Annotated in this window: 55 protein-coding genes (1 of these 55 cut by a window edge); 29 read left to right on the top strand and 26 right to left on the bottom strand. The window is 72.5% G+C overall.

From position 1 onward, the window contains the following. Positions 1–187: 187 nt before the first annotated feature. Positions 188–850, top strand: coding sequence for a GNAT family N-acetyltransferase (locus ACIQ87_RS10370; RefSeq protein WP_402404449.1), 663 nt, complete (start codon positions 188–190; stop codon positions 848–850). Between the two features lie 190 nt (positions 851–1040). On the opposite strand, the gene ACIQ87_RS10365 is transcribed toward ACIQ87_RS10370, so the two are convergent. The 8 genes from ACIQ87_RS10365 to ACIQ87_RS10330 form a co-directional block, all read right to left on the bottom strand. After that, entirely contained in the window at positions 1041–1295 is a 255-nt protein-coding gene (locus ACIQ87_RS10365) for a hypothetical protein (RefSeq protein WP_402404446.1), read from the bottom strand. 128 nt (positions 1296–1423) lie between these two features. After that, positions 1424–1939, bottom strand: coding sequence for a DinB family protein (locus ACIQ87_RS10360; protein WP_402404443.1), 516 nt, complete (start codon positions 1937–1939; stop codon positions 1424–1426). 64 nt (positions 1940–2003) lie between these two features. Further along, positions 2004–2417: a hypothetical protein gene (locus ACIQ87_RS10355; RefSeq protein ID WP_402404441.1), complete on the bottom strand. Its 414-nt coding sequence runs from the start codon at positions 2415–2417 to the stop codon at positions 2004–2006. A gap of 96 nt (positions 2418–2513) precedes the next feature. Then, positions 2514–3761 (bottom strand): phosphatidylserine decarboxylase family protein, encoded by a 1248-nt coding sequence (locus ACIQ87_RS10350; RefSeq protein WP_402404438.1) that lies wholly within the window; start codon positions 3759–3761, stop codon positions 2514–2516. A gap of 93 nt (positions 3762–3854) precedes the next feature. Further along, positions 3855–5267, bottom strand: a complete 1413-nt coding sequence (locus ACIQ87_RS10345) for a M20/M25/M40 family metallo-hydrolase (RefSeq protein WP_402404435.1) — start codon at positions 5265–5267, stop codon at positions 3855–3857. Positions 5268–5303: 36 nt separating this feature from the next. Continuing rightward, positions 5304–6332: an agmatine/peptidylarginine deiminase gene (locus ACIQ87_RS10340; RefSeq protein ID WP_402404432.1), complete on the bottom strand. Its 1029-nt coding sequence runs from the start codon at positions 6330–6332 to the stop codon at positions 5304–5306. A 240-nt stretch (positions 6333–6572) separates the two neighbouring features. Further along, positions 6573–6782 carry a DUF397 domain-containing protein gene (locus ACIQ87_RS10335; protein ID WP_402404429.1) on the bottom strand — a complete coding sequence of 70 codons (210 nt, stop codon included), beginning with the start codon at positions 6780–6782 and terminating at the stop codon, positions 6573–6575. Then, positions 6767–7606, bottom strand: a complete 840-nt coding sequence (locus ACIQ87_RS10330; protein WP_402404426.1) for a helix-turn-helix domain-containing protein — start codon at positions 7604–7606, stop codon at positions 6767–6769. Before ACIQ87_RS10330 ends, ACIQ87_RS10335 begins: the two co-directional genes overlap by 16 nt. A 119-nt stretch (positions 7607–7725) precedes the next feature. Here ACIQ87_RS10330 and ACIQ87_RS10325 point away from each other — a divergent pair, with 119 nt between their 5' ends. Genes ACIQ87_RS10325 through ACIQ87_RS10315 form a run of 3 tightly spaced genes read left to right on the top strand, consistent with a single transcriptional unit; the run spans position 7726 to position 8649 of the window. Then, positions 7726–7926 carry a hypothetical protein gene (locus ACIQ87_RS10325; RefSeq protein WP_402404423.1) on the top strand — a complete coding sequence of 67 codons (201 nt, stop codon included), beginning with the start codon at positions 7726–7728 and terminating at the stop codon, positions 7924–7926. Between the two features lies 1 nt (position 7927). Beyond that, a complete protein-coding gene (locus ACIQ87_RS10320) occupies positions 7928–8170 on the top strand; it encodes a hypothetical protein (protein WP_392919226.1) in 243 nt (80 codons plus the stop codon). 11 nt (positions 8171–8181) lie between these two features. Next, the gene (locus tag ACIQ87_RS10315) at positions 8182–8649 is read left to right on the top strand and encodes an NUDIX domain-containing protein (RefSeq protein WP_402404420.1); all 468 of its coding nucleotides are present in this window, start codon (positions 8182–8184) and stop codon (positions 8647–8649) included. Positions 8650–8713: 64 nt separating this feature from the next. On the opposite strand, the gene ACIQ87_RS10310 is transcribed toward ACIQ87_RS10315, so the two are convergent. Beyond that, complete coding sequence (locus ACIQ87_RS10310) at positions 8714–9034, bottom strand: hypothetical protein (protein ID WP_402404418.1); 321 nt, start codon at positions 9032–9034, stop codon at positions 8714–8716. A 454-nt stretch (positions 9035–9488) separates the two neighbouring features. Between ACIQ87_RS10310 and ACIQ87_RS10305 the strand changes: the two genes are divergently transcribed. Next, on the top strand, positions 9489–10094 hold the full coding sequence (locus ACIQ87_RS10305; RefSeq protein WP_402404415.1) for a DUF2306 domain-containing protein: 606 nt from the start codon (positions 9489–9491) through the stop codon (positions 10092–10094). Here ACIQ87_RS10305 and lipB read toward each other — a convergent pair. Continuing rightward, positions 10063–10731, bottom strand: coding sequence for a lipoyl(octanoyl) transferase LipB (gene lipB, locus ACIQ87_RS10300; protein ID WP_402404412.1), 669 nt, complete (start codon positions 10729–10731; stop codon positions 10063–10065). The two genes, ACIQ87_RS10305 and lipB, sit on opposite strands and share 32 nt — an antisense overlap. 383 nt (positions 10732–11114) lie before the next feature. Here lipB and ACIQ87_RS10295 point away from each other — a divergent pair, with 383 nt between their 5' ends. Continuing rightward, positions 11115–11504: a hypothetical protein gene (locus ACIQ87_RS10295; protein ID WP_402404409.1), complete on the top strand. Its 390-nt coding sequence runs from the start codon at positions 11115–11117 to the stop codon at positions 11502–11504. Positions 11505–11595: 91 nt separating this feature from the next. Here the strand turns inward: ACIQ87_RS10295 and sigJ are convergent, their stop codons facing one another. Further along, a complete protein-coding gene (gene sigJ / locus ACIQ87_RS10290; RefSeq protein WP_402404406.1) occupies positions 11596–12528 on the bottom strand; it encodes an RNA polymerase sigma factor SigJ in 933 nt (310 codons plus the stop codon). Between the two features lie 158 nt (positions 12529–12686). Here sigJ and ACIQ87_RS10285 point away from each other — a divergent pair, with 158 nt between their 5' ends. Both ACIQ87_RS10285 and ACIQ87_RS10280 read left to right on the top strand, forming a co-directional pair. Then, positions 12687–13163: a carboxymuconolactone decarboxylase family protein gene (locus ACIQ87_RS10285; protein WP_402404403.1), complete on the top strand. Its 477-nt coding sequence runs from the start codon at positions 12687–12689 to the stop codon at positions 13161–13163. Positions 13164–13367: 204 nt separating this feature from the next. Beyond that, positions 13368–13889 (top strand): SixA phosphatase family protein, encoded by a 522-nt coding sequence (locus ACIQ87_RS10280; RefSeq protein WP_402404400.1) that lies wholly within the window; start codon positions 13368–13370, stop codon positions 13887–13889. Between the two features lie 189 nt (positions 13890–14078). On the opposite strand, the gene ACIQ87_RS10275 is transcribed toward ACIQ87_RS10280, so the two are convergent. Together ACIQ87_RS10275 and ACIQ87_RS10270 are read right to left on the bottom strand one after the other, a co-directional pair. After that, on the bottom strand, positions 14079–14882 hold the full coding sequence (locus tag ACIQ87_RS10275; protein WP_402404398.1) for a hypothetical protein: 804 nt from the start codon (positions 14880–14882) through the stop codon (positions 14079–14081). 79 nt (positions 14883–14961) lie between these two features. Further along, positions 14962–15531 carry a PadR family transcriptional regulator gene (locus ACIQ87_RS10270; protein ID WP_402404395.1) on the bottom strand — a complete coding sequence of 190 codons (570 nt, stop codon included), beginning with the start codon at positions 15529–15531 and terminating at the stop codon, positions 14962–14964. Positions 15532–15636: 105 nt separating this feature from the next. Here ACIQ87_RS10270 and ACIQ87_RS10265 point away from each other — a divergent pair, with 105 nt between their 5' ends. After that, a complete protein-coding gene (locus ACIQ87_RS10265) occupies positions 15637–16125 on the top strand; it encodes a nuclear transport factor 2 family protein (protein WP_402404393.1) in 489 nt (162 codons plus the stop codon). A 113-nt stretch (positions 16126–16238) separates the two neighbouring features. Then, positions 16239–16979, top strand: coding sequence for a hypothetical protein (locus ACIQ87_RS10260; RefSeq protein ID WP_402404390.1), 741 nt, complete (start codon positions 16239–16241; stop codon positions 16977–16979). A gap of 70 nt (positions 16980–17049) precedes the next feature. On the opposite strand, the gene ACIQ87_RS10255 is transcribed toward ACIQ87_RS10260, so the two are convergent. Beyond that, entirely contained in the window at positions 17050–17643 is a 594-nt protein-coding gene (locus tag ACIQ87_RS10255; protein ID WP_402404387.1) for a histone deacetylase, read from the bottom strand. A 567-nt stretch (positions 17644–18210) separates the two neighbouring features. On the opposite strand from ACIQ87_RS10255, the gene ACIQ87_RS10250 reads away from it, so the two are divergent. The 4 genes from ACIQ87_RS10250 (at position 18211) to ACIQ87_RS10235 (ending at position 24017) form a co-directional block, all read left to right on the top strand. Further along, entirely contained in the window at positions 18211–22185 is a 3975-nt protein-coding gene (locus ACIQ87_RS10250; RefSeq protein ID WP_402404385.1) for a Pls/PosA family non-ribosomal peptide synthetase, read from the top strand. Between the two features lie 94 nt (positions 22186–22279). After that, positions 22280–22516 carry a DUF4287 domain-containing protein gene (locus ACIQ87_RS10245; protein WP_402404382.1) on the top strand — a complete coding sequence of 79 codons (237 nt, stop codon included), beginning with the start codon at positions 22280–22282 and terminating at the stop codon, positions 22514–22516. A 100-nt stretch (positions 22517–22616) separates the two neighbouring features. Continuing rightward, positions 22617–22829, top strand: coding sequence for an ArsR/SmtB family transcription factor (locus tag ACIQ87_RS10240; RefSeq protein ID WP_402404380.1), 213 nt, complete (start codon positions 22617–22619; stop codon positions 22827–22829). 597 nt (positions 22830–23426) lie between these two features. Next, positions 23427–24017, top strand: coding sequence for a hypothetical protein (locus ACIQ87_RS10235; RefSeq protein ID WP_402404377.1), 591 nt, complete (start codon positions 23427–23429; stop codon positions 24015–24017). 261 nt (positions 24018–24278) lie between these two features. Here the strand turns inward: ACIQ87_RS10235 and ACIQ87_RS10230 are convergent, their stop codons facing one another. From ACIQ87_RS10230 to ACIQ87_RS10220, 3 genes are all read right to left on the bottom strand, one after another. Beyond that, a complete protein-coding gene (locus ACIQ87_RS10230; RefSeq protein WP_402404374.1) occupies positions 24279–24917 on the bottom strand; it encodes a flavin reductase family protein in 639 nt (212 codons plus the stop codon). 141 nt (positions 24918–25058) lie between these two features. Then, positions 25059–25637, bottom strand: coding sequence for a carbonic anhydrase (locus ACIQ87_RS10225; RefSeq protein WP_402404554.1), 579 nt, complete (start codon positions 25635–25637; stop codon positions 25059–25061). Between the two features lie 234 nt (positions 25638–25871). Beyond that, positions 25872–27077, bottom strand: a complete 1206-nt coding sequence (locus ACIQ87_RS10220; protein WP_402404371.1) for a PP2C family protein-serine/threonine phosphatase — start codon at positions 27075–27077, stop codon at positions 25872–25874. A gap of 209 nt (positions 27078–27286) precedes the next feature. On the opposite strand from ACIQ87_RS10220, the gene ACIQ87_RS10215 reads away from it, so the two are divergent. Both ACIQ87_RS10215 and ACIQ87_RS10210 read left to right on the top strand, forming a co-directional pair. After that, positions 27287–27715, top strand: coding sequence for a helix-turn-helix transcriptional regulator (locus ACIQ87_RS10215; RefSeq protein ID WP_402404368.1), 429 nt, complete (start codon positions 27287–27289; stop codon positions 27713–27715). 10 nt (positions 27716–27725) lie between these two features. After that, positions 27726–28142: a VOC family protein gene (locus ACIQ87_RS10210; RefSeq protein ID WP_402404366.1), complete on the top strand. Its 417-nt coding sequence runs from the start codon at positions 27726–27728 to the stop codon at positions 28140–28142. 52 nt (positions 28143–28194) lie between these two features. Here ACIQ87_RS10210 and ACIQ87_RS10205 read toward each other — a convergent pair whose 3' ends face one another. After that, a complete protein-coding gene (locus ACIQ87_RS10205) occupies positions 28195–28578 on the bottom strand; it encodes a VOC family protein (protein WP_402404363.1) in 384 nt (127 codons plus the stop codon). Between the two features lie 135 nt (positions 28579–28713). Continuing rightward, on the bottom strand, positions 28714–30111 hold the full coding sequence (locus tag ACIQ87_RS10200; protein WP_402404360.1) for a pyridoxal phosphate-dependent aminotransferase: 1398 nt from the start codon (positions 30109–30111) through the stop codon (positions 28714–28716). 210 nt (positions 30112–30321) lie between these two features. Here ACIQ87_RS10200 and ACIQ87_RS10195 point away from each other — a divergent pair, with 210 nt between their 5' ends. Continuing rightward, complete coding sequence (locus tag ACIQ87_RS10195) at positions 30322–30714, top strand: RidA family protein (RefSeq protein ID WP_402404357.1); 393 nt, start codon at positions 30322–30324, stop codon at positions 30712–30714. Between the two features lie 182 nt (positions 30715–30896). Here the strand turns inward: ACIQ87_RS10195 and ACIQ87_RS10190 are convergent, their stop codons facing one another. Continuing rightward, complete coding sequence (locus tag ACIQ87_RS10190; protein ID WP_402404355.1) at positions 30897–31052, bottom strand: hypothetical protein; 156 nt, start codon at positions 31050–31052, stop codon at positions 30897–30899. 90 nt (positions 31053–31142) lie between these two features. Here ACIQ87_RS10190 and ACIQ87_RS10185 point away from each other — a divergent pair, with 90 nt between their 5' ends. Both ACIQ87_RS10185 and ACIQ87_RS10180 read left to right on the top strand, forming a co-directional pair. Next, positions 31143–32420 carry a helix-turn-helix domain-containing protein gene (locus ACIQ87_RS10185; protein WP_402404352.1) on the top strand — a complete coding sequence of 426 codons (1278 nt, stop codon included), beginning with the start codon at positions 31143–31145 and terminating at the stop codon, positions 32418–32420. A gap of 97 nt (positions 32421–32517) precedes the next feature. Further along, positions 32518–32982 carry a MarR family transcriptional regulator gene (locus tag ACIQ87_RS10180; RefSeq protein WP_402404350.1) on the top strand — a complete coding sequence of 155 codons (465 nt, stop codon included), beginning with the start codon at positions 32518–32520 and terminating at the stop codon, positions 32980–32982. Positions 32983–33264: 282 nt separating this feature from the next. Here the strand turns inward: ACIQ87_RS10180 and ACIQ87_RS10175 are convergent, their stop codons facing one another. After that, the gene (locus tag ACIQ87_RS10175; protein WP_402404347.1) at positions 33265–34029 is read right to left on the bottom strand and encodes a hypothetical protein; all 765 of its coding nucleotides are present in this window, start codon (positions 34027–34029) and stop codon (positions 33265–33267) included. 210 nt (positions 34030–34239) lie between these two features. Between ACIQ87_RS10175 and ACIQ87_RS10170 the strand changes: the two genes are divergently transcribed. Next, positions 34240–34803, top strand: coding sequence for an EF-hand domain-containing protein (locus tag ACIQ87_RS10170; RefSeq protein WP_402404344.1), 564 nt, complete (start codon positions 34240–34242; stop codon positions 34801–34803). A gap of 75 nt (positions 34804–34878) precedes the next feature. On the opposite strand, the gene ACIQ87_RS10165 is transcribed toward ACIQ87_RS10170, so the two are convergent. Then, positions 34879–36684 carry a PQQ-binding-like beta-propeller repeat protein gene (locus ACIQ87_RS10165; RefSeq protein ID WP_402404341.1) on the bottom strand — a complete coding sequence of 602 codons (1806 nt, stop codon included), beginning with the start codon at positions 36682–36684 and terminating at the stop codon, positions 34879–34881. A 225-nt stretch (positions 36685–36909) separates the two neighbouring features. On the opposite strand from ACIQ87_RS10165, the gene ACIQ87_RS10160 reads away from it, so the two are divergent. Continuing rightward, positions 36910–37872 carry a phosphatidylinositol-specific phospholipase C gene (locus tag ACIQ87_RS10160; RefSeq protein WP_402404338.1) on the top strand — a complete coding sequence of 321 codons (963 nt, stop codon included), beginning with the start codon at positions 36910–36912 and terminating at the stop codon, positions 37870–37872. Positions 37873–38074: 202 nt separating this feature from the next. Here the strand turns inward: ACIQ87_RS10160 and ACIQ87_RS10155 are convergent, their stop codons facing one another. Then, positions 38075–38536, bottom strand: a complete 462-nt coding sequence (locus ACIQ87_RS10155) for a hypothetical protein (RefSeq protein WP_402404335.1) — start codon at positions 38534–38536, stop codon at positions 38075–38077. A 254-nt stretch (positions 38537–38790) separates the two neighbouring features. Here ACIQ87_RS10155 and ACIQ87_RS10150 point away from each other — a divergent pair, with 254 nt between their 5' ends. Next, positions 38791–39015 carry a holin gene (locus tag ACIQ87_RS10150; RefSeq protein WP_402404332.1) on the top strand — a complete coding sequence of 75 codons (225 nt, stop codon included), beginning with the start codon at positions 38791–38793 and terminating at the stop codon, positions 39013–39015. Positions 39016–39087: 72 nt separating this feature from the next. Here the strand turns inward: ACIQ87_RS10150 and ACIQ87_RS10145 are convergent, their stop codons facing one another. Next, on the bottom strand, positions 39088–39618 hold the full coding sequence (locus ACIQ87_RS10145; RefSeq protein WP_402404329.1) for a GNAT family N-acetyltransferase: 531 nt from the start codon (positions 39616–39618) through the stop codon (positions 39088–39090). A gap of 278 nt (positions 39619–39896) precedes the next feature. Here ACIQ87_RS10145 and ACIQ87_RS10140 point away from each other — a divergent pair, with 278 nt between their 5' ends. Then, positions 39897–40544 carry an HAD family hydrolase gene (locus ACIQ87_RS10140; RefSeq protein ID WP_402404326.1) on the top strand — a complete coding sequence of 216 codons (648 nt, stop codon included), beginning with the start codon at positions 39897–39899 and terminating at the stop codon, positions 40542–40544. Between the two features lie 234 nt (positions 40545–40778). On the opposite strand, the gene ACIQ87_RS10135 is transcribed toward ACIQ87_RS10140, so the two are convergent. Together ACIQ87_RS10135 and ACIQ87_RS10130 are read right to left on the bottom strand one after the other, a co-directional pair. After that, complete coding sequence (locus tag ACIQ87_RS10135; protein WP_402404323.1) at positions 40779–40982, bottom strand: DUF397 domain-containing protein; 204 nt, start codon at positions 40980–40982, stop codon at positions 40779–40781. After that, a complete protein-coding gene (locus ACIQ87_RS10130) occupies positions 40979–41809 on the bottom strand; it encodes a helix-turn-helix domain-containing protein (protein WP_402404320.1) in 831 nt (276 codons plus the stop codon). The genes ACIQ87_RS10135 and ACIQ87_RS10130 overlap by 4 nt, the downstream gene beginning before the upstream one ends. Before the next feature lie 214 nt (positions 41810–42023). Here ACIQ87_RS10130 and ACIQ87_RS10125 point away from each other — a divergent pair, with 214 nt between their 5' ends. The 6 genes from ACIQ87_RS10125 to ACIQ87_RS10100 all read left to right on the top strand — a co-directional run. Beyond that, the gene (locus tag ACIQ87_RS10125) at positions 42024–42458 is read left to right on the top strand and encodes an ATP-binding protein (protein WP_402404318.1); all 435 of its coding nucleotides are present in this window, start codon (positions 42024–42026) and stop codon (positions 42456–42458) included. Positions 42459–42473: 15 nt separating this feature from the next. Further along, the gene (locus tag ACIQ87_RS10120) at positions 42474–43022 is read left to right on the top strand and encodes a hypothetical protein (RefSeq protein ID WP_402404315.1); all 549 of its coding nucleotides are present in this window, start codon (positions 42474–42476) and stop codon (positions 43020–43022) included. A 791-nt stretch (positions 43023–43813) separates the two neighbouring features. Beyond that, entirely contained in the window at positions 43814–45385 is a 1572-nt protein-coding gene (locus ACIQ87_RS10115; protein WP_402404312.1) for an RICIN domain-containing protein, read from the top strand. A gap of 505 nt (positions 45386–45890) precedes the next feature. After that, complete coding sequence (locus ACIQ87_RS10110) at positions 45891–46124, top strand: hypothetical protein (protein WP_402404309.1); 234 nt, start codon at positions 45891–45893, stop codon at positions 46122–46124. Positions 46125–46142: 18 nt separating this feature from the next. Further along, a complete protein-coding gene (locus tag ACIQ87_RS10105) occupies positions 46143–46928 on the top strand; it encodes a helix-turn-helix domain-containing protein (protein ID WP_402404306.1) in 786 nt (261 codons plus the stop codon). A 136-nt stretch (positions 46929–47064) separates the two neighbouring features. After that, positions 47065–47080, top strand: the beginning of a protein-coding gene (locus tag ACIQ87_RS10100; RefSeq protein ID WP_402404304.1) for a sigma factor-like helix-turn-helix DNA-binding protein. It continues 395 nt past the right edge of the window; the window shows 16 of its 411 coding nt (coding positions 1–16); it begins with the start codon at positions 47065–47067; the stop codon falls past the right edge of the window.

Here is a 47080-nt window from a genome sequence, read left to right as displayed (position 1 = left end):
CCCCTCCCCCCCCCTCTGCTGGTGGGGGTCGTGTTGCGGGCCGTGGTGGTGTTTCCGGGGGGGGGGGGGGGGGGGGGGGGGGGCGCCCCCCCCCCGCCCCCCCCCCCCCCCCGCGACAGGGGGCCGTACGGCGCAGGGGCCCGAAAATCCGGATGACCGCCACCGCCGCCGCCTCCGACAATGGCACATGCTGACCGACCACTGGCCCCTGCTGGGCCTGCGCCTGCACACCCCCCGCCTGGAACTGCGCCTGCCCCGCGACGACGAACTCGCCGCCCTGGCCGACCTCGCGGCCGCCGGCGTCCACGAACCGGACCGCATGCCCTTCATCGTGCCGTGGACCGACCTTCCCCCTGCCCGGCGGGCGCGCTCCGTCGTCCAGCACCACTGGCTGCGCCTGGGCAACTGGTCCCCGGACGACTGGGCCCTCAACCTGGCCGTCCTCGAGAACGGCCGGGTCGTCGGCCTGCAGACCCTCGCCGCCCGCGACTTCGCCGTCCTGCGGCAGGTCTCCACCGGCTCCTGGCTCGGCACCCGCCACCAACGCCAGGGCATCGGCACCGAGATGCGCGCCGCCGTCCTGCACCTGGCCTTCGCCGGCCTCGGCGCCCGGCACGCCAGATCGGGCGCCTTCGAGGACAACCCCACCTCCTACGCCGTCTCCCGCAAGCACGGCTACGAACCGGACGGCACCACCCGCCACGCCGTCCGCGGCCGGGCGGTGACGGAACGCCGCCTGCTGCTGACCCGCGAACGCTGGCAGCAGCGGCACAGCGTCCCCGTCACGCTCGACGGGCTCACGCCCTGCCGGCCGCTGTTCGGCCTGCCGGACGACAGCGGCGGGGAGTAGCCCGACCGGGGGAGGGGCCGGGCGGAGTGGGAAGTCGGCCCGGCCGACTTCCCACTCGCCAAGGCTTCACCAGGGCTTCGCCGGGACGGGCCGGACGGTGCCGGTGCTGAGAACGGGGGAGCGGGGGAGCGGGGGCGCGGATCGGGTGATCCACGCCCCGGCCGTGCAGCTACCGGAGTGCCCGGCCGGGTCATCCGATGACGGTCACGCCGTGCGGCGTGCAGAAGCCGGTGGCCGTCACGGGTGACGGTGTAGGTGGCGTCGGCGCCGTCGGGCGCGGGGGCCGGAGTGTGGACGAGGACCCCGTTGCGCAGCTGGACGGTGCACTGGTGGGGATCGCCCGCCAGCCGCCGGTGACGGTGAAGCCGACGGTGAGCGGCGAGGCCGCGGCCGCCGGGCCGTTGAGGAGGATGCCGATGTGGTCGAAGAGCATCTCCAGCTGCATGGCCGCCAGGACGGGCGGGGTGACGAGCTGCGGGCTGGGCAGCCGCGCCCACGCCGAACCGCCGAACCGGGCCCGGACGCAACCGAGTCGGAAGCGTCCGGGCCAGGGATCAGCCGTTCGGGACGTGCCTAGTAGTAGCCCTTCGAGCCGTCCAGGAGCTCCCGGACGATGTCGGCGTGCCCCGCGTGCCGGCCCGTCTCCTCGACGAGGTGGATCAGCATCCAGCGCAGGTTGGCGCCGCCGCTGTGGTAGCCGGTGTGGCGGCCGACGTCGTCCAGGGAGGCCGCCGCGACGATCTCGTCGCTGCGCGCGCACTGGGCCTCGTACTCGGCGAGCAGCTCGGCGAGGGTGCGGCCGCCGGTGCGCCAGTCGGCGCCCTCGTCCGACCTGTCGAACGACGGGTTCTGCTTCTCGTCGCCGCCGAGGAACAGCACCTCCAGCCACAGGTGTTCGGTCCATCGCATGTGCGAGACGAGGCCGGCCATCGTCATCGCCGGGGAGCTGGGGAGGACGGAACGGTGCGCGTCCTCCTCGCTCAGCCCCTCGCACTTCCAGCGCAGGATCTTCCGCTGCAGGTCCAACCAGCCGACGATCGCGGTGCGTTCGTCCGCCAGGAGCGGGGGGCGTTCAAGTTCCGATGCCATGGCCGTGCAGGTTACCGGGGCGATCCGGCGGGCGCACCGGAATTTATCCGGGCGGGCGCGGAGCTCACGCCACCGCGTCGTTGGCCGCGAGCAGCGGGGCGAGGCGGGCGGCCGCGGCGATGACGGCGGGCCAGCCGGGGGCGTCGAGCTGGGCGGCGCCGGGGGTGATGCCGGGGGTGATGCCGGGGGCGGCGCCGGGGGTGGAGAGGCCGAGGGCGTCCTGGACGGCGGTGTAGGCGACGCCGAGGGCGGCCATCAACTCGACCTCCTCCGTGGTGCGCAGGCTCCGGCCGAGCCAGGGGTAGGGCTCGTCGGCGTCGCAGAAGTCGTCGAACAGGACGCAGACGGTGTAGTCGAGGTCCTCGAACTTGCCGGGGTCGAGCCGCACTTCGCGCCGCAGGGCCGGGTCGGCCAGGGCGGAGACCGCCTGGACGACCTGCCGGCGGAAGGAGGGCTGGGCGATGCCGTGGTCGGTCATCTCCGGAGCGTACCGGCCCCCTACGCGCCGGGTGGGAGCGGGAGTTCGGCCGGGCCGGCTTCCCGCTCCGGGGGCCTTCACGGAAGGGGCGTCCGGCTACTTCAGCGTCGCGACCTTGGTGTTGACGAGGAGGTTGAACGTGCCCGGGAACACCGGGGGGACGAACTCCAGGTCCACGTCCGGGCCGAAGACCAGGCAGTGGGTGGAGCCGCCGTAGTGGAACGTGCCGATCTCCTGACCCCGCTCGACCTCGTCGCCGGGGCCCACCGTGACGTCGCAGGAGGAGACCTCGGCCATGCCGATGGCGACGAAGGCCATCGTGCCGACGGCCGGCTTCTCGGCGTCGATGTAGACCACCGCGCGGGCGGCGAGGTGGGCGATGTAGCCCTGGGACAGGTCGGGCGCCGCGACGTCGCACAGGGCCACGGGCGTCTGGGAGTAGTAGGTGCCGGGGATGTGGCGAACGGCCCTGACCGTGCCGTCGACGGGGCTGTGCCAGCGGTGGTAGTTGAGGGCGCTCAGGAACGCCTGGTAGACGGTGCCGCCGACGAAGTCGTCGGGGTCCGGCTCGGCCGGCGTCCTGTGGGCGGAGTCGAGCAGGTAGGCGAGGGCGTACGGCTGCCCCTTCAGCCAGAACGTGTCGCGTTCCCTGACCTTCGTGGCCAGCCGGTAGGGCACCGACTCGCACGCGTTGGCGACCTCCGCGTCACCGGAGGCGACGGGCCGCACGCCGGGTTTGAGCCTGCGGGTGAAGAAGTCGTCCCACGACGTGAACCCGTAGTACCGGTCGGTCGGATCGCAGACGAAGGTCTTCTCGAAGTCCGGCATCGCCTCCAGCGCCTTCTCGCCGAACCAGCTGTTCTCGTCCTCCTTGTCCAGCACGTCCTTCGAGGCGTCGGTCGTGAGGTACTCGGCCCACTCGTCGAGCATGTCCTTGAAGCAGGCGTTGACCTTGTCGTTGAGGAACGCGGCGAAGCCCGCCTGGGTGCCCATGGCCCAGTTCAGGATCGCGTTGATCGGGAAGCCCACGAGCCCGGAGGTGTTGTACCTGGGCGCGCTCTGGATGGCCGTGTTGAACAGCTGCAGCAGATCGTCGACCGTCTTCACCTGGGGGGATCCGGTGGGCGTCTCCCGGTGGGACAGCTGCCACAGCATGTCGTTGAAGAGCATGTACACCTGGGGGTCGTCCTCGATCAGCTGGTGGAACGCGTCGACGGACTTCTTCAGCGGGGCCTTGTGGTCGATGTCCCCGATCAGGTCGTCCAGCCAGTCCCTGAGGAAGCCCTGGTCCGAGGGGAGCCAAGCACCCGCGACCGCGGGGGCGACGGGGGAGATGAGTTCCATGGCATGTCCTTGGTCTGTGGAATCTGCGGAGTCTGCGGGATCTGCGGGATCTGCGGGATCCGTGGATGTCCGGCCGCCGGGCGGCCTACCGGCCTACCGGCCCGCCGGGACGGCCGTCGGGGCCATGGCCTCCAGGCCGGTCGCCTTCGCGCCCGAGCCCAGGAGGTCCAGCAGGTAGCACTCGGCGAGCGCCATCGTCGCCAGCTCGTCGATGTCGACGCTCTCGGGGTACGAGTGGATCAGGCAGGTCGGCTCCTGGCAGCCGATCAGCAGCAGCGGCGACTTCTCGTTGATCGTCTGGAGCTGCGTGACCAGGGGGATGGAACCGCCGTCGCCGGTGAACGTGACGTCCTTGCCGGGATAGGCGTGCATCATGGCGCTGCGGGCCACCGCGAACCCGGGCAGGGTGGTGTCCGCCTCGAAGCCCGCACCGCCCGCGTCGACGGGCTTCACGGTGACCTTGGCGTTCCACGGGTTCAGCGCGCTGCTCTCCAGGAACTTCCTGAGGAGGGCGGCGGCGTCCTCCGGCTTCTCCTTCGGGGCGATGCGCAGGCTGACCCGGGCGGTCACCGTCGACCGGAGCAGGTTGATGGAGTCCTTCATCGACGGGACGCCGTCGAGCCCCACCACGTTGAGCGAGGGCTTGTCGAACAGCCTGCTGCCGAGCGTGTCCGTGCCGATCAGCCGCACCCCGCCCAGCACGCCGGCCTCCTTGCGGAACTCCTGCTCGACCGGCTCGTGGCCCTGCCAGTGTTCCCGGACCAGGCCCGGCACCGCGACGTCGCCCGCGTCGTCGAGCAGCCTGGCCAGCATGCGCACCAGCACCATGAACGCGTCCGGCACCGGGCCGCCGTACACGCCGCTGTGCTTGGGGATCCCCACGGTGCTGACCGTGACGTCGACGTCCACGACGCCGCGCAGGCTGGTGGTGAACGTCGGCTCACCGAGCCGGTAGTTCCCGGCGTCCGCGATGACGACGAAGTCGGCCTTGAACAGGTCGGCGTTCTTCCGGACGTACGTCTCCAGGGTGTCGCCCGACTCCTCCTCGCCCTCCAGGACGATCTTCAGGTTGACGGGCGGCTTGCCGTCGAAGGCCCGCACGGCGCCGACGTGCATCATGACCCCCGACTTGTCGTCGGCGGCGCCCCGGCCCCTGACCCGGTTGCCCTCGATCACCGGCTTGAACGCGGCCTCGCCCCAGTCCCCGGCCTTCACCACGTCGTAGTGCGCGTACAGCAGCACCGTGGGCGTCCCCTTCGGGGGGTTGTCGGGTCCGCAGGTGGCGTACACCAGCGGGGCGTTCCTGTCCTTGTCGCCGATGCACTTCTGCTCGACCTTCGTTCCCTTCAGCAGCGTCGCGCACTTGTTGGCGGCGTCCTTCACCGGCTGGAGCTTGAAGGTCTCGCCGTCGTAGACCGACGCGATGCTGACGAGATCCATCAGGTCCTTGACCAGTTGTTCCTTCAACTCGCCGACTTTCTCGGCGAGATCGGGCTTCGTGTTCATCTCGTCCTCCGTCCTGCGGGCTCCGCGCCGGCGCGCCTAGCCGATGGCCGGCTCCTGCTGGGTGATGCAGTGGGCGCCGCCGCCCCGGGCGAACAGCGGCCGGGCGTCGACCGGGACGACCGGGCGCTGGTAGGCCGCGTGCAGGATCTCGTTGGCCTCGTGGTCGGCGTCGTCGGCGAAGTTGCAGGCGATGACGGCGTCGTTGCACACCACGTGGTTGATGTAGCTGTAGTCCGTCCAGCCCCCGTCCGGGGTGTGCAGGGTCTTCGGCGCGGGCACCTCGGTCACCGTCAGCTGCCGGCCCTTGAAGTCGGTCGCCTGCTTCAGGAGCGCGATGGTGCGTTGTGACACCTCGTGGTCGGGGTGCTGCGCGTTGCCCTGGGAGTGGACGAGGAGCCGGGTGGGCTCGGTGAAGGTGGTGATGAGGTCGACGTGCCCGCGGGTGCCGAACCGGTCGTAGTCGCGGGTCAGTCCGCGGGGCAGCCAGATGAGCTTGCAGTCACCGAACGCGTGGCGGAAGTGCGTCTCGACCCGGTCCCGGGTCCAGCCCAGGTTGCGGTACGGGTCCAGCATCACGGTCTCGGTGACGAGGAAGGTGCCCTCGCCGTCGGTGTGGAAGCCCCCGCCCTCGGCGACCATCTCGGAGGGGATGATCTCGGCGTGCGCCTCCCCGGCGATCGTGGTGGCCACCCGGGCGTCCCAGGCCCAACTCGCCCACTCCTGGGCGCCCCAGGCGTTGAACACCCAGTCGACCGCGCCCAGGTGCTTGCGCTGGGCGTCGACGACGAAGGTCGGTCCGGTGTCCCGGGCCCAGCCGTCGTCCAGTCTGGTGACGAGCAGCGTGACCTTGTCGTCGAGCAGCTTCCTCGCGTACGGCTCCTCGTCGGCGGTCACCAGCATGGTGACCGGCTGGCCGCCGTGCTCGATGATCGCGTTGGCCACCGCCGACCAGGCCCTGCGCGCCTCCTCGGCGGTGGTGCCGTAGTCGGCGACGGGCCAGGCCATCCAGGTCCGTGCCTGTTTCCCGGTCTCTGCGGGCATGTGCCACGTGGATGCGGTCGTCATGGGGTCGCTCCGTCCTCGCTGCGACGCCGCGGCAACGCCTTCGCGCCGGAGAGACGGCCGTAGCAGTCGCCCGTATCCTGGGTCCTCCCGGTTGCCCCCTCCTTCCACCGTAGGAATCCGCGCACGCCGATGCGCGCCGGGAGCAGGCAGTCCGTGTGCTCCATTCGGGTGAATGACTGCGGGTACGCACAGCTCGGCCCCGCCGCCCCGGGGATGGGGCGGCGGGGCCGGTGGTCACGGTCAGTGGGAGTCGAACTCGCCGATGCGGACGGCGGTGACGAAGTCCTGCCAGGCGGCGGCGGGGAAGAGGAGGGCTGGACCGGAGGGGTCCTTGGAGTCGCGTACGGGCATGACGCCGGCGAAGCCGTCGGCGACCTCGATGCACGCACCGCCACCACCGCCGCTGTATGAACTCTTCCGCCAGGAAGCGTCAGTCAGGTCGACATCCACTCCAAGTCCCTCCTTGCCGCACGGATGAAAGCCAACGATTCGGCCCGGCCAGGGGCCTCGACCACAAGCCGATCGTAGCTCTTGGTCAGTACGGCGACTGACTTGGTATCGCGATCGATGTAGCCGCGCTGCTCAATCTCTCCGTAGGCGAGAACTTTGCGGTTCGGCATGGTAAGGAGGTGGACCACGCGCGTGAACGGCCGGTTCTCACCGAGGGTGAACGGCGCGACCTGAATGAGCACTTCAGGTCGCTCGGCCAACTTCTCAAGGTGGAGCAACTGCTCGACCATGACGTCTCGTCCACCGACGACCCTCCTCAGGCAGCTCTCGTCCAGCACCACATGTACGAGCGGTGGCGGAGTGCGCTCCATGATCTTCTGACGGGCGAGCCTGAACTCGATGCGCTCCTTGGCAAGCTCCTCGGTCCCGTTGCCTTGCCTGACGTAGCCCATCTCGATTGCGGTCGCATAGGCCCGGGTCTGCAGGAGTCCGGCGATGACGTCGATCTCGAAGATCCTGATCTGCTCCGCAAGGGACTCGTACCGGGCGTACTCCGGAAAACCCTCCAGGATCGCGGCGTTCTTCAGCTGATACCACATCAGCAGCATCGTGCCGCCCGTGTCGAGCGCGATGTCGGCGAGCTCCGCGAGCTTGCGAGTCGGCGGCCGGTGCGCAAGTTCGATGTAGGAGAGGTGCGAGGGGGAGCACCCGATGAGCGGGGCCAGCTCCTCCTGGAGGAGGTCCCGGGCCTCTCGGAAGGCCCTGAGCTGGATTCCGAAGGGCGCCCAGGGGCTCGACTCCGGGTCAATCTTCTTCTTGTTCATGGCAGCCCTCAACTCCCGCAGTGCCTCATGGCAAGTAGCAAGCCACTTCTGATCCTAGGGGACCTTGCGCCACCATGTGCACAGAACGTGAAACTCCGATCGCAGAGGGTTCCATTCCCATGCCCCACGACCAACTCCCGCGCCTCCACGGCTACGGCGTCCGCTGGGATCCCGAGGCCGACCGCTACCGGGTCCGCAACGAGATGACCGGCGAGTGGCTGCGCCGCCCCGGCGGCGACCTGGCCGCTTTCGTCTTCTTCGGCGACGCCTACAGCGCCTGGCGGGCCTTCGAGGTCCACAAGCGCCCCGGGGAACAGTGAGATGTCCACTCTCTCCCGCGCGACCGCCGAACAGCGCCGTAAGGCCGCCGACGTCCTGGACGACCTCACCACCGTCCTCGCCCTGGGTGGCGTCCATCTCCCGACCCTCGAAGTCGACTGGGACACCGGCCGCCTGACGTGCAGCTACCTGCTCCACCTCACCGCCCGCCCCGTCGACCTCCTGCGCATGGTCGACCTGCTCCGCAAGGGCCTGCGCTACGAGCGCCTCACCTTCGACGTCTGAAAGCGACCCCCATGCAAGACCCCCGCCTGCTCGCCAAGCCCCCCGTCTGCCGGCTCGGCTGCCTCGTCCTGATCCGCAACCAGCGCGGCGACGTCCTCCTGGTCGACCCGGACTACATGGACGGCATGATCCTCCCGGGCGGCTCCGCCCGCCCCAACGAGCCGCCGCACCTGGCCGCCGCCCGCCACCTCCACGCGGACACCGGGCTGATCGTGCGTCTCACCGACATCCTCGCCGTCGACTTCACCCCCGCCGACCGCTACCTGCAGCGCCTCAACCTGGTGTTCGACGGCGGCACCGTCCCCGACAGCACCCGGATCACCGTCCCGTCGCAGCGCAGGAGCGGCCTGCTCGGCGCCCGCTTCGTCCCCGCCCCGGACCTGCCGGACTTCATGGCCCCCTCCCAGGCCGCCCGCGCCACCGAGGCCCTCGCCCACCGCTCCCTGCCCGTCCTCCTCCACGGCCAGCGCGCCGCGTGACGGCCGGCGGCAACGCCCCGGCCCGGCGCGGGAGTCCGCGCCGGGCCGGGGCGTTGCCGCCGGGTCAGTCCAGGGCGAGGAAGCTGCCGACGTTCTCGTCCGGCCGGAACTCGCCCGGCCCCAGCGGGTTGAGGATCCTCGTCTGGCAGAAGTTGTCGGGGAACATCAGGATGGTGCCGTTGGTCCGGTTGAAGATCGCGGTGTCGGGGCCGAGGCCGGGGTAGCACTGGCCGCCCTGCGGGTCCTTGACCTGCTGGAAGTTGCTGCCCTGCTCCATGATCACGACGCCGGGGGCCGCCGACGCGGCCGTGACGTTGACGAAGGACAGGGCGAGGACGCCGGCGGTGACCGCGAGGACCGAGCGGGGGCTGAAGCGCATGCGCATGGGGACTCCCGTACTGGACGCACGAAGGGATGCGGTTCGGCGGGAGTCCCGAGGCCCCGAACCGGTGGGCACCTCGTCGCTCCCGGCGACGGTCTGCCCCGTACCGAGGTCGTCCCTCCCAGTGGGCCCACTGGTTCACCTGAATGGGAGTCGTGCGCCTGTCGCAACGCGCTCCCCGCCAGGACACGCCCCGGCCCGGCGCGGAACCCCCGCGCCGGGCCGGAGGGTTGTCCCGCAGCTGCCCTCGCAGGTCCGTGAGGTTGAGCTGCGAAGGGGTCGGAAACCGGGCGCGGCAGGGCGGTCCTGCCTGGTCGGACCCGTCCCGGACGGTGCACCTCACTGGGCCGAAGGGATCAATCCCCTTCTCCTGCAAGGGAGATGATGGTTCTCTGAGGATGCTTATCGGGGCCGACCCGGATAGCGCCGGGGGCCGCCGGGCCCGAGACTCGGAGGTATGCGCATCACCCGGGCCGGTTGGGCCGTCATGACGGTGCTCTCCGCCTTCATCGTCGTCGTCTCCGCCAAGTACCTCAGCTTCGATCCGTCGACGTTCTTCCGCCACCAGCGCGCCACCTACCTGAGCCACCGACTCCCGCTCTACGTCCACATCTTCGGGGCGCTCACCGCCCTGCTGATCGGGCCGTGGCAGTTCTCCCGCCGTCTGCGCGAGCGCCGGCCGCGCCTGCACCGCCGCATCGGCGCCACCTACCTGCTCGGCTGCCTGGTCGGCGCGGTGGGGGCGCTGCTGTTGGCGCCCGTCGCGTACGGGGGCGCCGTCACCGGGGCCGGGTTCGCGTGCCTGGCCGTGGCCTGGCTGGTGACCGGCGGCGCGGGGCTGCGGGCCATCCTCGACGGGCGGGTGAGCGACCACCGCCGCTGGATGATCCGCAGCTTCGCGCTGACCTTCGCCGCCGTCATGCTGCGGCTCATGCTGCTCGCCGCGACGGCCGCGCACCTGGACTTCCGTACCTCCTACACCGCGATCGCCTGGCTGTGCTGGGTGCCCAACCTGCTGCTGGCCTGCCGGTTCACCCGCGCCCGCCCGACGGCACGGCGGTGACCGCCCCGAGCGCCGCGGCCACGGCGTCCCGTACCGCCGCTTCGGTGGGGGCGGGCCTGCCCGCGGCGGCGGCCATCTCCGCGAGGGAGGTCATGGCCACCTCCGGCAGGCCGCAGGCCGTGAAGGTCGAGAACGCGGCGAGGTCCGGTGCGACGTTCAGGGCGAAGCCGTGGCTCGTCACGCCGCCGCGGATCCGCATGCCGATCGAGGCGACCTTCCGGTGCTCCGGCGTCCACACCCCGACCAGGCTCTGGGCCCTGGGCGGGGTGTCGCGTCGGACGGCCTTCAGGCCCAGCGAGTCCAGGGCGCCGATCAGGCCCTCCTCCAGCCAGCGCACGATGTCCCCGGGGCCGCGCTCGCGCAGGTTGAGCACCAGGTAGCCGATCAGCTGCCCCGGTCCGTGGTAGGTCGCCTGGCCGCCCCGGTCCACCTCGACCAGGGGGATCCCGGCCCGCGCGGGCAGTTCGTCCGGCGGGGTCCGGGCGCTGTAGGTGATCACCGGTGGATGGGTGAGGAGTGCCAGCCTGTCCGCGATCTCCCCCTCCTGCCGCTGCCGGACCCAGGTGCCCATCCGCTCGACCGCCTCGACGTACGGGACCTCGCCCAGATCGACCCGTTCCAGCCCGTGCTCGCCCACACCCGACCCCTCTCGGTGCCACACCCGCTCGACGACGGGAAGAGCGTATGCCGAACGATCGTGCGACCGGGAGGCGGGAGCGGTCGTCGCTCGGACGCGGGTGCGGACGTGGGTGGTGGGCTTGCCGTCGAGGTCGTGAACCGGTGGAACCGGTCGAGGTGACGGGTGCTCATGCTTCGCCCGTCGGCGGTTCGTTGATCAAGTCGATCAAGTCGGGGAGTCCGGTCCGGGTTAGCCCGGACGGGCACCGGCATTCCTCCGCCCGGGTCGCCGGATCCGTTCCCCCGTCCACGGGAAGGGTGGTTCGGGCACGCATCGGAGGTTGGTGCGGGGAGCAGCCCCCGCTGACGCCAGTCCGACCCCCACACTCTCAGGAGGCCGCCGTGGCCCGCACGAAGTCCCTCGCCCTGACCGCCCTCACCGCCGTCACCGTCCTGTCCGCGAGTGCCGCCGTCGCCTTCGCCGACGCCAGGCCCGCCGTCAAGCCGAGCGTCGTCGTCCCCCACGACCAGGCCGCCGCCGACCCCTCCCTGCTGGCCGCGCACAACCCGGTCTTCGGCAACCCCGTCGACGTGCCCGCGGGTGGCCACGGGATCGCCACGGTGTCCTGCCCGTCAGGGCAGGTGCCCACCGGTGGTGGCGGTCAGACCAGCGGTTTCGACATCTTCTTCACCGACTCCTACCCGAGCGGCAGTTCCTGGGTCATTCGCGGCACCAACACGGGCACCACGACCCAGTCCCTGTCGGCGAACGCCGTCTGCACCACCCCCTGACCTCTCGGACGAACGGCCCGGGCCCGGCAACTTCGGGCCCGGGCCGTTCCATGTCCGGCGGGGTGGCGCGGTCGGGGCGGTCGGGTTGGGGTCAGGTCGGTTCCGGCAGCAGCCCGAGGCCGGAGACCGGGCCGAGGTGGGTGAGCTTGTCGGGGTTGGAGACGGCGTGGACGGCCCGCACGGCGCCGTCGGCGTCGACGTCCAGCTCGATGACGCTCGCCACGCGCCGCTCGGCGTCGTACACCACCGCGCCGGGGCGGCCGTTGACCAGTGCCGGGACGAGGTGCGCGCCCAGGCGGCGCAGGCGGCGCAGGCCGCCGACGAGCAGTTGGGCGACGCGGCGCGGGTCGGTGAGGCAGTGGGCGAGCGCGCGGGCCTTGCCGCCGCCGTCGCCGCGGAAGGCGACGTCGGGGGCGAGCAGACCGAGCAGGGCGTCCAGGTCGCCGCCCTCGGCGACCGCGAAGAAGCGGCGGGCCAGCTCCTCGCCCTCCGCGCGGCGGGCGGGGGCCGCGGGAGCGTCGTCCTTGAGCGCCAGGCGCTTGCGGGCACGGGCGAGGATCTGGCGGCAGTTCGCCTCGCTGCGGCCGACCATCCCGGCGACCTCCGGGTAGCCGTACCCGAACGCCTCACGCAGCGTGAACACCGCGCGCTCGACGGGGGAGAGGGCCTCCAGCAGCACCAGGAACGCCATCGACAGCGAGTCGGCCAGCTCGGCGTGCTCGGCCGGGCCGGGGCGCTCGGCGGTGGTGACGACGGGCTCGGGCAGCCACTGGCCGACGTAGGTCTCGCGGCGCACCCGGGCGGACCTGAGGTGGTTGATGCCCAGGCGGGTGACGGCCGTGGTCAGGTACGCCCTGGGGGCGCCGATCGCGGTGCCGGCCCGCTCGGCGCGGGCGAGGCCGAGGAAGGCGTCCTGGACGAGGTCCTCGGCGTCGCCGACCGAGCCCGTCATCCCGTAGGCGATGGAGAACAGCAGCGGCCGGTACCCGGCGGCCGTGCCCGACACGTCCGTCCCACCCGTCATGGAATCCCCCTGTCCCGAGCGTGGTCGGCAGGTTATCCGAAGCCTGTCGGCACCCATCGGCGGGTGGTGTGGCGCAGGTCACTCCGGGGGCTGTCACAAACCGGCGGGCTGTCTTGTCTTCATGACAGCAACGGAAAGCACCGACCGAGGAGCACACCATGGAACCCCGTCTGGACGTCTTCACCAACCCGATCCTGGGCAAGGTCGGCAAGCACCTGATCGCGGCCAGCAAGCCCACCACCGAGTCGAGCCTGCCGCTCGCCGTCCAGGAGCTGGTGCGGCTGCGCGCCAGCCAGATCAACGGCTGCGGCCCCTGCGTCGACATGCACTTCAAGGAGGCCGTGCACGCCGGGGAGGACCCGGCGCGCCTGAACATGGTCGCCGTCTGGCGCGAGGCCACCGTGTTCACCGACGCCGAGCGCGCCGCGCTGGAGCTCGCCGAGGAGGGCACCCGGATCGCGGACGCGGCCGGCGGGGTGAGCGACGAGGTGTGGGCGAACGCCGCCAAGTACTACGACGAGGAGCAGCTGTCGGCGCTGGTCTGCGTGATCGCGATCATCAACGCCTTCAACCGGGTCAATGCGGTGATCCGCCAGCCCGGGGGCACCTACGAGGTGGGCATGTACGGCCACTGACCGGCTCCCCGGGCCCCATCCCCAACTGTCCCTCCGCGCAGGGCCGGTGGGGGACGGGGCCCGGACCCGGGCCGGTGTGTCGCCCGCACGGGTGAATATCGCCGATGCATTCCGGCCGAACGGGCCGTCGGTGCGGGCGCGGGCTGTCACGATCGTCGCTGTTCGTGATCCCGTGCCCGATCGACGCCGTGAGAGGGAGAAGCCATGTCCGAGGAGACGACGCGACGGATCGTCCTGGTGCGCCATGCCAAGTCCGAGCATCCCGACGATGTGGACGACCACGACCGGCCCCTGGCCGGGCGGGGCCGCAAGGACGCGCCGGCCGCCGGCCGCTGGCTCGCCGGCAACGACGTCACCCCCGACCTCGTACTCGTCTCGACGGCCGTGCGCACCCGCGAGACGTGGAAGCTGGTGGCCGCCGAACTCCCGTCCGAGCCGCGGACGGTCCACGAGGAGCGCCTGTACGAGGCGAGCCTCGGCGAGCTCATCGCGCTCCTCAACCAGACCTCCGACGAGGTCCGGAACCTGGTCGTGGTCGGCCACAACCCAGGCGTCCACGCGCTGGCCGACGCCCTGGCCGGCGAGGCCGAGGGCGACGCGCTGGCGCGGATGAACCGTTCCGGCTTTCCGACGTCCGCCATCGCCGTCCTGGCCTTCGAGGGCAGTTGGAAGGCCGTCGAGCACGGCGTCGCCCGGCTCACCGACTTCTGGGCGCCGCACGCCTGACGGCGCCGGGGCCTCGGCGGCCTCGGCCGGCGGCCGGTCACACGCGAGGGAAGCCGAAGGCGTAGCCGTTGTCCCTCAGTTACGGCAGCAGCTGCTCCAGGGCCTCCGGCGTCCGGGCGCGGTTGGAGTCGTCGGGTCGCGGAGCCGTCGGGTCGCGGAGCCGGGCGGCCCCGCCGTGATGGGGCGGGGTCAGCGGCGCGGGCCGGCGACGAGGTCGCTGAGGCGGACCACGGCGATGTCGAGCTGGCCGTGCCCGTCCTCCCAGCCCGCGACGGCTTCGCAGCCCTCCTCCTCCAGGCCGTACGCCGTGGCGTCCGCCGCCAGGGGCATCAGGCCCTCGTCGCCGTCGGTGCAGAAGAAGCCGAGGTGGGTGCGGAGCCCGGGGTGGGGTATCGCGGCCAGGTCCTCCTCCCAGTCCTCCTCGGGCTCCGCCGAGAAGGGCGTCAGCTCCTCGGGGGTGCGGCCGGTGCCGAGGGCGGCGCGCAGGGCGTCCAGGAGGGTGCCGTCGCAGACGAGCCGGGCGAAGCGGACGCTCCAGGCGCCGGCCAGGGCGGGGGAGGCGAGGTCGACGCCGTACCGCTCGGCCAGCGCGCCGAGGTCGAAGCCGCGCACGAGGGCGCGGGTGAAGCAGGCGGCCTCGACGGCGGCGGCGAAGCCCTCGGGCAGGTCCGCCTGCGGTGCGTCGCAGGGCCGGAACTCGAAGAGCGACCGGCTCGCGTCGAAGTCCGGGGTCCGCTCGGTCTCGTCGAACAGGTAGAGGTCCGCGGCGACCGGGCGCTCGCCGCGCAGGGCCGCCGGGTGCACCCAGGCGGCGTCGCGTTCGAAGCCGGACTCGTCCATCAGGTTGCCGCTGACGCGGGCGGCGTAGACGGCCTTCGGGTCGTACTCCTCCAGCGGCCGGCCGAGCAGGACGGCGAAGGCCTCGGCGAGCAGGCGGTCCCAGTCGGCGTCCGGCGCGGGGGAGTTCACGGGTGCGGTGGGGTCAGTGGTCATGGCGGCACCGTAGCGGGGCCCGCCGACAGGGCCGTGCCCCGGTCCGGCGGGGCGCCCGGTGCCGCTTCTGCGCGGGGGCTCACTGCCCGGAACGGACGCCCTGCCGCTCGTGCAGCACGGCGATCGCCTCCCGGCACCAGTCCCGGTTGCCGCGCTCGAAGGCGAGGCCGCGCAGGCAGGTCAGGTAGGGGCCGATCCGTCCGCCCTCGCGCAGGAACTCCCGCTCCTCGCGGCCCGCGCGCATGGCGTGCAGCATCCGCTCGAACAGGTCCACCTTGGCCTGGGCGAACTCGGCCCGCTCGGCGAGCTGTTCGGCCAGGACGTCGGGGTCCAGCCGGTCGGCGGCACGGACCTTGACCATCAGGTCGTCGCGCACGAAGGACGGCTTGGCGGAGGCCGCGGCGAACTCCTCCAGCTCCGCCAGCCCCGCGTCCGTCACCCGGAACAGCCGCTTGGTGGGCCGGCTCTCCTGGACGACCTCGCGCCCGGCGACCAGCCCGTCCTTCTCCAGCCTCGTCAACTCGGCGTACAGCTGCTGGGGTTGGGCGTACCAGAAGTTCGCCACCCCCAGGTCGAAGGCCTTGGCCAGGTCGTAGCCGCTGGTCTCGCCGTCGAGCAGCGCGGCCAGTACGGCGTGCCGCAGTGCCATCGCCCCGTTCTCCTTCCCTCGCCCGTCTACCGCCCGTCAGGTCTGCCATGGTAGTCATGAATCTGATTAGTCACATCCATGACTGTCCGACCGGGGAGTGAGCCCATGACCGCCACCGACACCGGCACTGCCACCGACACCGCCCTCGCCGACACCGTCCTCGCCGCCACCGCCGAGGCTTTCCGCGCCGCCGTCGAGCGCCACGACCTCGCCGCGCTGGACGGCCTCTTCGCCGACGACATCCGCCTGTACAGCCCCGTCAAGTTCACGCCCTTCGAGGGCAAGGCGATGGTGCTCGGCCTCTTCGGCGTGCTGCTGCGCGTCTTCGAGGACTTCCGCTACGTCGGCGACCACACCGGCACCGCGCAGACCAGCGCCGACGGCGGCGAGGCGCCCTCGGCCGTGCTGGTGTTCCGGGCGGTGGCGGGCGGCCGGGAGATCCACGGCATCGACCTGCTGCACGTCGACGAGCAGGGCCTGATCAAGGAGTTCACGGTGATGGTCCGTCCGCGCTCCGCCGTGCACGCGCTGGGCGAGGCGGTGCTGGCCGGGCTGGTCGCCGACGGCCTGGTGCCCGCGCCGCCCGCCGGCTGAGCCGCCGGTACGGCTCCGGTACGGGGCTGTTGCCGTCCGCGGACACTCCCGCGGGCTCGGGTCGGGCATGATCATGGTCCCCGGGGTGCCGGGGGCGGCGTGGGGGAGGCGTGATGCGGCGGACGGTCCGGGGCGGGTACGCGGCGGCGGTGGCGCTGGCGCTGGGGGTGACGGCCTGTACGGGGCAGGGCGGCGGCGAGAAGGCGCCGCCGGCCACCGTGCCCGCGGCGTCCGCGACACCGACGCCGACGCCGACGCAGCCGTCTGCACCGACGGCGCACCCGGTGGTGCTGCCCGAGCCCGCCCCGGCGTCCAAGCAGTGGATCGTCGACGAGCTGCTCACGATGGACCTCGGTCACAACCCCTGCTCCGCGCCGTCCTTGGCGAACCTGGTCGTGCTGGACGACGACGGCCGGGACCGGGCGGACGTGCTGTGGCCCCTGGACGACTCCTCCCTGTGCCTCGCCTCGATCACCCGGGTCGACGGCGGGCTGTCCGGCGAGGTCATCGGCGACCGGGTCGCGTCCCTCACGGCCCGGCGCCAACCGAAGATGATCGGCGACTACCGGCGGCTGGTGCTCCTCGCCTTCTTCCCCGGCGACGTCGGCACGGTCGAACTGCGGGGCGACGACCGCCACCTGTTCGGGCCGGTGCACCAGCGGCTGCTCGACCTCGGCGGCGGGAAGGCGGTGACCGTCGTCCACTACGGCTACGCGAAGCCCGCACCGGCCGCCGACGACCCGCAGGCCCCGCAGCCGGCCCCGCCGGCGGCCCACACCCCGGGATCCGCCTACCTCCAGCCCCAGTTGTGCCCGTCACGCCTCGAACCGTGCCGGGTCGCCGAGCAGGGCTGAGCCCGGGGGAGGGGGCGGGGCCGGGGAAGGGGGCGGGGCCGGGGAAGGGGCCGGGGAAGCGGCCGCCGGCTCAGTCCAGCACCGCCGCCACCGTCCGCGGCGTCCAGTGCCCCGCCGCGCCCGGCCGGGTGGCGAGGTAGCCGGCCGTGCGCCACGGGCCCCAGCCGTGGGACTCGGCCAGCCCGGCGGCCAGGATGCGCAGGTAGGGCGGGGTGGGGGCGTTGAGCTCGGCGCCGGCCACGCCCCGGGCGCAGGTGAAGGTCAGCAGCGGGTGCCCCTGCGACTCGCCGACGCGCAGCAGGGTCTCGTAGCGTCCCTGGCCCAGTTCGGCACGCCCGGTGGCGAGCACCGCGGTGAGGTCGAGGTCGGCGCCGGGGGAGCGGCGCATCTCCTGCGCGGCGATGTCACTGAACTGACCGACCGTCACCAGATAGGCGCGGCAGGGGACTTCACCGCTCCCGGCGGGGTCGTAGAAGGCCGATCCGCCACCCCAGGTGAGTGAGCGCCCGGCGAAGTAGAGCGTTCCCGGCAGCGCGGTGGCCACCGTCCGGCGCGGCGGGCTGGGGTCGCGGCTGCCGGGCTGGGCCCGCACGGCGCCGTCCGGGCGCCCGCCGCTCAGGTAGCAGGCGAGGCGGGCGGCGTGCAGGTTGGAGCCGTACGCCACGTACCAGACGAGTGCGCTCGCGTTCCGGCCACCGGCACTCTTTCGGGGGCCGCCGCCTTCGGCGGAATCCCAGCCGGAGCGGCCTTTTCCCGGCCCGCTCACCGCGAGGCCCCGCGGTGCGGGGAGCGAAAGAATCCCACATGAAGATGTGAAAACCGTGAACAGCCTGATGATCCGACCAGAACCCCCCGATTCGGCGGTGCCCCCCTCACTACCTGTACCGTTCCGGTCGCCATGGCGTTCATCACTCTTCCCGCTCCCGTCGCGCTGCTCCGGTATTCGGCGATTACTCTGCACCAGCAAAAACGAGCGAAAACCCGCGAAATGTCATTCGATTCATACCGTCGTCGCTCCATTGCGGCATCGATGATGAGAATTTCCTTTGATCGAATCCTCGCTGCATCCAGCCGACTCCCAGCCGAGTCATGGTGAGTGGGCGCTCTCCCCCAGGTGACCACCCGTCACCCGGCACCACACCCGTACAGCCGTACACCCGTACAGCCGTACAGCCATAAACCCGTACATCCGTACGCGCCCCCAGGACCCCGGAGCCAAGGAAACCCATCCATGGACGCACGCCTCGACACAGCCGGCCCAGGCACACTGCACCGCCCCCACCAGGGCCCCGCGGCCGGCTGGCCGGTGGCCCAGGCCGCCCACCCCCGCAGCCTGCTCGACGTCATCGCCGCCACCGCCGACGCCCACCCCCACGCGCCCGCGCTCGACACCGGCGACACCGTCCTCGACTACCGCGCCCTGCTCCACGAGGTCGACACCCTCGCCGGACAGCTCGCCGGCCACGGCATCGGCCGCGGCGACCGGGTCGGGGTCCGCATCCCCTCCGGCACCGCCGACCTCTACACCGCCATCCTCGCCGTGCTGCGCTGCGGCGCCGCCTACGTCCCCGTCGACGCCGACGACCCCGACGAGCGCGCCGAGATGATCTGGCAGGACGCCGCCGTCTGCGCCGTCCTCGGCCCCGGCCGCGCCCTGCACGCCGGCCCCGCCGCCCACCCCTCGGGCCGCCCCGCCTGGCCCGCCCCCGCCGACGACGCCTGGGTCATCTTCACCTCCGGCACCACCGGCCGGCCCAAGGGCGTCGCCGTCACCCACCGCAGCGCCGCCGCCTTCGTCGACGCCGAGGCCCGCCTGTTCCTGCGCACCAGCCCGCTCGGCCCCGGCGACCGCGTCCTCGCCGGCCTCTCCGTCGCCTTCGACGCCTCCTGCGAGGAGATGTGGCTCGCCTGGCGCCACGGCGCCTGCCTCGTCCCCGCCCCCCGAGCCCTCGTCAAGGCCGGCACGGACCTCGGCCCCTGGCTCGTCACCCGGCGCATCACCGCCGTCTCCACCGTCCCCACCCTGCTCGCCCTGTGGCCGCAGGAGTGTCTGGACGCCGTCCGCCTGATCATCGTCGGCGGCGAGGCCTGCCCCGCCGAACTCGTCGAACGCCTCGCCGTCGAAGGCCGCGAGTTCTGGAACACCTACGGCCCCACCGAGACCACCGTCGTCGCCACCGCCGCCCGCATGCTCCCCGGCCAGCCGGTGCGCATCGGCGCCCCCCTCGACGGCTGGGAGATCGCCGTCGTCGACCAGGCCGGCCACCCCGTCCCCTGGCACGCCACCGGCGAACTGCTCATCACCGGCGTCGGCACCGCCCGCTACCTCGACCCCGCCAAGGACGCCGAGAAGTTCAGCGCCCACCCCGCCCTCGTCTCACCCCGCGTCTACCGCAGCGGTGACCTCGTGCGCAACGACCCCGACGGCCTCGTCTTCCTCGGCCGCGCCGACGACCAGGTCAAACTCGGCGGCCGCCGCATCGAACTCGGCGAGATCGACGCCGCCCTCCAGGCCCTGCCCGACATCCGCGCCGCCGCCGCGGCCGTCCGCAAGACCCCCGCCGGCGCCGACCTCCTCGTCGGCTACCTCGTCGCCCACCCCGGCACCACCCCCGACCTCACCACCGCCCGCCGGCACCTGCTCGAACGCCTGCCCGCCCCGCTGGTGCCCGTCCTCGCCCTCGTCGACTCCCTGCCCACCCGCACCTCCGGCAAGGTCGACCGGGGCGCCCTGCCCTGGCCGCTCGCCACCACCGCAACCGTCGCCGCCACGGAAGCCCTGGACGGCACCGCCGGCTGGCTCGCCGGCCACTGGGAACGCCTGCTCGGCACACCCCCCGGCCCCGGCGACGACTTCTTCGCCCTCGGCGGCTCCAGCCTCACCGCCGCCCGCCTCGTCTCCGACCTGCGCACCCGCCACAGCGGCGTCTCCGTCGCCGACCTGTACGCCCACCCCGTCCTCACCGACCTCGCCGCCTACCTCGACACCCTCACCCCCGCCACCCCACCCGAGGACACCGCCGCCACCGCGGCCGTCCGCGCCCGCACCATACGCCGCACCCCCCGCAGCGCCGGCCTGTGGCAGACCCTGCTCCTGCTCGGCATGTTCTCCCTCGCCGGACTGCGCTGGATCCTCGTCCTCATCGCCCTCGACAACCTCACCGGCAGCCACCTCACCTGGGCCCCCCACAGCTCCTGGTGGCCCGTCGCCGCCGGACTCCTCCTCCTCTACAGCGCCCCCGGCCGCACCCTGCTCGCCGCCGCCGGCGCCCGCCTGCTCACCGCCGGCATCCGCCCCGGCAGCCACCCCCGCGGCGGCCACGTCCACCTGCGCCTGTGGGCCGCCGAACGCCACACCGCCATGTTCGCCACCGCCGCCCTCGCCGGCACCCCCTGGGCCGCCCGCTACGCCCGCGCACTCGGCTGCCGCGTCGGCCCCGGCGTCCGACTCCACACCCTGCCCCCCGTCACCGGCCTCGCCCGCATCGGCGCCGACGCCTGCATCGAACCCGAAGCCGACCTCGCCGGCTGGTGGCTCGACGGCGACACCCTCCACGTCGGCCACCTCGACATCGGCGAAGGCGCCCGCATCGGCCACCGCGCCACCCTCATGCCCGGCGCCCGCATCGGCGCCCGCGCCGAGATCGCCCCCGGCTCCTGCGTCACCGCCACCGTCCCCCCGGGCGAACACTGGACCGGCTCCCCGGCCCGCCCCGCCACCGACGCCCCCACCGACTGGCCGTCAGCCCCGGCCCCCGTCTCCCGCGCCTGGAACCTCGCCTACGGCGCCGGCTTCGCCGCCCTCGGCCTCGTCCCCGTCCTCGCCGCCCTGCCCGCCCTGCTCATCGTCTACCCGATGATCGACACCGACACCACCCTCGCCGCCGCCCTCATCCAACTCCTGCCCGCCACCATCCCCCTCGCCGCCCTCACCCTCGCCTGCTACGCCACCCTCATAGCGCTCCTCGTACGCCTCCTCTCCCGCCCGCTGCGCCCCGGCTTCCACCCCGCCACCGGCCGCGTCGCCTTCTGCGCCTGGGCCGTCAGCCGCCTCAGCGACACCGCCCGGCGCACCCTCTTCCCCTTCTACGCCAGCCTCTTCACCCCCATGTGGCTGCGCCTGCTCGGCGCCCGCGTCGGCCGCCGCGTCGAAGCCTCCACCGTGCTCGCCCTGCCCGGCCTGATGCGCGTCGACGACGGCGCCTTCCTCGCCGACGACACCCTCGTCGCCCCGTACGAACTGCGCGGCGGCTGGCTCCACCTCGGCCCCTCCCACGTCGGACGCCGCTCCTTCGTCGGCAACTCCGGCATCGTCGGCCCCGACCGCCACCTGCCCGCCGGCTCCCTCGTCGGCGTCCTGTCCGACACCCCCGCCCACGCCCCCGAAGGCTCCTCCTGGCTCGGCCGCCCCGCCTTCGCCCTGCCCCGCGTCGCCGACACCGGCGCCGAAGGCCGCACCTACAACCCGCCCCGGCGCCTGATGTGGGCCCGCGCCGGCGTCGAACTCTGCCGACTGCTGCCGATCGTCCTCGCCGCCCTGCTCGGCGACCTCGTCCTCGCCGCCCTCCAGGAACTGCGCGACGCCTACGGACTCGGCACCGCCCTCGCCGCCGCCGGACTCGTCCTCACCGCCGCCGCCGTCGTCGCCTGCGCCGTCACCACCGCCGCCAAATGGCTGCTCGTCGGCCGCTTCCGCGTCGCCGAACACCCCCTGTGGTCCTCCTTCGTATGGCGCAACGAGCTCTACGACACCTTCGTCGAGGAACTCGCCATGCCCTTCGGCGGCCACACCATCACCGGCACCCCCTACCTCAACGCCTGGCTGCGCAGCCTCGGCGCCCACATCGGACGCGGCGTGTGGTGCGAGACCCACTGGCTGCCCGAGACCGACCTCGTCACCGTCGAGGCCGGCGCCAGCGTCAACCGCGGCACCGTCCTGCAGACCCACCTCTTCCACGACCGGGTGATGCGCCTGGGCCCCGTCCACCTCGCCGCCGGCTCCACCGCCGGCCCGCACTCCATCGTGCTGCTCAACTCCACCCTCGGCGCCGGCACCACCGTCGGCCCCGCCTCCCTCGTCATGCGCGGCGAGAACGTCCCCGGCGCCACCCGCTGGCTCGGCAACCCCGTCGCCGCCTGGAACGCCGACCCCACCCCGCCCGCCGGGCGCCGCCGCGGCCGCGGCCGGGCCACCGCCGGGGTGTGACGGGGATCACCCGCCGGGGGCGATGAGTTCGCGGTGCGGTCACGGTCCACCCCCGTGACCGCACCGCTTCGCTTTTCCGAGAGGACCACAACCGATGACCGCCACCCCCGCCGCCACCGCGAAGACCGCCGCCGTGAAGGGCCCCGCCTCGTACTTCCCGTCCATCGAGAAGAAGTACGGCCGCCCGATCGAGGAGTGGAAGGACCTCATCCGCACCTCCCCGCTCACCAGGCACATGGAACTCGTCGCCTGGCTCAAGACCGACCACGGCCTCGGCCACGGCCACGCCAACGCCCTCGTCGCCCACACCCTCGCCGAAAAGCCCGCCTGACACCGAACAGGTCTACACCACTTCGCCGCAGGCCGGCCGAAACCGGCCGCACCCCGCGCCGCCCCCCGACGGCCGCACGGGAGCGCGGGCGCTGGCGGCGGTGATCGGCGCCACCCGCACCGGACTGCTGCGGCTGCCGGGGGAGGAGGAACGCACCACCGGCGAGCTCGCGCGGCGGCTGGGCGTCAGCGCCGCGACGGTCTCCGCGCACGCGGGGGCGCTGCGGGGTGCGGGGCTGATCACGACCGTGCGGGCGGGCAGGGCGGTGCTGCACCGGCGGACGGCGCTGGGGGAGCTGCCGGCATCGAGTTGACGATCGAGTTGACGATGCGTCAGGAGCCGGTCGGGCGGTGCCTGCGGCGCAACGCGGCGGTGATCGCGGCTCTGGCGACGGTGGTCGGGACGGTGATCGCGGCGATGAAGCAGGGGAAGCCCTGCCGAGGCGCCGGGCGGGGCCCCGACGGGGCGGCAGGTGCGCGACGCCTGGTTCCTGCCCCGCCCAACACGAAGGCCCCCGACCGGGGAAAGTGGTCGGGGGCCGTTCGCTGCTCACGGTGGCGCACCTGCTCGTACCGTGGAGGTGTGTGCGGGAGGCCTGCCGGGTGTGGCGGGCGCCGTCCCGGCCGGCTCGGCCGGGGGTGTACGAGGGCCGGGGCCGCCGTCGGCACGATCGGGAAGACGGCGGCCCCGGCCCCGGTACGGGTCCGTACGGGCGGGGCATCGACCGCGGTGCCCGTACGGCTGCGGTCGGGACCCATTCCACGACTTCAACAGCACTTGAAGTCAAGCCCGGCCCGAGGCGGGCCCCGCCCGAAGGTGCCGCTCGCGGGCCGGGTAGCCTCGCTCCCGGCGGGGGCCTGCGGGGGACGGACACGGACAAGACGGACACGGAACGGGTAGGGGCGGGCGGATGACTGAGCAGCACGGCTACTGGCGGGCGTCGGACGGGTCGGCGGTCAGCGCCGCCCAGGCGCACATCGTGTGGACCAGGGCGGCCTATCCCGCCCTGGTGGAGGTGGCGCGCCGCTACCACGCGGTGATCAGCTACCAGGACCTGGCCGAGGCGGTGCAGGAGGCCTCCGGGGTGCGCACCCGGATCAACCAGCGGCACTGGATCGGCAAGGTGCTGTCCCTGGTGATCCGCGAGGCGCACCGGCGCGGCGACCCACCGCTGACGGCCCTGGTGGTGCACGCCACGGACGGCAGGGTCGGCCCCGGCTACCAGGAGGTGCTGGCGGTGGCCGGGCAGCCGCCGGTGGCCGCCGAGATGGACCGCGAGCAGCACGCGGCCGCCGCCCGGCTGGCCTGCTACCGGCACTTCGGCGCCGACCTGCCCGCCGACGGCGGCATCCCCGCCCTGGCCCCGCGCCTGCGCGCCTCGGTGGAGCGCAAGGCCGCCGCCACCGCCCCGCCGCGCCCGCCGGCGATCTGCCCGAACTGCTTCCTGGAACTGCCCGCGACCCGGGTGTGCGACTCCTGTGGTGCCACCGTCGCGCCGTGAGCGGGCGTGAGCGGGCGTGAGCCGGGCCCTGCGGCCGTGAGCGTGGGCGTACGGCCGTGAGCGGCGCGCCCGGTGGGCCGTGGACGCGGCGGTGGCCCTGGCGCTGACGGCCGCCCAGGTGGCGGCGATCTTCGTGCTGACGTACGCGTCGCTGCCGCGGCGCTCCTCACGCGGCCGCCCGGTGAGCCGGCCGCCCGGTGAGCCGGCCGCCCGGCGAGCCGGTCGGACGGCGAGGCGGTGTGCCGGATCGCGGACGCCGCGTCACACGGCGGCGGGCGCGGGCAGCCGTCCGGGCATCTGCCAGCCCTCGGCGAGGCGGGAGGGGGACAGCCGCTGCCCGTCGCCGAAGAACTCGCAGAACTTCATGATCAGCGGGTCCCAGCCGACCGGGTCGACGTAGTGGTCGCTGCCGGGCACCAGCAGGCTCTCCTCGACGTGGGCGCGCACCACCGTCACCTCGAAGGCGGTGCACCTGTTGCCGGTCAGCGCCGTCGTCGACGCCACCCGGCACTCCAACTGCACCGGGCACTCGGCGGCGCGCGGCGCCCGCACCAGCTCGCCGGGCACCTCGGTCAGCCCGGCGGCCTCGAACTTGCGCCGCTCGTGGCGGTAGCCCTGGCGCTGCCGGTACTCGGGGATGTGCGGGTTGGCGGTCAGCAGCGCGAGGGCGTCCACGGCGTCCACCTGGGCGGAGGACGGCAGGTTGAGCACGCACTCGCCCTCGCGCCGCAGGTTGGCGGCGGTCTGGGAGCTGTCGCCCAGGCCCAGTACGCAGGACTGGTTCAGCCACCACGCCGAGGACATCGGCATCAGGTTGGAGCTGCCGTCCTCGTTGCGGGAGCCGATCAGCACCACCGGGGTGCCGAAGTACAGGACCTTGAGATCGATGACCTTGTGCACGGGAACTGCCGTCCTCGGGAAACTCGGGAAACTCGGGAAACGAATCGTTGCTGGTCACGACTGTGCCGCCGCCCGGACGAGGGCGCTGGCGGTGATCGGACATCCAGTTCCGGGACGTTCCCGAGGACGGCAGGGGCGCCGTCAGCCCACCGGTCCCCGGGCGGAGACCAGCCGGGCCCGGCCGTCGCGCAGCCGGTAGGACAGGCCCACCACCGCCACCTTCCCCTCGGCGATCCGCGCGGCCAGCGCCTGCGAGCGCTCCACCAGCAGGTCCACGGTCTGGCGGATGTGCTCGTCCACGATCCCGTCACCGTCCTCGATGCCCGCCGCCTTGGCGGACAGCACACTCGGCGTCACCCGCTCCACCACGTCCCGGACGAAGCCGCCCGGCAGCTGCCCCTGCTCCAGGGACTCCAGCGCCGCCGCCACCGCACCGCAGGAGTCGTGCCCCAGCACCACCACCAGCGGGCAGTCCAGCACGCTCACCCCGTACTCGATGCTGCCCAGCGCCTCCGCGCCGGTGACGTGTCCGGCGGTGCGCACCACGAACAGGTCGCCCAGGCCCTGGTCGAAGATGATCTCGGCGGCCAGTCGGGAGTCCGAACAGCCGAACAGCACCGCGAAGGGCCGCTGTGCGGGGGCGAGCGCCGCGCGGCGCCCGGCGTCCTGGTTGGGGTGCTCGGGGCTGCCCGCGACGAACCGGGCGTTGCCCTGCATCATCACCCGCAGCGCCTGGGCGGGGTCGGTCAGGAAGTCGTCCGTCGGGCCGTCGAGCGGGCCGGGCTCGGGGTCGGTTATCGGTGTGGGGATCATGCCAGCACCCTAGATCGCCGCAGGTGGAGCCCGCAGCAGGGGGTCACGGGGCGGACGGCCGCAGACCGGGTGCCCACGGGGTGTACGAGCGGGCGTTCGCGGGCGTACGACCGGGTGCCCACGGGGCGTACGGCCGGGTGCTCACGGGCGTACGGTCGGGTGTCCGGGGGCGCGCCGCAGGGCGAGGACGGTGACGTCGTCGCGGCTGCGGCCGCCGCTCCAGCGCCGGGCCCGCCGGTCTAGGGCCTCGGGCAGGGCGTCGGCGGGGACGGCGGTGAGGTCGGCCAGGCCCTGTTCGACCGGGTAGAACGTGCCGGAGGCGTCCTGGGCCTCGGTGATGCCGTCGGTGAGCAGCACCAGCACCCCGTCCCGGGGCAGCTCGAAGCGCCGTACCGGGCGCTGTTCGCCGGGGCCGACCAGGGCGGCGAGGCCGAGCGGGATCCCGGCGTCCAGGGGCACGGGCTCCACGCGGCCGTCCGGGTGCAGCAGGTAGGGGGAGAGGTGGCCGCAGTTGACGGCCCGCACCTCGGTGGCACCCCCGTCCCCACCGCCGTGGCCGTTCCCGTCGCCGTTCCCGTCGCCGTGGCCGTTCCCGCCGCCGTTCCCGTCGCCGTTCTCGCCGTCGCCGCCGACGCACAGCACGGTGGCCGTGACGAACCGTTCCTGCTCGCCGCTCTGCACCGCGTAGGCGTTGTGCCGCTCCACCGCCGCCTCCAGGGCGTCGGCCACGGCGGGCAGGTGCGCCTCGCGGAAGGCCGCCTCCCGGAAGGCGCTCAGCACCGCGAAGCCCGTCCCGATCGCGGCCAGGCCCTTGCCCTGGACGTCGCCGACCAGCACCCGGGTGCCGTGCGGGGTGTCGGCGACGTCGTACAGGTCACCGCCGACCATGGCGTCCTGCTCCACCGGCCGGTACAGCCCGTCCAGGCGCACGTCCGGGGTGGTGACGGGCAGCGGGCGCAGCAGCTGCCGCTGGAGGGCGACGGCGCTCTGCCGCATCCGGGACAGCTGCCGCTCGCGCCGCACCCGCCGCGCGCACAGGCCGATCACGGCGGCCTGCGCGGCGATCACGGCCAGCAGGGTGCCCAGACGGGCCGACAGGTCCCCGGGCGGGTACAACACCGAGTGGACCACGATCACGGCCAGCACCCACGCCGACGCGGCCACCGTCTGGGCGACGGTACCCAGGCCCGCCAGCAGCGCGGGCAGGAACACCAGCAGCAGCACCAGGCGGGAGTTGCTGCCGCCGGTCACCACCTGGACGAGCAGCACGGCGGCGGTGGCGGCCAGCACGGCGAGCGCCACCGTCGCGTTGCCGGGCGCGCGCGGGGAGGTGTCGTCGCTGTCCACCCGCCGCCCTCTCGCCGTGACCGTCCTCCCCAGGGTGGTCGGCGCGGCGGGGCGGGCGCGAGCGGGCTGCGCCGGGCGGGGGACACCGCCTGTCGGTGCGGCCCGGTACGGTGGCCGGTGTGTCGCCCCCGCCCACGCCCCCATCCCCGGCCTCGCCCGCGCCTTCGTCGTCGCCTTCGCCCGCGCCTTCGTCGTCCTCCGCCGGCCGGGTGCCGCTCGACGACCTCGTACGGCTGCGCCGGGCCCGGGACCGGATGGACCGCGAGTACGCGCAGCCGCTGGACGTGCAGGCGCTGGCCCGCACCGCGCTGATGTCCTCCGGCCACTTCTCGCGCAGCTTCCGCGCCGCGTACGGCGAGACCCCGTACAGCTACCTCATGACCCGCCGGATCGAGCGGGCCAAGGCGCTGCTGCGGCGCGGGGACCTGAGCGTGACGGAGGTGTGCATGGCGGTGGGCTGCACCTCGCTGGGCTCCTTCAGCACCCGCTTCACCGAGCTGGTCGGGCAGAGCCCCAGCGCCTACCGGGCCCGCGACCACGAGCAGGGCGCGGCGATCCCGGCCTGCGTGGCCAAGGTCCGCACCCGCCCGGTGCGGCGCCCGGACGCGGCCCGGGGCACGGGCGGTGCCGAACGGTAGCGTGAGGGGCATGAGCATCGAACTCGCGCAGTGCTTCATCGCCGTCGACGACCACGACCGGGCGCTCGCCTTCTACCGCGACGTCCTCGGCTTCGAGGTGCGCAACGACGTCGGCTTCGAGGGCATGCGCTGGGTCACCGTCGGCTCGCCCGACCAGCCCGGCGTGGAGATCGTCCTGGAGCCCCCGCTGGCCGACCCGCACGCCTCCGAGGCCGACCGCAGGGCCGCCGCCGAACTCCTCGCCAAGGGCCTGCTGCGCGGCGTCATCTTCCGCACCGACGACTGCGACGCCACCTTCGAGCGGCTGAGCGCGGCCGGCGCCGAGGTCCTCCAGGAGCCGATGGACCAGCCCTACGGGGTGCGCGACTGCGCCTTCCGCGACCCGTCGGGCAACATGCTGCGCTTCAACCAGCCGCGCGCGAAGTAGCCTTCACGGCGGCCGGTCGGAGGCGTACGGCCGGCCGAAGGCGTACGGCGGCTCAGACGGGCTGGAGCCGGGTGCGCAGGAGGCAGAACTCGTTGCCCTCCGGGTCGGCCAGGACGTGCCAGTGGGCGTCGGCGGGCTGGCCGATGTCGACGGGCTTGGCGCCGAGCGCGAGCAGCCGCTCCAGCTCGGCGTCCTGGTCGCGGTCGGTGGGGTTGACGTCGATGTGCAGCCGGAGCTTGCCGGGCCGCGGTGCGCTGTTGGGGATGAAGAAGAGGGTGGGCTGCGGGCCGCCGAAGCCGGTGCCGGGCGGCCCGATCTCGATGCAGCCGCCGCCCTCGCGGCCGACCTCGACGTAGCCGAGCACCTCGCTCCAGAACGCGGCGAGCCGCTCGGCGTCGGCGGCTTCGATGACCAGTTCACTGATACGGCATGCCATGGTCCGTCAGCCTACGGCGATCATGGGACGGCGCAAGCGATTTGATCAGCGGGAGGCGCGGGCGGACACCCGTCACGGTGCACCAGGGCACCGTGAACGGGTGTCCGGCCGGGGTGTCCGGTCGGGGCGTCGGGTTCAGCTGTCGGCGGGCTTGAGCTTCGCGAGCGAGGCGGCGATGTTGTCGACGGCCTGCTCGACGTTCTCGGGGGTGTCGGCGGTGTAGCACAGCCGGAAGTACCCGGGCTTGGGGCAGTGCATCTCCCCGCCGGGCAGCAGGGTGACGCTCGCGTCCTTGGCCAGGTACGCCCCCAGGAGGGCCTCGCGCTGGTCGATCTCGTGGTTGATCGACACCAGGTCCGGGGGGAGCATCTTGTCCAGGTAGGCGCTCAGGTCGAGCAGGAAGAACTGGGCGGCGTTGCGGGACTTCTCCTTCTCGCCGACGTACGGGATGTTCTTGGCCCGGAGCCTCTTCGCGGTGCGGTCGAACGCGCTCTTGAGGAGCTTGGCGTAGTCCGCCATGAGCGTCTTGGGGAAGTCGCTCGGCCTGCCGTCGTCGGCGACGAAGAGCTTGCGCACGTAGGCGCTCTTGAGGGAGTCGAGCGGTCCGAACCAGGCCAGCGACTTCAGCGTCTCGTCGCCCTGCATGACCTTGCGGACGTCGTTCGACTTGGAGACGAGGAAGCCGATCCGGAAGCCGGACAGCCCGAAGTCCTTGGTCAGCCCGTACACGAGGTGGATGCGGTCGGGGTCGGTGCGGTAGGCGTCCGTCGACAGGACGCTGTGGAAGCCGTCGGTGCCGGTGCTCTGCGAGTAGGAGTAGATCTCGTCGGAGACGATGTGCATCTGCTTGTCCAGTGCCCACCGGCAGACGTCGTCCAGCAGCTCCCTGCTGTAGTTGACGCCGAGCGGGTTGTGCGGGTTGGTCAGGACCAGGAGCTTGGGCTTGGGCTCGGAGGCGGCGTCGTACGCCTTCTGCAGGGCGGGCACCGACAGCGTGAAGCGGTCGTCCCCGTCGAGGCGCACGGGCACGCACTGCAGCCCGGGCCGCTGCTCGAAGCACCACAGGAAACCGGGCCAGAACGGCGCCGGCAGCATGACCCGGTCGCCCGGCTTCAGCACCCCGCCGTGGATCAGCCCGAACGCCAGACACTCCAGGGCCCCCGAGCCGCCGGCGGTCGCGAACACGTCCTCCTTCGGGTCGATCCCGTCGGGGAACCTGAGGTTCAGGAACCTGGTGATCGGGTCGAGCAGTTCCTGCACGCCGTAGGGCGGCAGCGCGTACTTGGCGTCCTGCTCCGTCAGCTTGATCTTGGAGAAGACGTGCTCGTTCAGCAGGTCGAACAGGAGCACGTTGTTCGCGATGCCGAGGTTGTAGACGTATTTCGGGACGATCTTGTCGTAGTAGGCCAGGCGCTCCTCGGGATCGGCGATCCGGTGCAGGCGTGCCATGGCCAGGGCCTGTTCGACGCTCGCGACGAGTGCGGCGGCGTCCACGTCCTGCTCGGTGCCGCTCCTGGCGATGCTCTGGGTCATTGTCCGTGCCTCCGTGCGGGTGTGCGGGTGTGCGGGTGTGCGGGTGTGCCGTGTCTGCGGGGTCTGCGGGGGAGTGGGCCGGGCTTCCTTTGTCTCCTCTCCCCGCGGATTCGGCCCGTGCTGGTAACCCGCGCGGATGAGACCGAAGGCCCCGCCCGACCCGCCCGTGATCACGGCCCGATGCGCACCCCCGTGCGGCACCATGGTCCGATGGAGAGCACTCGACAGACAGTCAGTTCCGGCTCGCCCCTCGAACCGCGGATCGGCTTCTCCCGGGCCGTGCGCAAGGGGGACTACGTCGCGGTCGCGGGAACCGCCCCGATCGGCGAGGACGGCACGACCGTCGGCCAGGGCGACGTCCACGCCCAGACCGTCCGCTGCCTGGACATCGCCGAGGCCGCCCTGCGGGAGGCGGGCGCCACGCTCGCGGACGTCGTACGGACCCGCATCATGCTCACCGACATGAGCCAGTGGCGGGAGGCCGGGCGCGCCCACGGCGAGCGCTTCGCGCACATCCGGCCGGTCACCACCTTCGTGGAGGTGTCGCGCTTCATCGACGAGCGGTGGCTGGTGGAGGTCGAGGTGGACGCGGTCATCGGCTAGCGGGGGGCGCGGGCGGGCGCGGGCGTTCGGGCGCGGGCGTCGGGTGGCGGCCACATCGCCGCCCGGCACACCCCGGGCGCTGCCGCGGATCATCTTCTCGCACGGCTGACGGGCGCCTCGTGCCCCGCTCGCCCCTGCCCCCGGCGGTTCGCCGGGGGCAGGGGAGCCGGCGGAGGGGCCCACTAACGACGCAGGGCGAGGACGGCGGTCAGGGCGCTGACCGCCGGGCCGCCGAGGAGCAGGACGGCCAGGTGGCGGGGCCGGGACCGCAGGGTCAGGCGGAAGCCGCCCACGCGGAGCTCCAGGAACGGGCGAGCGGGGCGTTGCTGTCGGGGCATGGGGATCTCCGTGGATGCGACGACTCTCGGTACAGCGCCCATCACAATGGTTTGCACGGTGGTTGCGTCAGGTCGCAACCACGACTTGCGGTGGGAGAGCGCAACTTGCCGAGGGTGCAAATCGGAGAGCCACGCGGAGTTCCCGTACGGAGGGGACTGGCCCCGCTGGACGAGCGGCTGTCGGAGCCGGAGCGGCGCTGCGCGGAGTGCCTGCGCGAAATGAGGCAGCGGACCGGCCTCACCTCGGAGGAACTGGCCGAACGGCTGGGTGTCGACAGGACCCGGCTGTCGAAGTTCCTCAACGGAAGGGAAGTGCCCCGCCTGGAGATCGTCACCCGGCTCCACCGCCTGGCGGCCGAGTGCGAGGGGGTGGAGGTCTCACAGGCTGAGGCCTCGCAGATCCGGGCATTGGTGTACGCGGCGGCGTGTGTGCGAAGTCCGCTGCAGGCCCGCGAGTTCGAGCTCGCCGCGGCTCGCGAGGACCTCGATCTCCACCGTGCCGAGGCCCTTCAGCAGATGGCCGATCTCCAGCGGGAACTGCACGACGAGCGCAAGCGGCGCCAGGACGCGGAGGACGCGCTGGAGGAATTCGCCTTCCGCAGCCGGGAGGAGAACCGCGCGCTGGTGGAGGAGCGGGACGCCGCACTCGAACGCATCACGCAACTGGAGGACCAGATCCGTCAGGCGGGGGCCGTGCTCAGGCTGCGCGAGCGGGACGCCGAGACGCTCGACCAGATCACCCGTGCCACGGACGCCGAGCTCGCCCTGTGGGAGAGCAATGGCACGGGTGATCTGGCGGGAATCTGCGCCACGGTCGTCTATCTGCGCGATGCCGATGAGGACGATGCCGCCGATCGTCTCATCGAGCAGATCGTTCTCGGCCATCCTGTCGCGGACGTCGTACGCCTCGTTCGTGAACTCAGCTCCATGAAACGCTTCAATGAAGCCGTTGATGCCGAGCATGCACTTGCCAGGCGACGAAAGCCCATTGACCTCTTTCGCTGGTTCTGTGCCGAGGACAGGTTCGGGGAGGCGCGTTCGGACTTCATGAAGGCGATGGTCATTGCCGCGCCGGGCGAGCATCTCGTCCGGTTCTACAAGGCATGCAAGGACCACGGCGAAACAGCCCTGGAGTTCGATCTCCTGAAGGCCATGGTCGAGAGGGGGCGAGTGGTTGTGGAGGGCGGCGACGGCTCTTGGTTCGAGCGCTTTGAAAGCGGACTGGCGGCTGTGCAGCACGTGCTGGCTCAGCAGACGGTGTCGGAGGCCGGCAGTACGCCCGCGGTGAGCACGGTGGCCGCGGACCGGGCGAGGGTGCCGGCGAGCGCCGATGTGGTCTTCATGTCGTCCGGGCTGGAAGGGAGTTGACCACACCAGGGCCCGCTTCCTTGACCTCAAGCGGACTTGAGGTCCTACGGTCGGTCGTGTCCTGACGACCAGGGGAAGCCGAAGAGGAGTACCGGACGTGACGATCGAGACGTACGACCCGCAGGTCATCGCCGCCCAGCCCATCGGGGCCTGGACCGGGCAGGTCTACCGCCTCCTGGTGGTGGAGGGCCTGCGCGGACAACTGGCGGTGGAAGGCCTCACCCAGCCGCACTGGTGGACGCTCAACCACGCCGCCGGCCGCCCCGGCGGCTGGACCCGCACGGCCCTGATCGAGCGGCTCACCCCCTACGACGACCAGGACACCGCCTTCGACGCCGTCTTCGACGACCTGATCGCCCGCGGCTGGCTCACCGAGGACGCCGCCGGGGCCCTCACCCTCACCGAGGAGGGCGAGGCCGGCCGCCTGCGCGCCCGCGAACGCAACCTGAAGGTCAACGAGCGCGCCCACGAGGGCATCGGCACCGACGAGTTCGTGACCACGGTCAACGTGCTGCGCCGCATGGTGGCGAACCTGGGCGGCAACGGGAACCTGCCCGAGTGATGGTGCCCGGCGCCGGGCGGAAGCGGATCGGCAGGCCGCTCGGCGGGCCGCTCGACGGGCCGGGTTCGCCCGGGTGTGGAACGGTGGTAGCCCGGGGCCGTCCCGGTTCGGGTGTCCCGGTCGCGAGAGGAGTGGCCATGTCGTCGAAGCGCCGCCGCAAGAAGAAGGCCAGGGCCAGGCGCGGGGCCAACCACGGGCGCCGCCCCCAGTGCTGAGCCGCGGCCGAACGGGTGAGGGCGCCCGGACCGGCCCCGTCGGCCGGTCCGGGAACCCCTCACCCGTTCAGAGCCGTCCGCGCCCCAGGAAGCCGCCGCGCGCCACCTTGTGGTACTGGCAGTAGTCGACCCAGTTCGCGCCGAACGCCAGCTCCAGGACCGTGCCCCGCCCGCCCGCGCGGGCCTCGTCCAGCAGCCGCGCCGCGTCCGCGTCCGGCGGGGTCTGCTCCAGCACGAAGAGCCGGTTGACGTACGGGCCCGCCGGGATCGGGGCCCGGGGCGGGATGCCGGGCCGGTCCCAGGTCAGCTTGGCGCCGGGGCTGGACAGGCAGGGGGAGTGCATCCGCCAGCCGTCGGCGTCGATGCCGCCGTCGCGGTACCAGCGCAGCGCGTGGTCGAGGCTCCCCTCCGGGTCCGGCCCCTGGCCGTGGGCCCGCCAGTCGGCCACGTTCGCCGCGGCGATCCGGGGCAGGACGTCGAGGATGTCCTCCCGGACGACGAAGTAGGCGCGGGCGTGGATCCGGCAGACCAGCAGCGTGTCCCTGGGGTGGTCCAGGCCGTGGAAGGTCGGGCGGGTGGACTGGTCCAGGACCTGGGTCAGCACGTGCTCGACCCCCTCCACCGCCCCCAGCGCCTCGACCAGCCCCCGGAACCGCTTCCGCTCCGCCGCCCGGGCCGCCCGCGCCGCCGGTGAGTCGATCAGCCTGAACTTGCGCCGCTCGGTGGGCCAGCTCGACGCCCGCAGCTCCTGCGCGCCGTTGAGGAGTGGGTTCGCCAGCATGCCGACGAGGTGGACGAGGTTCGTCGCCGCCTTTTCCAGGAAAGCCTTCACCAGCAGGGGTCCTCTCGGGTCGCACGCGCGTCTGCGCCCACACCCTGTCCCGCCCGCACCCCGCGCCGCAATCCGCGCCCGTACTCAACTTCCCTCCGTGCCCGCCCGATTGCCGAGCGCGTCCGCCGCCGGTGGGCGGGGTGGCCGAGCGATGCTGGTGGCGGCCGACCCGCGGCCCGTCACCAGTACCGGCACCGGAGGAGACCCCTCTTGAAGGACGACCTGCTGATCACGAAGATCTCCCTCGGCTTCGACCACCTCGACGCCGACGGCGACGGCCGCCTCACCGAACGCGACCACGTCCTCATGGGCCAGGCCGCCGCGCGCGCCCTCGGGCACGCGTCGGGCTCCGAAGCCGAGCACAGGATCGTCGACGCCTACGTCACCGTCTGGCGCGACCTCCACCAGCCGCAGGCCGGCGGCGCGCAGGAGATCACCCGCGAGGACTTCATCGCCTCCACCCTGACCCTGGCCGATGACCCGCAGGCCGCCGCCGCGACCGTCGGCCGGCTCGCCGAGGTCTTCCTCGCCGTCGCCGACGCGAACGGCGACGGCACCGTCGACGCCGAGGAGTTCCGCGTCTTCCACCGGGCCCACTTCCCCCACCTGGACCGCGACCGGGTCGACCTCGCCTTCCGCCACCTGGACCGCAACGGCGACGGCACCCTCTCCCGCGAGGAGTTCGTCGGCGCCGTCGTGGAGTACTGGACCAGCCGCGACCCCGAGGCCCCCGGCAACTGGTGGACGGGGGCCCACCCGCTCGGCGGGCGGTAGCCGGGGCCGGCGCGCCGTCAGGGGCCCTGCGGCCAGGGGCCCCGCCGTCAGGAGGCCGTTTTCAGGAGGTCGCGTTCAGGAGAGCCGCCGCCGCCGGCGCCGGGCGGGGCGGCGGCCGGTGAGGGCGTCGAGCGCCAGGACGGTGCCCCTGGCGGTGGTCACGTACACCACGCCGTCCGCGTAGGCCGGGCTGCCGCCCGTGGCGTCCAGGGCCCGGCGCCAGTGCACCGCGCCGGTGGCCAGGTCGAGGCGCAGCAGCGAACGGTTGCGGGCCAGGCCGACCACCCAGGCGTCGGCGCCGGCGACCGTGACGGCGGAGGCGCCGTGCGGGCCGGCGAGGTGCCAGCGCCGCATGCCGTCGCTCCGGTTCAGGGCGTGGACGCCGGTGCGGAAGTCGCCGACGAGGAGCAGCTCGTCCGTGACCGCAGGGCTGTCGTCGATCGCGCTGAAGCCCACCTCGACACCCCAGCGCTGCTTGCCGGTCACCGCGTCGAAGGCGTGCACCAGGCCGGCGCCGGTGCCGAGGTGGACGGTGCCGTCCGCGACGCTCGGCGAGCACAGGGCGAGGTAGCGCTCGGCGTTGTCGTCGTACCAGACCCGCTCGCCGTCCTTCACCCGGTAGGCGCCCAACTGCCCCTTGACGCCCGTGACGTAGACCAGGCCGCCGGCCACCGCGGCCGCCGAGCAGGAGCCGTCCGGCAGGTGCCGCTCCCAGCGCCGGCGGCCGGTGCGGGCGTCCGTGGCGACCAGCGTGCTGGGGCGGGTGTGCCGCAGCGTGAACATCGACATGGTGACGGTGTAGACCACGCCGTCGGCGACCGTGGGCGCGGCGGAGGCGCCGACGCGGGTGCTCCAGCGCTCGGTGCCGTCGTCGGCGGCGAGCGCGTACAACAGGCCGTCCTCGCCGACCAGGTAGACGGTGTCGCCCGCGACGGCCGGGGTGCGGGCCAGCCGGTCCTGCGCGTCGTGGCGCCAGCGCGGTTCGCCGGTGAGCGCGTCCAGGGCGTAGCAGTGCTGTCCGGCGTTCTGGTAGAGGGTCCCGGCGCAGACGACGGGGGAGCTGGTGGGGCGTTCGGGCAGGCGGGTGCTCCAGGGCAGGAAGCCGGGCGGGGCCGCGGCCTCGGGGTGGACGCCGGTGTGGGCGGGGTCGCCGCGGTGCATGGCGGCCGGGCCGGCGGGCGTGGCCGGGGACGTGGCCGGCGTGGCCGCGGCGGGGGCGGGGCGGCGGGTGTGCGCGGGGCGGGGCCTGCCCCACAGGGCCGGGTCGATGAGGTCGACGAGCCGGGTCAGCGAGCGCAGGACGGCCAGCGGCTGCTCGGGGCGCGCCGAGGGGCCGCTGTGGCCGACAAGGCAGAGCCAGCGGTCGTCCACGCGCCACTCCAGCCAGGAGTGGTCGTCGGCGAACTCCCGGACGGCCGGGGTCAGCAGGCGCCCGGCGACCTCGGGGTCGGTGGTCTCGACCAGGTGGACGGCGTCGTACGCCTCCTCGCCGCTCTCGTACAGGTGGTGACCGGGCTTCTGCAGGATCTGGCGGCGCAGCAGCGGCAGCAGCCGGTCAGGGCCCAGCACGTTGCGGGAGACCACCACCAGGGGGAGCGGGCGGGGCAGTTCGACCAGGTGGACGGTGCGTATGCCGTAGCCGCCGCGGCCGTCGACCCGGTCGAACACGGTGACCTGGTGGCCGTCGAGCGCACCGGTGGCCACGAACCGGGCGCGCGGCGGGGTGTCGCGGCCGCCGGAGAGCGCCGCGTCGCGCCAGCGTTCGGCCAGTTCCGGGCTCTCCTCGCGGAACTCCCAGCCCTGTTCGGCCGCCAGGCGCTGCCGCTCGGCCCGGCGCCGGCGCAGTTCGGCGTAGCCCGTCCCGATTCCCCAACGACCCATGTGCCACCTCCGGTTGCGAGACCACGAACCGTACCGCGTGGGGCGGACACGGAGATCGGCGCGCGGTGCCCCGGCCGCGGACCGGGTCCGGTCGATCACGGACGGCCGATCGTGGACGGCTGATCGTGGACGATGAACCGGCTTGGGGCGGCGGCCCGTTGGAGTCGAAAAGGAAAGACGCTCACGTCCGATCACCACCAGGGCCCCGTCCCGGAGGTTTCTTGCATGCCGATCAACCGTAGGACCCTGCTCAGGGGCGCAGCGCTCGCGGCCACGACCGGTGCGCTGGGCGTCGCCGGCTCGGTCGCGCCGGCCTCCGCCGCCCCGGACCGCCTCGTCCACCGCCCCACCGACAGGTGGATGTCGCTGCTGGGCGACAACGTGAAGCTGTCGCAGCTGACGATCCCCGGAACCCACGAGACGTGCGCGCTCTACGACGGCGGCGCCTTCGGTTTCGCCCAGTGCCAGGAGTGGCGCATCCCCCAGCAACTCGCGGCGGGGGTGCGCTTCCTCGACATCCGGTGCCGGGTGATGGGCGACGTCTTCACCATCCACCACGACAGGATCTACCAGAACATCAACTTCGGTGACGTGCTGAACCTGTGCATCGACTTCCTGAAGGCCAATCCCCGCGAGACGATCATCATGCGGGTCAAGAAGGAGTACACCGAGGGCCAGGACTACCGGTTCAGCGAGATCTTCAACTACTACATGGACGGCATGGACGGGAAGGGCAACTACCGGCCGTGGTTCTGGCTCCCCAGGGCCGGTTCGCTGCCCACCGGGCTGCCCACCCTGGGCCAGGTGCGCGGCAAGATCGTCCCCATCATGTCGGACTTCACCTGGGGTGACGGGCGTTACGACCCCCTGCGGTGGGGGGACGGTGGCCGGATCTGGCTGCAGGACCAGTGGAACGACGGCTCCAGCCGCAAGGTCCAGCGGGTCAGGGAAGGGCTGGACACGGCGTTCTACGGCCAGGACGACGGCAAGCTGTACCTCCACTTCGCCAGCTCCAGCAGCTTCCCGGAGACCCCGTACCAGATCGCCAAGGTCGTCAACCCCTCCATCAAGGACTACCTGACGCCGCGCATCTCCCAGCGCGCGCACTACGGCGTGATCGCGATGGACTTCGTGGACGAGCGCAAGGACCTGCTGCAGATGATCGTCGACTGGAACTTCGGGCTCTGACCGGCCCTCTCCTTCCGGCTCTCCCGGATTCCGCCCCGGTTTCGGTCCACCCGGAGCCGGCGGCGGCGGGGAAGGGCGGTCCGGGCCTTGTGGTCGGGCCCGGACCGCCCGGACCACCCGGACGGTCGGACCGCCCGGTCGGTGTCGAGGCGGGTCGGTGTCGAGGCGGGTTCGCGGTGGGGCGGGTTCGCGGTGGGGCGGGTCAGCGTCCGAGGTGATCGGCCAGGGCCTCGACCGTGCGGCGCCGCGCCGTGTACAGCGACACCGCGGAGCCGTCCGCGAAGTGCAGCCGGAACCTCGCCATCGCCTGCAGCCGCGGGCGCCGCTCCACCCGCAGGACCAGCTGCCGCGGCGCGTGCCACAGCAGGTGGCCGGCCTTGCGGACGTCCAGCGCCGTGACGAACGCGGCCCGGCGGTCCGTGACGGCCAGCAGCCTGGTCCTGGTCCCGCCCGTGGTCGTCGGAAAGCCGCTCGCGATGCTGCCCGACTGCCCTGCCACCGCGCCGAGCTGCCCCAGCCTGTTGCCGACCCGCGCGCCCAGCCCGTCCCCGACGCCGCGCGCCCCGGCCACCGGTACGACGGTCGCGAGGTCCAGCAGGTGCTCGCCCGGTTCCAGCAGCGGTTCCACGGCCTTGCGGTAGCGGTTCATCAGAGCCTCGGTCATGCCCGTCAGGGTAGACGGGCAGGTGGGAGGCCTCGGCGGCGGGCCTCCGCGGTGTGTACGAGGCCGCCGGATTTTCTTCGCCGGGACCGTCGTCGAATCCGGCGGCGTGAACGTGTACATGAGGGGCGGCAACTCCCCGGCGGCGCCTGCCGCATGCCCTCCGACCCTGACCGCCGACCCCGACGCAACGCCCGCGCGACCGTCGCGCGCAGACCGTGCACCATACCGGCCTCCATCACGAAGGAGTCCTGACCATGCGGAAGTTCATCCTCGACCTGGTCGAGCGCACCGTCACCACGTACGCCGCGGCGTTCCTCGGCCTGCTGCTGGCCGACAAGTTCGACCTGACCTCGATGGGCGCGCTCAAGGCGGCGGCGGTCGCGGCGCTGCCGGCCGCCCTGAGCGTGGTCAAGGGCGCGGTCGCGACCCGCGTCGGCGACCCGGCCTCCGCCGCGCTGCTCGCCCGCCCCCGCGAGTAGCCCCGGCCGGGGAAGCGCCCCGCGCCCCGGGCCGCCGCCCGGGGCGCGGGGCGCCAGGCGCGGCTACGGCATTCAGCGGGTCGGGCGGACCATCACGCTCAGCCGGGGCGAGTCCGGCGTGGGCTGCTGGGTGTTGAACGCCCGGTAGCCCCAGGCCTCGTAGACGCGCTGGACCTTGCCGTCCCCGGCGAGCGGGTTCACCATGAGCGTGGCCCGGCCCTCGGCGCGCCCGGCCAGCAGCGCGTCGTGGATACGGCGGGCGGTGCCGGTGCCGCGCCAGCGCGCGCGGACGCCGATCTCCTTGACGGCCAGGGCCGGGGCGTCGGTGAAGCCGTGGGGGAGGGGCTCGGCCATGCGCTTCCAGTACCGGTCGCCGGCGTCGACGGTGTTGCCGTAGGCGTACCCGATGGGCAGTGCGCCGTCGTAGCCGAGGACGAGCTCGAAGCCGGGGTCGGCGGTGTGCCGGTCGAGGCGTTCGACGAAGGCGGCGAGGCAGTAGTTCGGCAGGTGCAGCAGCGGGGCCCGCACGTCGGCGTAGACGTCCAGCAGATCCTGCCGGGCCTCGGGGGTGAGGGTGGTGTGGTGGCGCAGTTCGACGCTCACGCGGTGGTCCTCCAGGTGGTGTGGTGTGGGCGGCCCGGGTCCGGTCCGGTGTGCCGCCGGGTGCCGGATGTTCTTCAGCACCGCATGTAACCAGGCCTCCCACCTGGCGCACAGGCTTCGCCCTGCCAGGCCCGTCTGTGACGCGGCCCGCCGGAACAGTACGAGGACCGTTGCCCAGGGAGCGCTGGACGGATCCACGCGGTCGGTCATGAGCGGTTCGGCGAGGACGTCAGGGGACGTCCTCGCCCCACTAGGCTGCGGCTGTGACGATCAAGGCTGTGGTGTTCGACGTCGGAGAGTGCCTGGTCGACGAGACCCGGGAGTACGGCACCTGGGCCGACTGGTTGGGTGTGCCGCGGCACACGTTCGTCGCCCAGTTCGGGGCGGTGATCGCGCAGGGCCGGGACTACCGGGAAGCCTTTCAGGTCTTCGCCCCCGGCTTCGACCTCTACGAGGAGCGGGAGAAGCGGGCGGCTGTCGGCCGGCCGGAGACCTTCGGTGAGGAGGATCTCTATCCGGATGTCCGGGGTGCCTTCGCCCGACTCCGGGCGGATGGTCTGTGGCTGGCGATCGCCGGTAATCAGACCGTGCGGGCCGGGGCGATCCTTCGCCGGCTGTTCACGGCCGATGTCGACCTGATCGGCACCTCTGACGACTGGGGCGCGAGCAAGCCGGACCCGGCCTTCTTCGAGCGCGTCGCCGAGGTGGTACCCGCCGACCCGCGCGAGATCCTGTACGTCGGAGACCGGCTCGACAACGACGTGCTCCCCGCCCGAGCGGCGGGGATGCGGACGGCGTTGATCCGGCGCGGCCCGTGGGGCTGGATCCAGCAGCACGACCCGGCTGCGGAGCGGGCGACGTTCCGGATCGATTCGCTGGCGGAACTTCCGGATCTGATCGCCAAGTTCAACGTCGGAGCGAGCTGAGCGTCGCCGACCAGAAGTAGAGGCGGTCGTCCACCCGTTGGACGGCCGCCGTGTCCTGCCACGGGGCCAGCGCCCGTCGGGCCTCGCGCACGCGTTCCATGCCGGTGGCGTACCAGGTGACGGCCAGTTGGTCGAGGGCCTGCTCCGGCGTGGTCCGGGCTTGCGGGAGCAGACCGGCCCGTCCGCGCAGTTGGACAGCCCGGCCATGGACTGTCCCGTCCTCCGGGTTTCGCCTCAGAGCTCGCCGCTGCGGACGGCGGCGACGAACGATGCCCAGGCCTCGGTCCGGAAGACCAGAGCCGGTCCGTGGGGGTCCTTCGAGTCACGGACGGGAACCAGGCCGGGGAAGTCGGGAGCCACCTCCACGCAGTCACCGCCGTTGTTGGAGTACGAGGACTTGGCCCAGGAAGCGCTGGACAGGTCTACGCGGTCGGTCATGAGAGGAATTCCTTTCGGGCCCTGCGGATCTTCTCCTGGGATGCGGCCTTCGGCAGCGCTTCCACCAGAAGCTGATCGTAGTCGCTTTCCCAACCCGCAACCGTCGCGCGTGACCGCTCAAGGTGGCCCCTCGCCATCGACTCCGCGTACCCCACGACCGTGTGGTCCGGGAGGTTCAACAGAACGACCGGCAGTGTGAAGGAGAGGTTCTCGCCCATGCTGAACGGGGCGATCTGCACGGTGATGTTCGGGCGCTCGGCCAAGTCCTCAAGGTGCCGCAGCTGCTCGGCCATGACCTGAGGGCCGCCGACGGGGCGCAGCAACACCCCATCCTCGATCACCGCGTGAACCGTCGGAGGGTTCTTCTGGCCGAGGATCTCTTGCCGCAGGGCCAGATAGTCGGTGCGCTCATCCGCCTCGACCGGAGTGATCGCACCACGCCGGACAGCCGCCTGCGCCAGTGCTTTTGCGTACGCAGGGGTCTGGAGAAGACCGGGAACGATGATCAGGCCGACCGTACGCAGCCGTCGGCACCGGGCTTCGGCATCAGCGAACTCGGCGAACCCCTCAAGGAGCGCTGCCCGGCTGAATCGCCGCCACAACTCGAGGAATCGTTGGCCTGATCCGAACACTTCATCGGCCTTAACAGCCAAAGAGCGTGTTGGTGAACGCTTCCCGTTCTCGACATATGAGATGTGCGCGCCCGAGTACCCCAGCTGCCTGGCCGCTTCGGTCTGCGACCATCGCTTTGCCCGGCGTGACCTGCGTAGTTCTTGACCGAAGCGGACCTGTGGCGATGCCTGGGCGTCAACAACGGCTTCAGTCATGATCCTTCGGCTCCTTCACATGACATTGCTGTCAAAGGTAAGACGCTGGCAATCGTAGGGCCTCTCACGCCACCATGGCTACGCCTGGTGATTTACCAGAGACACAGTGCGACCGGTGGGGATCCCGTGCCTGACGTGCGGAATCCCGAGCGGCGGTCACCGCCTGCGCCCAAGTCGCTCTCGTGTGCCTCCCTTCCGTCTCTCCGAGGTCCCCATGCTCACTGCCCGCCGCCCCCGCATGTTCGTCGCGCGTCTCGATTCCCGCGTCGAATCCACGCCCCTGGCCCGGTACATGCTTCGGGCCTACCTCTCCGGGCTGCCCTCGGGTGAGCGCTACGGCGACACCGCCGAGCTGCTGCTGGGCGAGTTGTTCGCCAACGCCGTGCAGCACTCGGACGCGGCCGACGACCGGCACATCGAGGTCCGCTTCTCGCTCGTCAGCTCCCGCCTCCGACTCGAAGTCCACGACGCCGGCTCCGGGTGCCCCGCCCTCCATGTGCCGTCCCCGGACGACGAGCACGGGCGCGGACTGTTCCTCGTCAACAGGCTCGCCGAACGCTGGGGCTGTGCCTCCCGGCCGGGCGGGATCGGCAAGTTCGTCTGGGCCCACATCGCCCCCACCCCCACGCCTGCCCTCGTCACCGTCTGAAAGCCCGAGCCCCCCGTGAACCTCGCCACCCTCGCCCGTCACACCCTCTCCCGCGGCGCCACCCCCGCCGCCACCTACGCCCTCCTCGCCCGCCTCGGCCACCAGCCCCTGCCCGTCGCCCGCGCCGTCTGCCTGGCCCTCGACATCCCCCACGCCGAAACCACCCGCCGCCTCACCGACTGCCACGACGCCCTCCTCGCCGACCCCCGCCCCAACACCGAGAACGACACCGGCGAACTCCTCGAAGCCCTCGGCGTCTTCGACATCCCCGTCGCCCTCGACGCCACCGGCCGCGCCGTCGTCGACCTCTTCCTCACCGCGATCGAGGCCATGGGCGGCATCCGCCCCGGCCACCAGCACGGCCTCACCCGCTGGTTCACCACCGGCAACCTCACCGCCGCCTACCTCTCCCTCACCGCCACCCACCCTCTGCCCCGCACCGGCGACCCGGCCCTCTACTGGACCACCCTCACCACCGTCGGCGAACTCCTCACCACCACCAGCCCCGACCCCCGCCTCAAGTACGCCCTCACCCACTGCCGCACCCAAGCCACCCGCACCTGAACCCCACCGCGCGCAGGAAGTCGACCCCGCCGACTTCCTGCGCGTGGTGGCTGGTTGGGGTGGGTTGCGCGGGCCGCTCGTGCTGAGCGGCCCGCGCCTGAAAGCCTGTGTCGTGCGCCAGAAGTCGACTCCGTCGACTTCCTGTGCGGCGGGGTTGGTGGGGCGGTGGCTGGTTGGGGTGGGTGCGCGGGCTGCTTCGTCCAGGCCACTCGCAGCTGAACCCCGTCGCGCGCCAGAAGTCGATCCCGTCGACTTCCTGCGCGTGGTGGCTGGTTGGGGTGGGTCGCGCGGGCCGCTCGTGCTGAGCGGCCCGCGCCTGAAAGCCTGTGTCGTGCGCCAGAAGTCGACTCCGCCGACTTCCTGCGCAGGTGATGGGTGGCGAAGTCGGGGCCACTGGCCGGGGGCCGTCACCGCCGGGATGTCCGCTCAGGCGGCGCGTCAGGTAAAAGGCGTTGACCAACACCGCTCCTGACGTTTGATCAAGATCGGTCAAGGCTTGACCACTTGTGATCTCAAGCGGAGAAAAGCGGAGTATCACATTCCCTTCGTGACTGAGCTGTGTAGGTTCCTGATCGGTTCGGGTGACAGCGCAAGCCGTCACCCGCCCGCAGGAGTTCTTCACCGGTCGCGCTCTGCCCCACGCACCGGCGCGGGCGGGGTGCCGCACGCTGTGCCTGCTTCCGCACGCCCTACCGCAAGCCGAACCGTGCACCGACCATGGGCACGCGAACCGTCACTGACCGTCGCCGAGCGCCTCCGTGGTGCCCGGCGACACCACCGAGAGGACCTTGATGGGCATATCTCCGCGCACACGACTGGCCCGCCGGCTCGCCGCCGTCGGCACGGCCGTGCTCGCCGTGCTCGCCGTCGTCCCGCTCGCGGCGGCCCCCGCCTCGGCGGCGGTCGCCGCGAGCCCGATCTGCCTGAGCGGCAGTTTCCAGTACGACTACCAGAACGCGGAGGAGGGCTCGGGCAAGCCCACCCGGACCAAGCCCGTCCGCAACGCCAACGTCGAGCTGTGGGGCCGGGAGAAGGCCGCCGACACCCCGCACGTGCTCGGCGTCTACGGCCTCACCGCCGTGTCCGACGGCGGTTTCAACCTCTGCTACACCCCCACGACCACCACGACGATGAACAGCATGTGGGTGCGGTTCTACTCCGAGAGCACCAGGATGTGGAAGGTCCTGTCCCAGGGCTCCCTGTACACCGTGGACTCGCCGGTCCAACAGAACCTCTCCGCGAGCGCCTCCCTCGGCGTCGTCAAGCCCCCGGCCCAGACCTCCCGGGCCTGGCACGTCCTCGACACCCTCAACCTCCTGTGGTGGGGCCGCAACAACCCGGTCAGCTCCTGCTGGAGCGCCCACGAGCCGAACAGCGGCTCCTGCACCGAGCTCTCCGTCGTCTGGGGCCCCGGCGCGAGCACCGGCCCGGTGTACGACCTCAACACCATCTACCTCTCCGACGCCGACCCCGACTCGGAGCACACCGTCCTGCACGAGGGCGGCCACTTCCTGATGCACCGCCTCTTCAACGGCGCCTGGCCCCCCGACAGCGTCTGTGCCTCGCACTACATCTGGTCGAGCGCGGGCCGCCCCTGCGCGTGGGTCGAGGGCTTCGCCGACGCCGTCTCCGCCTACCTGCTCGGCGACAACCGCTACGTGTGGTCGAACGGAAACAGCACCGAATTCACCTACGGCAGCGGCTGGGACACCGGGGACACGGTCTCCGGCAACATCTCCGGTTCACTGCTCGACCTGTGGCGGCAGGTCGACGGCGGCTGGCAGGGCACCCTCAAGACGCTGAACGACCGCACGCCGGGCACGTTCGCCGACTACTTCAAGACCGTCCGCCCCGCCGCCGTCCCGCCGCTCGCCACCACCGGCACGGCGCTCGACCTGCTGGCCAAGCACACCATCTACTACGCGCCCATGCCCGTCGGCGACGGCCGACCCCACTACCTCTCCAACGGCGGCAACCTCGTGCTGTCGCACCAGGGCAGCGGTTGCGGGGTGCTCCCCAACAGCTACGCCTCCATCTACGACAAGAGCTCGTCCGACCTCGGACAGCAGTGGCGGCTGGACACCAACGCGGACGGCACGGTGCGCATCCACGACGGCTGCAACCCCTCCCTCTCCCTGACGTCCAGCGGTTACCCGAGCTACCGCGTCACGGTGAAGCCGTCCGACGCACAGTCCGCGGTCCAGAAGTGGCAGGTCACCCGGAACGACGACGGCAGCCTGAAGATCACCGACCCGAACACCGGCTACGTCCTCGACACCCCCAGCAACCAGTCCGGCATGGGCGCGATGCTCTCGGCGCCGTCCGCGACCAGCGCCACCCAGCGCTGGACCACCCGCGACTGATCTGACGTCCACCGCCCGCGAAGCGGGCCGGGGAAACGCGCCGGGAAACGCGCCGGGGAAACGCGCCGGGAAAACGCAGAGAGACCGCTCGGGCCACCAGGGCCGGGCGGTCTCTGCTGTTCGGACGGACCCATGCGCCAACACGGCCCGCTGCCGATGTTCCCGATTGTTGGAGTGAACAGCGCCCCGGGTTCCGAACCCGCGAGTCCGGATGACGCCGCACTCCGAATCGTCACATCCAGCCAGGAGGGCTCACAAGGGCGTGCTGCACAAAGGCGCATCAAAATTCGGTTTCAGTTCGCTGAACTGTGCTTCTCTGGTAGAGCATTCACGAGATTGCGGCGAGTGGCCGGGACCGTGGCGCATCAATCTGCGCGATGTTCACCGAACCGATTGGGATTCACCCATACGCCTGACAGAGTGTGATGCCACCGGGCACCCAGTGCGACGCCAACCGCACAAGTGCCCGCCAGTTGGAGTGGACAGTGATATGGAGGAGTCCTCGATGAAGAGGAACCGGAACAAGCGCATCCGCACCCGCACCCGCACCACCCCGTGCGCGACGGCGGACCCGGTACCGCTGCGCCCGTACGGGACGGCCGTGGTCGTCGTCGTGGTCGTCCTGGCGGTCACGCTGGCCGCCGCCCTGGTGGCGACCGGCATGTCGGCCGGAGCGGCGCTCGAACTGGCCACCGGTGGCTGCCTGTTGGCCGCCAGGCTCCGACGGGAGCGGGCCTAGGAAGAGCACCTGCCTGCGATGGGACGCCGAGAGAACCCGATCGAGGCGACCGAGCCGGCGCTGGGCCGGCTGGCCGCCTGGCTGCGGGAGCAGCGCGAGCAGGCCGAGTTGACGTACCGTCAGCTCGCCGCTCGGACCAACTACCACCCCACCACCCTGCAACGGGCCGCCGGCGGGCGCTCCGTGCCGAGCTGGAAGGTCGTCGAGGCCGTCACCCGCGAATGCGGCGGCGACCTCAAGACCGCCCGGCGCAAGTGGGTCCAGGCCAACTACTGGGCCCACGTGCCCCGCCCCTCGGGCAGTCGCAGACTGCGCGCGCCCCGGCGGATCGACCCCGAACAGGCCGACTCCTTCGCCGACCTGCGCCGCGCGATGCACGAGATGCGCCGCAAGGCCGACTGGCCCTCCCTGCGGGAACTGGACCGCCGGGCCCGCGACCGGGGCGGACGCCTGCCCTCCAGCACGCTGGCCATGGTCCTCAAGGGCGAGGCCCCGTTGCGCAAACCCGTGTTCCTCGCCTACATGGAGGTCTGCGGGGTCAGGGAGGCCCGCCGCGCCCTGTGGGCGGCGGCCTGGGACCGGACGAACAACGCCCGTACCCCGCTGCCGGTCAACTCGCGCACGCACCACAGCGAGTTCGCCCGGGCCATGCAGTCCTCCAGCGCCGGTACCTCGACGGACATCCTGTTCCGCCTGTGGGTGACCCTGCGCAACAACCTCGCCGCCGAACGGGACGAGGGCCCCGGCCACCCCGCCGCGGCGGGCCGCGAAGGCACCGACGACAACCCGTCGGTGCTCGTGTGACCCGGTCCGCGGCCGGGGCGCGCCATCCGCGCCCCGGCCGCGGACCGGCACCCACCCGCGCCCCGGCCGCGGACCGGCATCCACCCGCGCCCCGGCCGCGGACCAGCACCCACCCGCGCCACCCCGGGACACCACCATGCCGACACCACCAC

Origin of the sequence: Kitasatospora sp. NPDC096204, from assembly GCF_044763205.1 — a bacterium.
Classification (GTDB): domain Bacteria; phylum Actinomycetota; class Actinomycetes; order Streptomycetales; family Streptomycetaceae; genus Kitasatospora.
This window is presented reverse-complemented; position numbering and strand designations above follow the sequence as displayed.

Excerpts from the sequence above, each read along its gene's own strand:
- ACIQ87_RS10190 (WP_402404355.1), bottom strand. The coding sequence starts at position 31,052 with ATGCCCCGACAGCAACGCCCCGCTCGCCCGTTCCTGGAGCTCCGCGTG.
- ACIQ87_RS10235 (WP_402404377.1), top strand. The coding sequence starts at position 23,427 with ATGACTGAGCAGCACGGCTACTGGCGGGCGTCGGACGGGTCGGCGGTC.
- ACIQ87_RS10355 (WP_402404441.1), bottom strand. The coding sequence starts at position 2,417 with ATGACCGACCACGGCATCGCCCAGCCCTCCTTCCGCCGGCAGGTCGTC.
- ACIQ87_RS10195 (WP_402404357.1), top strand. The coding sequence starts at position 30,322 with ATGGAGAGCACTCGACAGACAGTCAGTTCCGGCTCGCCCCTCGAACCG.
- ACIQ87_RS10250 (WP_402404385.1), top strand. The coding sequence starts at position 18,211 with ATGGACGCACGCCTCGACACAGCCGGCCCAGGCACACTGCACCGCCCC.
- sigJ (WP_402404406.1), bottom strand. The coding sequence starts at position 12,528 with ATGACGGGTGGGACGGACGTGTCGGGCACGGCCGCCGGGTACCGGCCG.
- ACIQ87_RS10160 (WP_402404338.1), top strand. The coding sequence starts at position 36,910 with ATGCCGATCAACCGTAGGACCCTGCTCAGGGGCGCAGCGCTCGCGGCC.
- ACIQ87_RS10280 (WP_402404400.1), top strand. The coding sequence starts at position 13,368 with ATGTCCGAGGAGACGACGCGACGGATCGTCCTGGTGCGCCATGCCAAG.
- ACIQ87_RS10330 (WP_402404426.1), bottom strand. The coding sequence starts at position 7,606 with ATGAACAAGAAGAAGATTGACCCGGAGTCGAGCCCCTGGGCGCCCTTC.
- ACIQ87_RS10260 (WP_402404390.1), top strand. The coding sequence starts at position 16,239 with ATGCGGCGGACGGTCCGGGGCGGGTACGCGGCGGCGGTGGCGCTGGCG.
- ACIQ87_RS10225 (WP_402404554.1), bottom strand. The coding sequence starts at position 25,637 with ATGATGCAGGGCAACGCCCGGTTCGTCGCGGGCAGCCCCGAGCACCCC.
- ACIQ87_RS10105 (WP_402404306.1), top strand. The coding sequence starts at position 46,143 with ATGGGACGCCGAGAGAACCCGATCGAGGCGACCGAGCCGGCGCTGGGC.
- ACIQ87_RS10350 (WP_402404438.1), bottom strand. The coding sequence starts at position 3,761 with ATGGAACTCATCTCCCCCGTCGCCCCCGCGGTCGCGGGTGCTTGGCTC.
- ACIQ87_RS10275 (WP_402404398.1), bottom strand. The coding sequence starts at position 14,882 with ATGACCACTGACCCCACCGCACCCGTGAACTCCCCCGCGCCGGACGCC.
- ACIQ87_RS10320 (WP_392919226.1), top strand. The coding sequence starts at position 7,928 with ATGTCCACTCTCTCCCGCGCGACCGCCGAACAGCGCCGTAAGGCCGCC.
- ACIQ87_RS10360 (WP_402404443.1), bottom strand. The coding sequence starts at position 1,939 with ATGGCATCGGAACTTGAACGCCCCCCGCTCCTGGCGGACGAACGCACC.
- ACIQ87_RS10200 (WP_402404360.1), bottom strand. The coding sequence starts at position 30,111 with ATGACCCAGAGCATCGCCAGGAGCGGCACCGAGCAGGACGTGGACGCC.
- ACIQ87_RS10310 (WP_402404418.1), bottom strand. The coding sequence starts at position 9,034 with ATGCGCATGCGCTTCAGCCCCCGCTCGGTCCTCGCGGTCACCGCCGGC.
- ACIQ87_RS10135 (WP_402404323.1), bottom strand. The coding sequence starts at position 40,982 with ATGACCGACCGCGTAGACCTGTCCAGCGCTTCCTGGGCCAAGTCCTCG.
- ACIQ87_RS10265 (WP_402404393.1), top strand. The coding sequence starts at position 15,637 with ATGACCGCCACCGACACCGGCACTGCCACCGACACCGCCCTCGCCGAC.
- ACIQ87_RS10270 (WP_402404395.1), bottom strand. The coding sequence starts at position 15,531 with ATGGCACTGCGGCACGCCGTACTGGCCGCGCTGCTCGACGGCGAGACC.
- ACIQ87_RS10315 (WP_402404420.1), top strand. The coding sequence starts at position 8,182 with ATGCAAGACCCCCGCCTGCTCGCCAAGCCCCCCGTCTGCCGGCTCGGC.
- ACIQ87_RS10165 (WP_402404341.1), bottom strand. The coding sequence starts at position 36,684 with ATGGGTCGTTGGGGAATCGGGACGGGCTACGCCGAACTGCGCCGGCGC.
- ACIQ87_RS10205 (WP_402404363.1), bottom strand. The coding sequence starts at position 28,578 with ATGGCATGCCGTATCAGTGAACTGGTCATCGAAGCCGCCGACGCCGAG.
- ACIQ87_RS10340 (WP_402404432.1), bottom strand. The coding sequence starts at position 6,332 with ATGACGACCGCATCCACGTGGCACATGCCCGCAGAGACCGGGAAACAG.
- ACIQ87_RS10325 (WP_402404423.1), top strand. The coding sequence starts at position 7,726 with ATGCCCCACGACCAACTCCCGCGCCTCCACGGCTACGGCGTCCGCTGG.
- ACIQ87_RS10125 (WP_402404318.1), top strand. The coding sequence starts at position 42,024 with ATGCTCACTGCCCGCCGCCCCCGCATGTTCGTCGCGCGTCTCGATTCC.
- ACIQ87_RS10365 (WP_402404446.1), bottom strand. The coding sequence starts at position 1,295 with ATGCAGCTGGAGATGCTCTTCGACCACATCGGCATCCTCCTCAACGGC.
- ACIQ87_RS10110 (WP_402404309.1), top strand. The coding sequence starts at position 45,891 with ATGAAGAGGAACCGGAACAAGCGCATCCGCACCCGCACCCGCACCACC.
- ACIQ87_RS10155 (WP_402404335.1), bottom strand. The coding sequence starts at position 38,536 with ATGACCGAGGCTCTGATGAACCGCTACCGCAAGGCCGTGGAACCGCTG.
- ACIQ87_RS10245 (WP_402404382.1), top strand. The coding sequence starts at position 22,280 with ATGACCGCCACCCCCGCCGCCACCGCGAAGACCGCCGCCGTGAAGGGC.
- ACIQ87_RS10150 (WP_402404332.1), top strand. The coding sequence starts at position 38,791 with ATGCGGAAGTTCATCCTCGACCTGGTCGAGCGCACCGTCACCACGTAC.
- ACIQ87_RS10285 (WP_402404403.1), top strand. The coding sequence starts at position 12,687 with ATGGAACCCCGTCTGGACGTCTTCACCAACCCGATCCTGGGCAAGGTC.
- ACIQ87_RS10305 (WP_402404415.1), top strand. The coding sequence starts at position 9,489 with ATGCGCATCACCCGGGCCGGTTGGGCCGTCATGACGGTGCTCTCCGCC.
- ACIQ87_RS10130 (WP_402404320.1), bottom strand. The coding sequence starts at position 41,809 with ATGACTGAAGCCGTTGTTGACGCCCAGGCATCGCCACAGGTCCGCTTC.
- ACIQ87_RS10370 (WP_402404449.1), top strand. The coding sequence starts at position 188 with ATGCTGACCGACCACTGGCCCCTGCTGGGCCTGCGCCTGCACACCCCC.
- ACIQ87_RS10210 (WP_402404366.1), top strand. The coding sequence starts at position 27,726 with ATGAGCATCGAACTCGCGCAGTGCTTCATCGCCGTCGACGACCACGAC.
- ACIQ87_RS10345 (WP_402404435.1), bottom strand. The coding sequence starts at position 5,267 with ATGAACACGAAGCCCGATCTCGCCGAGAAAGTCGGCGAGTTGAAGGAA.
- ACIQ87_RS10115 (WP_402404312.1), top strand. The coding sequence starts at position 43,814 with ATGGGCATATCTCCGCGCACACGACTGGCCCGCCGGCTCGCCGCCGTC.